The following is a 57671-nucleotide window of genomic DNA, read 5'->3' on the forward strand; positions in this document are numbered from 1 at the left end:
ATACTGAACCGTCCGGCTGATGTCGTGGAACTCGAATCGTAGAGAAACGGGCGGTTCACCGGCGGGACTTGATCTCAGCCCGAGTCTTCGGGAGAGCCGGGGGTGTCCAGGGGCTGCCCGTGCCCGTCGTGGAACAGAGCGGCGAACTCGCCGGTTCCCCGCGCGAGCAGTTCGGTCGGGGGGCCGTCGTCGACGACACGACCGTTGGAAACCACCAGGACCCGATCGGCGATCTCCACGGTCGACAGGCGGTGGGCGATGATCAAAGCGGTCCGGTCGGCAAGCAGAGAGCGCAGAGCTTTCTGCATCGACCTCTCCGTGGGGATGTCCAACGCGGACGTCGCCTCGTCCAGGATGAGCACGGCAGGGTCCATGAGGAACGCTCTGGCGAAGGCCACCATCTGCCGCTGGCCGGCCGACAGGCGCGTCCCGCGCTTGCGCACATCTGTGTCATAGCCCTGCGGGAGTGATCGGATGAATTCGTCGGCACCTACGGCACGTGCGGCAGCCTGAATCTCGTCCCGCGTGGCCCAAGGCCGTCCTATGGCGATGTTGTCCGCCAATGATCCAGTGAAAAGAAAGCCCTCCTGCGTGAGTAGGGTGACCGAACTCCGCAGATCTGCATCGGCCAACTCGCGCAGATCAATTCCGTCGAGCCGGACCTGTCCGTGTGTCGGGTCATAGAACCGGGCCATCAACTTGGCGATCGTGGACTTGCCGGCGCCTGTTGCGCCGAGCATGGCAACGACCTGCCCGGCTTCCAGGCGCAGTGAGAGCCCCGATATTTCCGGTGAGGCGGCTGACCGCTCGTCACGGTCAGCCCTCGAAGCACTTCGATATGAGAAGGACACATCCTCGAAGACCACCTCGCCCCTCGCTCGATGTTTCATCGCGACCGGTTTCGCCGGCTGGGCCACCAGAGGCTCTTCGGCGAGCACCTGAGCGATTCGCTCCGTGCCTGCCAGCGCCGCCTGTAAGGAGTCGAACGCCGATGGCAGGGCTGCGACAGGACCGAAGAACTGGGCCACGTAGAGCACAAACGTGGCGACAACCCCGACCTGCAGGCTGCCCGACGCCACCCGCAGACCGCCGACCACCACGACCGTAAGGGCAGCCAGGCTGAAGATCAGTTCCAGGCTGGGCCAGAAGACACCGCGGACCCGAAGGATGCGTGTTGCCACCGCCCGGAGCCGTTCGGTGTGCACTGCGAACAGTTCGTCGTTGCGGCGCTGCCGGCGGAACGCCTGTACGGCACGGATGGCGTTGAGTGACTCGACAACCTGCACCGTGGAGTCCGCGGTCGCCGCACGCTGCGCGCGGTAGGCCGGTGTCAGCGGTCGGATCTGCCAGGCGGTCAACAGGCCCAGAGGCAGGAGCGCAGCCAGGGTGACAGCAGCCAGACCGGGGTCAAGGATCAGCATGGCCACGCTCATCAGCACGATCACGAACACGGCCTGCAGCAGGTCGGTGAGCGTCACCCCGAGCAGAGCGGTCAGGGCTTCGGTGTCCGAGGTCTGGCGAGCGATCACCTGCCCGGAGTTCATGCTCTCGTGAAAGGGAACCGACAGACGCTGCAGGACACGAGCGAGCTCGGTTCGAAGCGTGAGGACGACGGACTGGCCGATACGTCCGGCACCTCTCACCCACACGAAGTGGAGGGCACCGGACGCAGCGGCGCAGCCGACGACAGCCGCACCGACAGCGGTCAGAGGCCCGTAGTCCGCTTCACGTGCGCGTGGCACGCCTACGTCGACAGCCACACCGACGAGCCAGGACGGGATGATGGTGAGCACGCTCTGGCCCACGGCCATGACGAGCAGCACGAGGATCCCCCGGCGATGGGGAAGGGCCAGCCTCATGAGTACCCGCCAGGCGCTGACGCCTCGCCCGGCGGCATCGAGACGCTCATCCACAAGATGCGCCCTTCCCCGATCGGACCTCATCGGTGTCCGCTGCTATGAGGACATGCCGGTACGCGGCGCTGCGTTCCATCAACTCGGTATGGCTTCCCACGTCGACGATGCGGCCGTCAGCCAGGACGGCCACCCGGTCAGCCAGCAGCGCGGTAGCGGGCCGACGTGCGACCACCAGAGTCGTGATCCCGCCGAGCGCTTCGCGCAGCCCACGCTCGATCGCTTCCTCGGTTGGAATGTCAAGAGCGGACATGGGGTCGTCCAGGACGAGGACGCGTGGCCCACCGAGCAGTGCTCGTGCCAGTGCGAGTCGTTGACGTTGCCCTCCCGACAAGGTCAGTCCCTGCTCTCCGACGACCGTGTCCAGACCGTCCGGCAGTCGGTACACGAACTCAGCTCGTGTCAGGGTGATGGCACGGCGCAGCTCCGCCTCCGTGATCCCGTCGCGGCCCAGCACCACGTTTTCCCGCACGGTTGCTGAGAACAGGGCCGCGTCCTCGAACGCCATGCCGATCGCCCCACGGAGATCGTCGAGTGCCAGATCGCGGACATCGTGCCCATCGATCAGTACCCGGCCCTCAGTGGGATCGGTCAACCGTCCCACCAAGTCGGCCATAACTGTCTTGCCGCTACCCGTAGCGCCCACGAGCGCCAGAGTCTCGCCCGCCTTGATCTCGAGGTCGACACCATCGAGTACCGGTGCCGACTCGCCCGGAAACCGGAATTCCACGCCTTCCAGACGGACTGCCAGCGCCGCGGACGGCGGCAGTACAACGGGGTGTGGCGGGTCTGTGATCGTGATCTCCGCGTCGAAGACCTCACCGATGCGGGTCAACGCGCTGACCGTCACCTGGAGGTGTGCCAGGAGGTTGCCCATGGTGCTGACGGGAGACAGCATGCGGAAGTAGAAGGTCGTGAATGCGACGAAGGATCCGGTGGACATGGAGCCTTGGGCAACCGCACCGCCGCCACCGACAACGATAAGGCTCAGTACGAGCAAGGGATAAGCGCTCAGATGCGCCTGGAATGTCGAGTTGAGACGGACCTTGTTCATCTCCGCTTCGTACACAGCACGGGCAGCCCGGTCGAACCGGCCGGCTGCGAAGGCCCGCCCTCCGAGTGACGTCAGCACGCGCACTCCCAACGCGCACTCTTCGGTGACGGTGGCCAGGTGACCGGCGCGATCCTGCGCGACGCGGGCGGCGCGGCCGTAGCGGTTCCGGAACCGGCCGCTCGCCACCCCTACGGGGACCACGGCCACGACGACGACCATGCCCAGAACGGGATGGATCGCCACCAGCATGGTTGCCGTGACGACGAGCATGACGGCGTTGGAGATCAGAAAGACAGACGTGAGATGGTGGAACTGGCCGATCTGCGCGACGTCGCTGAACACGCGCGAGACCGCGTGGCCGCTGCCCTGCCGATCGTGATACTGGGCGGGAAGGCGCTGAAGCCGTCGGAACATATCCCGGCGCAGGGCCTTCTCAACCTGGGCCGAATCAGTCGCCGGCCAGCGGCGGAGGACGTAACAGAACGTCTGTACGGCTGCCAGTCCCAACAGCAGCAGGGCGAAGCTCCACATACCTTCGCGATCACCGTGCCGGATGGGCCCGTCGATCATATGGGCGAAAACGAACGGCGTCACTGTTTGGGCGACGAGGCTCAGCACGTCGCCGACCACCATCACGACCAGACCGCGCCGGTATGGGCGCAGCCATGGCCACAGTCTGCGCAGTGCGCCGAGGAGTGAGGCGGTGTCAGTTGTCATCGGGCGCCCCAGTGGTCGGAGTTCCATCACCGGTTTGCGGTGAGACGGGGCATCAGGCGATTGTCGAACATCTGCAGTGCGGAGGCGATCGCCATGTGCATATCGAGGTACTGGTAGGTGCCGAGCCGCCCGCCGAAGAAGACGCCTGTCTCCGCCTGGGCGAGCCTTCGATAACGAGTGATCGCTTTGCGGTCCGTCGGAGAATTTATGGGATAGTAAGGCTCGTCGTCCTCTCCCGCGAACCTGGAAAACTCCCGCATGATCACGGTCCTGTCCACCGGATAGTCACGCTCTGGGTGCAGGTGCCGGAATTCGTGTATCCGTGTGAAGTCGACGTCCAGATCCGCATAGTTCATCACCGACGTCCCCTGATAGTCGCCGACCGGCACGACCTCGGTCTCGAAATCCAGCGTACGCCAGCCCAGCCTGCCCTCAGAGAATTCGAAATACCGATCTATCGGTCCTGTGTAGACGATCGGTACACCCTTCGGGACCCTGCTTCGTTCTGCGAAGAAGTCCACTCCGAGCTGCACCTCGATGTTGCGATGCGCGGACATGCGCTCCATCCAGGCCGTGTAGCCGTCGAGCGGGAGTCCCTCATACGTGTCCGAGAAGTATCTCCCGTCGAAGGTGTAGCGGACGGGAAGTCGCCCTATCGTCTCGCCTGGAAGCTCGCACGGATCGGTCTGCCATTGCTTGGCGGTGTAGTTGCGGATGAACGCCTCGTAGAGCGGTCGGCCGATCGAGGATATGGCCTTGCCCTCCAGGGTGCCGGTATCCAGTTCCTGGACCTTCTGAGTGTTGATCAGGTCACGTGCATCGCCCGGCGACAGCACCTTCCCGAAGTAGCTGCACATGGTGGCGAGGTTGATCGGCATGGGGTAAATCATGCCGTCATGGACTGAGAAGACCCGATGCCGGTAGTCGGTGAACTCGGTGAATTTTCTCGCGTACCTCCAGACGCGTTCGTTGGAGGTGTGAAAGATGTGCGACCCGTAACGGTGCACTTCAATCTTGGTCTCGGGATCCGTTTCGCTGTACGCGTTGCCGCCAATGTGTGTACGTCGGTCGAGCACCGTAACGCGCAGGCCGAGTTCCGAGGCGCAACGCTCAGCGACGGTAAGGCCGAAGAGTCCTGCGCCGACAATGAGGACATCCATGTACCACTCCAGATGGGGCAGATGATTCGATAGCGCCCTGCTTGTCGACGGGAACTAGGTGAAGCTGACCGGCGTCGCGAGGCCGGCGCGGAAGGCGAAGGAAACCAGCTCGGTCCGATCGCGCAAGTGCAGCTTCTGACGGATTCGGTACAGATGGGTTCGGATCGTGGACATGCTGATGAACAGGGAATGCGCCGCGTCATCCAGCGACTTCCCGCTGGCCAACGTCACGAGTATCTCTCGCTCGCGCGGCGTGAGATTCTGTGCTCGTACCTGCAGAGCGATGTCGACACTGACGGTTCTCTCCCTGAGCCACTGGATCAGGCCGCCGACCAACGCGGCCGTGAGGTAGATGCTCCCGTTCGCCACCGTCTTGACGGCACGCACCATTTCCGTGGCATCCACGTCTCCCATGACGACTCCGCAGGCACCAAGCTCGAGGAGCGCGTTGACCCCCTCGATATCCGTGTCGTGGGAGACGGCGAGCACGGGCAGAAGGGCCGGCGCACCGCACCCCAGGAGGCGGACCGCCTCGGCCAACTCGTCGTTCTGCCCGGGAAAGTCGACGACCACGAGATCAGGAGGCCTTGTGCGGCAGGCGGCCAGGTTGCCGCGCGGGCTGGTTGTCACGTGCCCCACCGACACCCCCGGCGCATCAGTCAGCATGGAACGCAGACCTTCACGGGTAATCGCTCGCGATGCGCAGATCGCGACCTCAATGTCCATCGAAGCCCCTACGAAATAAGTCGAGTTCGATCTCGGGCCAGGACGTTCCTGCCGCAGGGCTTGATGATGTCCGGCGGCCGATCGGGGTCAGTGAGACGAGTTGTCGCGTTACAAGATCCGGAATGCTAGCCGTCACGCTGAAACAGCGTCAACCTCACGTAGGGGGGCGATGAGATTGCGTGGTGTCGGAATCACGCATGGCGGAGATACGACGGAACATGGCGCTTCCCCTGCTCGAGTCGGGCCTGTGCAAGATACAGCCATGCCATCTTCCGCTTACAGTCAGCTGACTGGACAGCGACGGCGGCCAGGTGCGAGACCAGGCCTGCAGGGCCTCGCTCTGCCTCGACGGCGTCGTTCGCTGACCCTGCCCCGGCAAGCGGAGAGCCGTTCCTGACCTGGTGCGGCGCACATTCCACTTCCTCGCACCCGACGCGCTGTGCGCGACATGACGGAGATCGACACCGGCGAGCCGCAGTCGACGGGAATTGCGTTCGAATGGATCATCCGGAAAGCACGAGCCCGCGCCGATCACGAAGTCCGGGCGGCATGACCAACGTCTCTGCGCACCCAGGGGATTGACACTGTGAAGGCAGTACATCGGACATCTTCATCCCTCTCACCGGTTCAGGCTGTTCGCTTCTACGACAGCACTTTGCGTGATGGTGCTCAGGCCCCTGGAGTAGCTTTCGACAGGGGCCAGCAGTTACACATTGCCAAGGCGCTGGACGAGTTGGGCGTAGACGAGATAGAAACCGGGTTCGCGGCTTCCGGCCCCAAGCAGCGAGATGACATGCGGGCCATCGCGGAACTTGGCCTCAAGGCGCGTCTTCTGTCGCTCGCAAGGCCGCTCAAGGTTGATATCGAGCGTGCCTTGGAAGCGGGCGTGGGCGGCGTGATCCTGGTCGCCAGTATTTCCGACGCGCACCTTGAGTACAAGCTACGCAGAGACTACGCGGACGTACTCGGGCAGGCACTCGAGGCCATTGAGTACGCTCGCTCACGCGGCCTATTCGTGCAGCTCTCGTTGGAGGATGCCACCCGCACTCCGCTGCACAGACTTCTTGACCTGGCCAAGCGGAGCGAGGATCACGGAGCGATGCGCATCGGCCTGGCAGACACGGTCGGCGTCGCCACCCCGCCCTCCATGCGGCAGTTGGTCGCTGCGGTCCGCGAGACGGTGGCCATCCCGATCTCGGCCCACTGCCACAACGACTTCGGGCTGGCGGTGGCGAACTCGTTGGCCGCCGTGGAAGGCGGCGCGGATGTGCTCTCCACAACGCAGAACGGCCTGGGCGAACGGTGCGGGAACGCAAGCACCGAGGAGTGCGCCGCCGCACTCGAACTTCTCTACGGCATACGTACTCATGTACGCCTTGAGCTTCTGGCAGCCACGTCGCAACTGGTCGCGGAGTGCAGCGGGGTGGCGATTCCGCCCAACAAGGGCGTCGTCGGCGGTAACAGTTTCCGTCACGAGTCCGGCATCCACGTCGCCGCGATGCTCCGGCATCCCGCCTGCTATGAGGCATATGACCCTGAGATCGTTGGCGGACGCCGTGAGTACGTGCTGGGAAAGACGAGTGGGCGAGCGGCCCTTCGCCATTTGGCCGGCAGCGTGGGCGAGAACCTGACGGACGAGCAGTGCAGTCAGGTGCTTGACGAGGTCAAGCTCCTTGCCGAGAGCAGAACGCCGATCGACTCGGAAGCCGTCCAGCTACTCATCAAGGGGCACCAGACCTCATGACCATGACTCAGCGGATCCTGTCGGCTGCGGCAGGACGGCCCGTGGAGACCGGCGACATCGTGGTGGTCGGAGTGGACCGGATCATGGCCCATGACGGATCAGCCCCCGTCGTGGCCCGTGCCTTGGCCAAACACGGCATCGACAAGCTGGCCGCCGCAGATCGAGCCGTCGTGGTGTTCGACCACTACTATCCGGCAGCCACCGAGGCTGAGGCCGATCTCCAGGCGGTGGCACGGGAGTTTGCCGAACACTACGACATCCCCTTGTACGCCGGCCTGGGCATCTCGCACCAGCTGCTCCCGGAACTGGGGTTGGTCCCTCCCGGCGGCGTAGTGGTCGGCGGGGACTCCCACACGTGCACCGGTGGTGCCTTCGGCGCGTTCGCCACTGGGCTCGGTGCCACCGACGTGGCATCTGTCCTCGCCACCGGACGCCTGTGGATCGAGGTCCCGGAGACACTGACCGTCAGGCTTGAAGGAAGGGTCCCCGACGAGGTCGACTTCCATGACGCCGTGCTCCACATCGTCGGCTTGATCGGCGTACGAGGGGCCTTGGGACGCGTTCTCGAATTCGTCGGGCCCGGGGTCGGTGGTCTGTCCGTCCCCGAGCGGATGAAGCTGTGCAATCACGCAGTGGAGATGGGCGCGGTTGCCGGCCTGATCGGCGTCGACGAGACGAGCGAGCGCTGGCTGGCGGAACGGGGTGCGGACCTCAGCGCCGTGGACCTGGCCCGGCACGACGCCGTGGGTGAGGTGTCCGACCTCACCGTGGACCTGGGCGCGGTCAGGCGGATGCTCGCGCTTCCCGCCAAACCCGACAACGTGGTCTCACTGGCCGAGGCGGAAATCCCGCACATCGACCAGGTCTTCATCGGCTCCTGCGCCGGCGGACGGCTCGAGGATCTGCGACAGGCCGCAGCCGTACTGAGCGATGCCTCCGTGGCGAAGGGAGTACGACTGCTGATCGCCCCGGCGTCGGCCGAGATACAGGAACAGGCCATGGCCGATGGCACCTTGAGAACGCTCCTCAAGGCCGGCGCGACCCTCCTTCCCCCTGGCTGTGGGGCGTGCCTGGGGCGTGCCGGGACACTTCGCGCAGGCGATGTGGCAGTGACCACACAGAACCGCAACTTCGTCGGGCGGGCCGGCAGCTCGCGGTCCGAGCTGTACCTGGCATCCCCGGCCACCGCGGCTCGCGCAGCCCTGGACGGTCGAATCTCCCGGGAGGAAGGTGACCCGCGATGAGTCTGCAGGGGAGGGTCTTCAGGCTGCCCGCGGACGTGTGGTCCGATGTCAACACCGACGTGATGCTGCCAGGTGCCTATCTGCGCCTGCCGGAAGAGCAGTTGGGGGACTACGCCTTCCACGGTGTGCTGCCCGGTTTCAGGGAGCGGTTGAACGGTGCGACCGTCCTGGTCGGAGGCTCGAACATGGGCTGCGGATCAAGCCGTGAGCAGGCGCCCAAAGCGTTGCTCGGGGCCGGGATCCAGCTGATCGTGGCACAGAGCTTCGGCTCCATCTTCTTCCGCAACGCGCTCAACCTGGGTCTGGCGCTGCTGCGCGTCGAGGACGTCCGGCTCCTGGAACCGCTGCGTACGGGGACCACCGTCCAGGCAGATCTCGCCGAGGGACTGCTCACCACCGATGCGGGCGTGGTCGTCCAGGGGCGTCCCCTGGGTGAGTATCTCCAGCTGATCGTCTCCACCGGGGGCGTTCTGCGTCTGCTGGCGGAGCGGCCGGACGCGTTGACATGACGCCGCCTGTCGGTCCCGCTGCCTGGCTGGCCCACTGGGCTCGCCACACCCCGTCCGCGCCGGCGTTCATCACCCCCTCCGGAGGGCGGTTGACCTTTCGGGAGTTGGACCAGCGGGTCGATGCGGTCTGTGCGGCACTCGCCGGTCGCGATGTCGGAAGGGACGCGCTGATCTGTGTCCAGACCCCCGATCCTCTGGAGACGCGGCTGCTGAGACTCGCCGCCAACCGGTACGGCATCGCCGACGTGCTTCTCGACCCTGCCGCCCCCCGGGCGGAGGTCTCCCGGCGCCTGGAGGTGCTCGGCGACGGTGCGATGTTCATCGACGCGGACCAGGCAGCGGCGATATGTGCCAGCCCGTTCACTCCGTTCCGAGCGGTGCCCGAAGCGAAGCGTCCCGCGCGGGTCCTGTTCACCACCGGCAGCACCGGAAGCCCCCGCGCCGTGCTTCATCGCAACCGTCACCTCGAGAGCGCCTCTTGCTCCAACGCGACCGCACGTGGCCTGCGTTCGGACGATCTCGTGCTCGCGGCGCTCCCGCCCCACCATGCCGCCGGGTCCCTCTTCGAGGACACCGCGCTGCTCGTCGGGGCGGCCGTAGCCCTGATGCGACTGGACTCCGACACCGCCTCGAACCGTCTGACGAAGGCATTGCGCCGGCACCGCCCCACCGTGCTGACCGTCGTCCCGTCACTCATACGAGACCTTGTGAACGACCGCGACGGCATCGCGGCACTGAGCGTGCTCCGATTGCTGAACTACGCCGGTGAGACTGCTTCTTCGGACCTGGTCGAACGGCTCACGCGGGCCTTCCCCGGTGAGCTGTATCGGGGGTACGGGTTGACGGAGGCCGGCCCGATCGTGGCCGTGCTGAACGATGAGGATCACCGCTGTGGTACCCCGCCCCCCACCGCTCTGGGACGGCCTGCTCCAGGTGTGGCGGTCCGACTACGCGCCATGAGCGACGGTTCTTGTGAACTCCTCGTGCGATCAGGCCATGTGATGGAGCGATACCTCAACGATCCGGAAGCCACCGCGAGAGCGGTGCGGGATGGCTGGCTGCATACCGGCGACCTGGTGTCCATGGAGCACGGCCTGCTGATCCACAACGGTCGGCTCGGTTCCAGGATCCGCAGCGGGGCCGAGTGGATCGACCTGGACGAGGTCCGACGCGCCCTGGAGCGTACTCCTTGCGTCACTTCCGCTGCCGTGGTGGCGATCGCCAGCGCGCGATGGGGGCAACGCCCGGTGGCCTTTGTCACCGGCACAGGCGAACTCGACCTTTCGTACGTGCAAGAGCATCTGGCGGGTGAACTGGCCCGTTTCAAGCGGCCGGACCAGATCCGTGTCCTCACTCAACTCCCGAGAACGGCCGCAGGGAAGGTCGACCAGGACCTCCTGCGCCGCATGGCCGACTGATACATCGCGTCGCAGCCCGTACGCGTTGCGATCCTGCCTGCCCAACAGAAGGAGCACGATGAGTTCAACCGTTCTCGCGATCGACCTCGCACCGGGCTTGATCCGGCCGGCGGACGCTCGAATCGCCATCATCGCCAACGCCTTCCAGACAGTGGACGAGACTCTCGCCCACTACCGCATGTCGGCCGATGACGAGGCAGCACTCAACCGCAACAACGAATTCTACCTGGAACGCTATCGGGCCATGATCCCGACGATAGAAGGAGAACGCCGTGAGATTGTGGACGCGGCGAACTCGATCAGGAGCGCGGCCGGCCAGTGCTCCCTGATCGAGGAGCACAACTCCTGCTCCCTCAACGGGGTGTATCTCTACAGCTTCCTCTCCCGCAACGGATACCAGGGGAAGGTCGAGCTCATCGACAACCTCGATCTGGAGCCCGAGCGTGCCCGTTCGGTCGTGACCGAGAGCGACATCGTCCTGCTTTCGACGACCTTCATCACCAGCGTCGACACGATCGTCCGGTTGGCCCGGCTCATGAAGGACTGGAATCCGCGGGCGAAGGTCATCGTCGGAGGTGCGAAGCTCACGCAGTACGCCGACGAGTCGGAGATCGTCGGCGCCGCTGAGGCCGCCGATGCCTTGGTGCTCTCCCCGAACGGGGAGAAGACCCTGCTCCGGATGATCCCGCGGCTGATGGAGGGCCGGTCCCCCGAAGGCCTCCAGAACGTGGCCTACCACGACGGAGAGTTCCGCCGCACTTCCCGCAACGCTCCGGACGGAGTGGACATCGACGCTCACTACGTCCGCTGGGCGGAACTGCCGTCATCGATCGTGCGGTCTTCGCTGAACCTGCGCACCGGGCGTGGCTGTCCGTTCAAGTGCAAGTTCTGTACTTTCCCCAGCTACAACGACCAGAAGGTCGACCTCATGTCGACCGACACCGTCATCGCCCAGCTCCGCGAGATTCAGCGGATGCCCGCGGTGAAGTCGATCCGCTTTGTCGACGACACGCTGTTCCTGAACCGCAAGCACCTGATCTCGGTGTGCCAGGGCATGATCGACATCGGGTTCTCGCTGCCCTGGACGGCGTATCTGCGCTCCACGACGCTGACCGACGAAGCCTGCCGCTACCTCAGCGAGGCCGGATGCAAGCTGGTCCTGGTCGGTGTCGAGTCGGCTGACCAAACCGTCCTGGACAACATGCTCAAGGGCACGAAGGAAGCCCACAACTGGAACGCCGCTGCCAATCTTGCGAAGTACGGCATTCTGGGCTTCGCATTCATCCTGCATGGGTTCCCCGGAGAGACGCGGAAATCGGTCGACAAGACCATCGACTTCCTGAACAACTCGGGGATCCAGTCGTACGTCCACTCCCCGCTCTTCGTATTCCCCAACTCCCCGGTGGCCAGGGAAGCCAAGAATTTCGGTCTGACCGGCGGCTTCAACGACTGGTCGCACCCGACGATGGACTGCCGGACCGCGATCGAGGAGTCGTCCCGGATCTTCCAGGAGGTCACCAGGGCCGGATACATCGATCGGGGCTCATCCGTGACCAAGATTCTGCTCGACCACGGCTATTCCGTCGATCAGGTGCAGCACATGGCGATCAGCCACAACCAGATCGCGCGTGACCAGATCAATGGCTCCTCGACCACCGAGTCGCTCGCGGCCTTCCGCCGAATGGCTCTGGAGCAGAACCTCGGAGTCTCCGCGGTCGGTGAATTCACCTCTCCGTACTCCCGTGTCGGCGGCGTCCAGCACATCAACTCCTCGGCCCGATACTGACGTTCGTACTGGTACTGGAGTCAAGCATCATGAACACACGCCTACTCGCGATCCCCGGTGACGGCATCGGTGAGGAGGTCATGGCGGTAACGACACGCATCCTCGGCCTCGTGCCCTCCCTCCGCGTGGAGTCGGCATCAGCGGGTTATGGACACTGGCAACGCACAGGAACCACGATCGATGAGGATGTCGTCGATCGAGCCCGCGAGTTCGACGGCATTCTGTTCGGCTGCACGGCGACACCCTCTCCGCCGCCCGAAAGCTACCTCAGTCCGATCCTGCGGCTGCGCCGGGTGCTCGGACTCAGCGTGAACATCCGGCACTGCCGTTCCACGGGGGGCAGCCCCATGGACGTCGTCGTGCTCAGGGACTGCTCCGAGGGCCTCTACAGCGAAGTCGAACACCTGACCCCCGACGGGGTGACTGCTGAGTACCGCGTCACCCGCGACGCCACCGTGAAGCTCGCCCGGGCTGCCGCGGCGATCGCGCGCCAACGCAGAGGCGAGGTCACCGTCGTGCACAAGGCCAATGTCCTGCGTCATTCCGACGGGCTGTTCCGTCAGGTCGCCGTGGAGACCATCGAGTCCGAGGGCGTGTCCTGGAACGAGGCGATCGCCGACGCGGCCGGCTATCACCTGGTGATGGAGCCGGAACGCTATGACGTCATGATGATGACCAGCCAGGTCGGCGACATCCTCTCCGACGTCGGTGCCGCGGTGGCGGGAGGGCTCGGGCTCGTCCCCTCCCTCTCTCTCGGTGACGGACCGCCGCTGGCCGAGCCCATTCACGGTTCCGCGCCGGACATCGCCGGCCGGGGCATCGCCGACCCGACGGCGATGGTGCTGTCCGCGGTGCTGCTCCTCGAGCACCTGGGACTGTCCGAGCCGGCCGCAGCGGTCCGCACCGCCGTTCACGCGCATCTCGCCGAACGGAGCCTGACCTCGCCGCCACCCGGCACAGCCGAGATCGAGAAGGACATCGCCGATCGGATCGTCCTGTGACCGGGGGCCCGGGGGCCAAGTCGGTGCTCGGCCTGTCCGCCCTCAGCCACGACCCCGCCGCCTGCCTCTTCATCGACGGGCTCCTCGTCGGGGCTGTCGAGGAGGAACGGCTCAACCGTCAGAAACGTACACTCGCATTCCCGCACCGGGCGATCGACTGGCTGCTGAAACAGGGCGGTCTGACCTCGCTCGCCGACGTGGACGTCATCGCGTACTACTGGGACGACCGCGGCCAGGCCCCCGCGATGCTGCAGGCGTCCGTGCCCTCCTTGCGCCACGACCTGGCCGGTATGGGCCTGCACATCGCACGGCGTCTCGCCGCGGCTGTACGGGCTCCCGGAATGCTGCGGCGGGAACTGGCCCCGCACTGCGGGGGTGACGTCTCCCGACTGCCTCGCATCGTCTCCGTACCGCATCACGAGGCTCATCTGGCCGCGGCCCTGCACAGCGCACCCGAGGGCACCGGTGGCGCGCTCGTCATAGACGGACGCGGAGAGTGCGCCGCGACCTCGCTGTACGACCTCCGACACGACTCAGGTCCCCGCCTACTGGAACGCTACGACTTCCCCAACTCGTTGGGTGTGTTCTACGGCGCCGCCACCCAGGCCATCGGCTACACCCCGCTCAGCGACGAGTACAAGGTCATGGGGCTTGCGTCCTACGGCGTCGCGTCTTCTCGGCAGTCACGGGTGGTCAATGACTTCCTGGACGTCACGCCTGACGGGAGGCACCGACTCGACACCGGCATGCTGCACGCCGAGAACTGCACGGTCGGAGGTCTGCCCTGGCTCAACGAGTCCGGTCGTCGCCTCCTCGTCGGTGACTACCGCGACGCCGCAGGCGGTCTGTCCCAGGACGCACGGGACTTCGCCTTCGCCGTGCAGCAGCGCTTGGAGGAGGCCGTGCTGGGGCTGGTACGGCGCCTGGTCACACAGACCGGGTCGCGGCGCATCACGATCACCGGTGGTGTCGCCATGAACGCCAGGGCGATCGGCCGTATCCGCGAGTCGGGCTTGGTGGACGACGTGCATGTCCCGCTCGCCCCGACTGACGCGGGGGCGAGCATCGGGGCCGGCCTCCGGGTCCTGGAGTCGACCGGTGTGGCCTTGCCCGACCCCGCGTCTCTCCTGGACCCCTTCCTCGGGCCCTCCTATGACGACGACGAGATCGGGCAGTTGCTCGCTCAGTCGCACTGGCAGCACACCAGGCTGGATGACCCGGCTGCGGCCGCCGCTCACGAGATCGCCCAGCGCCGCGTCATCGGCTGGTTCGACGGCCGGATGGAGTTCGGTGAGCGTGCTCTGGGCTCCCGTAGCATCCTCGGCGATCCTCGGGCGGACGAGACCCGGGAACGCATGAACGCCCTGGTGAAACGGAGAGAGAGCTACCGGCCATTCGCCCCCTCGGTGCTGGAGGAGCACGCTGCTGAGTACTTCGCGCTCGGGGAGAGCCGACGCATGGGCGAGATTTGCACCGTTCGCCACGAGGTACGAACAGACATCCCGGCAGTCGTGCATGTCGATGGCACGGCCCGGCCGCAGACCGTTCCGCGCGACTTCGCCCAGCCGTCCTACCGCAGGCTCATCGAGTGCTTCATGGCCGAGACCGGCGTTCCCATGGTCGTCAACACATCCTTCAACGTGAAGGACGAACCGATCGTCTGCAGCCCTGATGACGCCCTGCGGTGTTTCGCCGCCTCCGGCCTGGAGCGCCTGTTCATCGGGCCGTTCCTCGTCACCAAGGGGGCGGTGTGAGCAGGATCGATCAGATGAGGCGCGGCTCCAAGGGCGTCAGGATCGCCCGTCTGCTGTCCACCCGCGCTCTGCCCGCGCTCGCGCTGTCCTTGGGCGTCCGCCGCCTGCGACGGCGTGACATCGCCATCCCGCTGGTGGGGCTGGCCGCCTGGACGGTGTCCGAAGCGATCAGTGAGGACGAGGATTCCAACCGACAGGCCAGGGGCAGCCGCCAGGACGAAGGCACACGGCATCTCGTCCTCGGGGCGCACCTCGCGAGCTGGTGGCTGCCGACCGCCGCGCTCCTCGTCCGAAGGGAGCAGCCGCGCGTGTCCGCCGCGCGGATCGGACACTCCACAGTGCTGCTCCTGGCTGGCGCCGCCCTTCGGGTCGCGGCTGTGCGCGCACTGGGACGGTCCTTCACGGCCCACGTTCAGGTGAACACCGGGCAGGAGCTGTGCCGCAGTGGCCCCTACCTACTGGTGCGCCATCCCTCGTACATCGGGTTGTTCCTGCTCAACATCGCGCCCGCGGTCGCCGTCGGCGGAGCCACCCCGCTCGTTGCCGGAGCGCTCACCGCGTACGCGAACACCAAACGGGTGGCGGTGGAGGAGCGGGCCCTGACCGAGCTCCTCGGCGACTCCTACGTCGACTATGCCGAGGAGGTGCCGCGTTGGCTGCCCGTGCTCTTACATCGGCGTCGCCATGGCCTGGCCACGAAAACCGGAGAAGGAGGGCTCATCGCATGAACACCGGTCCCACCGGACTGCTCCCGCAGCCCCGCAGCCTGCGAAGGGCGCCTTCTCCGACGGAGGCGGAGGAGGTCCTGCGCGGTCACGTCATACGGACCCCCATGCGCAGACTGCACTGGCTCGAACGCCTTGTCGGCGTCCCCGTCTGGGCCAAGCTGGAACTCCAGCAGCACACGGGCTCCTTCAAGTACCGGGGTGCGTATCTCGCGGTCAGCAGCCTCGATCCGGACGTGCCCGTCATCGCCGCGTCGGCGGGTAACCACGGTCTGGCCGTCGCCGAAGTGGCGAGGCGCCTGAACCGAGTCAGCAACATCGTCATTCCGGCCAACGCGAGCCGGCTCAAGCGTGAGCACATCATCGACACCGGAGCCGGGCTGATCGAGTTCGGCAGCTCGCTGGAGGAGGCGATCAGCCACGCACAGGAGCTCGCCGCCACGAAGGGCCACTACTTTCTGTCCCCGTACAACGACCCTCTGGTGATCGCCGGGAACTCGACGCTGGCCCTGGAGATCCTCGATGAAGTGCCGACAACAGCGGCTTTCGTCGTGCCCGTCGGCGGCGGCGGCCTGATCTCGGGCGTGGCACTCGGTGCTGCGACTCGCGGTGGCCAAGCCACTGTCTTCGGGTGCGAGCCGGCGCGATACCCGTCCGTGTCCCGCAGCATCGACGCGGGGGGACCTGTCCGCGTGGTGCACCAGCCGACGCTCGCCGACGGCCTCGCGGTCAACCTCGATTCCGACGCGCTCACGGTGGGCCTGGTGCGCGACCACGTCGATGACATCGTGCTGCTGTCGGAGGAGGAACTCGCGGCGGCTACCCATGTCCTGCTGGCCAGAGAGAGCCTGCTGGTCGAGCCGGCCGGCGCGGCACCGGTCGTGGCCTGTCTCAGGCTCGCCGAGGCAGGGCGGCTCACCGGCCCTGTCGTCCTTCCGCTGTGCGGAGGGAACGTGCACCACACGACCCTGTCCCAGATTCAGCACTACCCCTTCAGGGACAAGGGCCTGACACGCCTGCTGGACCTGGTCGGCAGGCGGGTCCAGGACATCCGGCCGGCACGGCAGCGTGTGCCGGCCCGTGCCGCGCGACCCGGTGCGGAGATCGGCGGAGACGGCTCGTCCGTCGAGTTGCTCATGGACCAGCTCGACCGATGTCGCCGTACCTTGGCCGAATGCATGCGCGAGATCGGCGACTTCGACGAGTACCGGTCCAGCCAGGACCTTGTCGTCCCGAACGACATCATCGACAGCCTGAAGGCGCAGATCCTGTCCGTGGACGCACAGTTGGCGTCGACCCTGGACACGGCTCAGGCGCACGGCGGAGAGGAGCCGTCGTCAGCCGAGCTGTCATCGATGGAGGCGGAGCTGCGGTGGGGCATGAACACGGTGGCTCACGTTCGGGGAAGCCTCGAGTGGTGCTCCGCGGCGTACGACCAGTCCCGGAGTGCACAGTTCTTCGGTATGGGCGCCCAGGACAGTCCCACGGTCAACTATGAGCGCTATGAGAACAGCCGTGTTCGGCAGATCGAGGACCAGCTTCTGAACGCGCTGGGCTTCCCCGGCGACACCTTCGCGGCAACCCTCACGTCCTCCGGAATGGCCGCCTACTCGCTCATCGAGTCCTACTTGATCCGCGACCGGCTGAAGCCGGGTTCCACCGTCCTCACCGCTCCCTACATCTACTTCGAGGCCTCGGAACAGCTGTTCGCGCTGCCGCACATCCGTTGCGTGCGCTCCGCCGACTACAGCACCGAGTCGATTTTGGCAGCGGCGCGGGAGCACCGCCCCGAGCTGATCCTGCTGGATCCCGTGGCGAACACACAGGACCAGCGGATGACCGATGTCGGCGCGGTCCTGGCCGGCCTGCGGGCGATGGATCTGGGACACCAGGTCACCGTCGTGGTGGACGGCACTGTCGTGTCCGGTGCCCTGCCCGCTGATTGGCTGGTCAGTGACGATCGGGTGCAAGTGATCTACTACGAGAGCTGCTCGAAGTACCTGCAGCTGGGGCTGGACGCGACCATGGCCGGAGTGGTGATCCACCCGGTGGAGCTGCGGCCGCGCCTCGAAAGGCTGCGGCGCAATACCGGCACCATCCTCTACCGGCACAGCACGAGCCTCTTCCCGAAGTACGACCGGGACGCCTTCATCCGGCGAATGCGCCGGATATCCGCCAACGCCTGTGAGATCACGGACCAGCTCGTCTCGAATCTGGTCGTCTCCCGCACGGTGAGGATCTCCTATCCGGGACATCCCACTCACCCGGACCACGAGACAGCGCGTTCGATCGGTCACGCCGGCGGCTGTGTGACCTTCAAGTTCCTGGTGAACGGCGCCAGCAACCACAGCCAGTTGGAAGCCCTCATCGACGACGTGCTGCACCGGGCACGGGAAGCAGATCTCTTTCTCACCAAGGGCGTCAGCTTCGGCTTCTCCACTCCCCGGATCTCAGCGGCCTCCAGCATGGCGGAGAACGATCCGCCCTTCCTCCGGCTGTACGTCGGAGACCGTGGCGAGTACGCGACCAAGCTCATGGCGAAGGTCCTCGCGGAAGCGATCGCCGGTCATGCGACCCAGGAGTCGGGAGGCCTTGGTGAGTGAGCCGTTGCTGTGTCTTCCGGACGAGGGCCCGGAGGTCCTGATCGCCGACCTGCGAGAAGCCCTTTCGGCGGTCCCCGGGTTCGACCCGGCGCACAACACGGTCGCGCCCGAGGAGACCATGGCCGCCGCTGCGACAGCGGTGGAAGCCCGCCTGCGCGTTCTGCTGAACACCTACCGCGGTGACTACCGGACCGACTCGTTCGCCGTCGAGCGCCTCACCGCCCAGGTACGGGAGAGAAGGGAGCTGATCTGGTTCTGGGGCAGTTCGGCCGAGGTGGCCCGGTTGCGGACCGCCTTCCGGGAAGGACGCCTTCCCGGTGCCTGGCAGCCGGCCCTCGGCACGGTCACGGTGCGCAACGCTGAGAGCGAATTCGGCGTGGGACACGGAGAACTGTGCCGATCGGGGAGCACCAGCCGTGAATTCGGCGCCAAGGCACCCATCATGTGGCGCACCCTCGGCTATGTGGACGGGCGCGAGCAGCGTCTGCGGGACGCCTTCCACTCCCTCGTGCTCACGCCGCGCAACCGGCCCACGACCGACACGGTGCGTGGTGGCGAGGCGATCCAGCGCATCCATTCCCACTACGTGCGCTCGCGCTTCTGGGGATACGCACCGTGGTACGTCATGCAAGGCGGCGTACTGGAGCTGACTGAGTTCAGGGAGAGCAACCGCGACCCGCAGGACGTGCGGAGGGCTCTGGACTCCTCCGATGCCTGGCACTTCTCGGATGCCCGTGAGGCCGAGTACGCGGCGGCGCTGTGCCGGATCAGTTTCGGCGTGGAGGTGCCGATCCGGGTGGGCGTGAGCGCTGGGGCCCGGAGCCTGCGGGCTCGTCTCACCGCCCCTGCCTCGGCCGAGCTGGTGAAGGACAACCATGGCACGGTCACGGTGGACGACGAGGGCTCGCTGACGTTCGACGATGCGCTTCAGCGGCTCGACGAGATGCCGGTGTGTTCCGCGGTGGCGCATGTCCCACTGACCGACCCAGCAGCGGTGCACGCCCAGTTGCTCCTCCGCGGACGGGGCTTCAGGCTCACCGCGGTGCTCCCGCCCAAGCGCACCTGGGCGATCCGCGACGGAGAGCCGCTGGACATCGCGTCGCACCCGGTGGGCATCTGGTCCCGGCCGAGGGCTGACTTGGCGGTGGTGGCGCCCTACTACACGGAGCACGTGCCGGGAAACGCCGCTGAGAAGACCGTACTGGCCTACGTTCGCGAGCGACTGGCGTTCGCCATTCATGAGAAGGGCGCTCACTCGTGATCACTTCGCCGCGAACGAGCCCGGCCGAGCTGTTCTCCACGCTCTTCGGCAGTGATCCGCCGCCCGACGCTCCGTACCAGCTGTACGAGGAGCTGCGTACGGCCGGTGAGCCGGTACTGCTGGGCGACGGTCTGTGGTGCGTGACCGGTTACGAGATGTGCGAGCTTGTACTCCGGGACCCGCGGTTTGTCAACGACACCGAGGCGGTGGGGCTGAGCAAGGGCGGCGAACGGTGGCGCGAGCACAGCTCGTTGCGCATGTTGAGCTCAATGATGCTGATGGCGAACCCGCCACGGCACGGCATCCTGCGGAAAGCCCTGCGAGGCCGCTTCACGCCCTCCAGGACCAGGACCGGCGTTGTCGGCCCGGCGACGGTACGAGCCATCGCAGACGACCTCGCCGCGGGCCTGGCCGCGCGTGGTGAGCCGGACTTCATCACGGACTTCGCGGATCTGTTGCCCACCGAGGTGATCAGCCGGTTCATCGGCATTCCCGAGTCGGATCGCCGCCACTTCCGTCAGCAGATCCTGGCGTTCAACGTGATCTTCGAACGCGGACTGAACGCCGAGCAGCTCCGCGCGGCCGACGGCGCGGTCGATGAGGTGTCCGCCTTTCTCGAGGGGCTCCTCGCCGTGCGACGGACGGGCGACGGGGACGACCTGCTGACACACATCGCGCGCGCCGCCGCGAGCGGCGCGCTCCCCGAGGAGGAGGCGGTTCCTCTCGTCTTCCAGATCTACAACGCCAGTTACCAGACCGTCAGCAGCCTGCTCGGGAACGGACTGGCCGCACTCATGGCGTACCCCGACCAGCGGGCCAAGCTGCGGACCGGGCAGGCCTCGATGCAGACGGCCGTCGTCGAGATGCTCCGGTACGATCCGCCGGTCCAGAGCACCGGCCGACACGCGGCTGAGGGATTCACCCTGGGCGACAGGGACGTGGCCGAGGGAGACATGGTGGTCACTCTGATCGCCGCGGCCAACCGGGATCCCGAGCGCTACTCCCTGGCGCATTCGTTCCGGGTGGACCGTGAAGGGCCACCGCCGCTGTCGTTCGGCCAGGGTATCCACTATTGCCTCGGGGCACCGCTCGCCACGATCCAGGCGGAGGCGGCCTTCTCGGCCCTGCTGGGATTCCGGTCGATCGAGCCGGCGGGACCTGCCCGGAGGCGAGCAGGGGCCAATATGCGGGGGTACGAGCACCTGCCCGTGAGGGTGACGCCATGAGCCAGGAGGCTCGACCTCACCCTGGAGAGGAGAAGAAGCTGAAAGGATTCACTGATTCTGTGCGGTCAGGATGTGGGACGAGCGCGGTCCACCAGACCGTGCTGACCGATCAGATAGCCGGCGTGGAGACGGTTCTTGGCGCCGATGCGTTTCATGATCTCCGCGATGTGGCGTTGGAGTGTCCGAAGTGACATCCCCAGACGCCGAGCAATTATCTTGTCTTCGACTCCGTCGACCAGCAGTCGCAGGATGGTGGTGTCGATGTCCTCCACTATGTTCTGCAGTGTTTTGTGGTTGGATGCGGGATCGAGGACTTTCGCTTGGGCCCAGGCGTGTTCGAACGCGGATTTGACAAAGTGCACCACGTGGGGTTCACGAACTATGGCCGCGTCGAGTGGGCTGGTCCGGAGTCCAATCACGGCGACCTTGTCGTCGAAGACCGTCAGCCGCACAAGACTGTCGCTGCTCGTCCGCACCTCCGCACCGAGACGGATGGCGTGTTCGGCGCAGTGTACGACGGTCGGGCTGTACCTCACCGTGTGCGGGTACAGCACGCGCATGCGTACACTTCCCAGACGCGTCACTGTCGGGAATGCCAAAGAGTCGTGCAGTACCTCTTCGTTCCCGGTGCCTCCGGGCTGGAACGTCACTATTTCGGTTTGCGCGCTTTCCGCTAACTCCGAAGTGACCGCATGCACCGCCTCGTGGTCGTGCAGGGTTTCGATCGATTTCGCGGTAGAACGATACAGAGGGCTGGTGTTGTAGACGCGCATCAGATTGGCGTACGTGTCGTGAAGCTCATCGACTTTACATTTGCTGCGTTCCAGTTCTCGAGTGATCGGTCCGAGTACCTTCGAGCGGGCCGCCTCCGGAGATATGACTCTGAGTGCGACAGAGTCCTGCCCGCTTTGGTCCAGGAGTCCAAAATCACCGAGTTCGGAGACAGCGCGTTCGGCTTGAGCACTTTCAAGCCCCAGCTGTCGCGCCAGATCCTGTAACTCCAGGCCTCTTGGATGGTTTACGAGGCATTCGTATGCGCGCTGAGCGATGCTGCTGAGCTCATAATCGTAAACTCGAGCGAGTTGTCCTGGTTCATTCAACTTGGGCCACTCCTCGCAGTTCCGGCGTGACGGTATTGAACCGATTCAGGTTTATGGCACACCGCTATGTGGTGTCAACGTCACATCGAGCCATCCGTGATCTTCAGGAGTCCATAAAATGGCCCACCATGTCCGTTATCGAATAATCCTCCCCATGTCGCACCTCCGCCATGGATCTCCCTGAGTGTGCGGTGGACGAGCGGAAACGGGGTCGAACTCGCTGAAAAGTCTGTGACGCTGATGTGAGAAATGTGAGTAGGTCGTGGACGCCTCCGTCGGTGCAGAGCGCTGACGGAATCGTGCGCTTATGGAATCGACGGCCTTCCTGGCGATTTTTTGTCAGGGTTCTGGGAGGTGTTGGTGGGGGATCACCAGTGATGCGGGGGACGGGTGGATGGCCGGTTTGGCCATTCATGGCCTGCCCAGCGGCCGGAGAACGCCCCCAGAGGCGAGCCGCGCCTGCGCTGCTGGGCAACCGGCCCGGGCAAACCGGGCGACCTGGGACGGGCCTGGGTGCGGCAGCTGGGCAGGTTCCCCGAGTGCGAGAGCCAGATACGAAGAATCTTTTTCCGTAATTATTTCTGTGGCACGGAGTTCGACGCGGACGCACGACTGTCCCTCGTCATCGAGGTTCCAGTTTTTCCGCCGGGAATATCGGGTAAGAGCTGCGAAGCTGTCTTTTGGACGGGTAGGGGAATGAGCGTTTCACGGAGCGCAGAGGCGCTGCAACGCCGCGTCGAGGACGTCTTGACGGAGTCGGTGACGGACGGCACCGAGACGGGAGTCCAGGCCGCCGCGTATCTCGGGGAAGAACTGGTTGTCGACGCCGCGGCGGGCGTCGCCGATCCGAAAACGGGCCGGGCGGTGGACGGTTCAACGCTGTTCCACGTCTTCTCATGCGGTAAGGCGGTCACCGCGACGGCGATTCATCTCCTGGTGGAGCGCGACAGGCTGGCATACGACGCCCCCGTCGCCGCATACTGGCCGGAGTTCGGCGCACGGGGCAAGGAGGCCATAACCCTTCGGCACGTCCTTTCCCACACCTCGGGTGTACCCCGACTGCCGGCGACGACCACCCTGGGCGAGTTGTGCGACTGGCAGGCGGCGTGCCGCCTCGTCTGCGACTTGGAGCCCCTGTGGGCGCCCGGCAGCAGGACCGGCTACCACGGCCTTACCTACGGCTGGATCCTGGGCGAGGTGCTGCGCCGGGTGGACGGTCGCGGCATCCGTGATTTCGTGGCGCAGGAGATCACGGGGCCTCTGGGCATCGACGACTGCGTCGCCCTGGGACTCCCGCTGCATCTCGTCAGCCGGGTCGCCGTACACCTGGACGACGGCGTGGTGCCGCGGCCCGCCTCAGCCGACGCCCTTGCCGACGAGCAGCCCGGCGCCGCCTGGGCCAACGATCCTGCGTATCTGCGGGCATGCGTTCCCGGTACGGCCACGGGAAGCGCCCGGGGACTGGCCAGGCTGTTTGCCGCACTGGCCAACGACGGGGCACTCGGCGGGGTCCGGCTGCTGTCCCGGGCCCGCTTGGCGGCGGCCACCGCCGTCGCGGTCGACGCGCGGGACATCCTCAGCGGAGCCCTGGTCCGCCGAGGTCTCGGATACCTGCTGGGCCGTCCCGGGCATCCGATGGGCGAAGCCGGGACGTTCGGCCACAACGGCCTCGGAGGAACGCTGGTGTTCGCCGATCGTGCCCGTCGCCTGTCCTTCGCGCTGGCGAAGAACAACCTCACGGCCGACGAGCCGCCGACGAGCACCGTCGGCCGCGTGGTCCGCGGCCTGCGAGCCGAGCATGCCCGGTGCCGGTCGGACCGCCTGCGCGGCCACCCGGCACCGGACTGAACACCTGCGGCCCGGACGCGTCAGGAGGCCTCGGGCAGTTCGACCGTCACCTGGAACTCCGCCGACACGGAATGCCTGATCTCCCCGATGTGACCCGCGTTCGCCAGGTCGACCTCGATGGAGCGGATCGCCTCGATCAGTTCGGCGGGACCCGCGACTTCCACCGCGGGGACGTCGGACCGCATGGACAGCTTCGCCTCGCTCTTCGCCTTGCGCACTGCCCTGATCACGTCGGAGGCGTACGGCAGAAGCCCCGCGTCGCCAGAGGTGCCGGCGAAGTCCTCGACCGCAGGCCAGGTGGAGGTGTGCACCGAGGTGTCGTGGGTCCACGACCACACCTCCTCGGTGACGTACGGAATGAACGGCGCGAGCAGCCGGATCACACTGTCCAAGGCCAGCCGCAGGGTGAAGCGCGCCGAATCCGATCCGTCGTAGGCCCGCTGCTTGACCAGTTCCACGTAGTCGTCGCAGAAGGTCCAGAAGAACCGCTCGGCTGCGGCCAGGGCCGTGGTGTATTCGTAGGCGTCGAGCGCTTGCGTCGCCTCGGTGACGGTCGCCTTCAGCGACTCGATCAAAGCGGCGTCCAGCGGTTCTCCGACCGTGGCGTCCGAGGCCGCCTCCGGGAAGCTGTACACGAACTTCGCCGCGTTCAGCAGCTTGGTGGCAAGGCGGCGGCCGACCTTCATCTGCTTCGGCTCGAACGCCGTGTCGGTGCCCGGTCGCCCGGACGCCGCCCAGTACCGCACGCCGTCGGCGCTGTGCTCGTCGATCAGGTGCTCAGGGGTGACGACGTTGCCCTGCGACTTCGACATCTTCTTGCGGTCCGGGTCGAGGATCCACCCGGACAGCGCGGCGTGCCGCCACGGCGCCTTCCCCTCCTCGATGTGGGACCTGACCGCGGTGGAGAACAGCCATGTCCGGATGATGTCGTGCCCCTGCGGGCGCAGGTCCATCGGGAAGGTGAGCGCGTACAGCTCAGGGTCGGTCAGCCAGCCGCACGCCAGCTGGGGAGTGAGGGAGGAGGTCGCCCACGTGTCCATCACGTCGGGCTCCCCGGTGAAGCCTCCGGGCGCGTCCCGCTGCGCCTCGGTGTAGCCCGGCGGAACAGCACTCTGCGGGTCGATCGGCAGGGCCGACTCATCGGGGACGATGGGGTGGTCGTAGTCCGGCTCGCCCTCGCTGTCCAGCGGATACCACAACGGGAAGGGAACACCGAAGAACCGCTGTCGGGAGATCAGCCAGTCGTTGTTCAGGCCGCGGACCCAGTCGTCATAGCGGGCTTTCATATGGGCCGGGTGCCAGACGAGCGATTCCCCGCGCTCCAGCAACTCCTCCCGGTGGGCCATCGTGCGGATGAACCACTGCCGGGAGGAGACGATCTCCAGCGGGCGGTCGCCCTTCTCGTAGAACTTCACGGCGTGCGTGGTCGGCCGGGGCTCGCCGTCGACGAATCCGCGCTCGTCCAGCGCCGCCACGATCGCCTTGCGCGCCTGCGTGGCAGACAGGCCGACCAGCGGGTCGTACGCCTCCTGCGCGGAGCCGGGGTCCTCGCACGGCAGGGCGGCGAAGTCCAGGTCGTGGAGGCGGCCGTTGCGGCCGATGAGGGTACGGGTCGGCAGGTGCAACTCGCGCCACCAGATGACGTCCGTCTGGTCACCGAAGGTACACACCATGGCGATGCCGGATCCCTTGTCCGACTTCGCCAGCGGATGCGCGACGACCGGCACGCGGACTCCGAACAGCGGGGTCACGGCCTCCCGGCCGAACAGCGGCTGATAGCGCTCGTCGTCCGGGTGCGCCACCAGCGCCACGCACGCGGGCAGAAGTTCCGGCCTGGTCGTCTCGATGTGTACCGGCTCGCCGTCCACCGTGAAGACCAGCCGGTGGTACGCGCTCGGCACCTCTTTGTCGATCATCTCGGCGTTGGCGACGGCTGTGCCGAAGTCGACGTCCCACATGGTGGGCGCTTCGTCCTGGTACGCCTCGTTCGCGGCGAGCAGCTTCAGGAACGCGGCCTGCGACGTGCGCTGCGTCGCGGCCCCGATGGTCGTGTAGTTCAGCGACCAGTCCACGGACAGGCCGAGGCGGCGCCACAGGTGCTCGAAGACCTGTTCGTCCTCGGCGGTGAGTCGCTCGCACAACTCGATGAAGTTCCGCCGGGAGACGTTGACGACCGGCGGCCGGTCCTTCTTGGCGATCTTGGCGACAGGCTCCGGCACCTTGAACCCCGGGTCGTACGGCAGGGAGGGGTCGCAGCGGACCCCGTAGTAGTTCTGCACGCGCCGCTCAGTCGCCAGGCCGTTGTCGTCCCACCCCATCGGGTAGAACACGTGCTTGCCGCGCATACGCTGAAAGCGCGCGATGATGTCGGTGTGAGTGTAGGAAAAGGCGTGGCCGACGTGCAGTGATCCGGACACCGTGGGCGGCGGGGTGTCGATCGAGTACACCTGCTCGCGGGAGGCGGGCCGTACGAACCGGTAGATGCCGTTCTCGGCCCAGATGGCTGACCATTTGTCGTCTAGGCCGTCGATGGTCGGTTTCTCCGGCAGCGTCACCGTGAACACACCTCTCGTGGACTCGCACCTGGTATCCGCGTAGTTTAGGGGATCGACCTCGTCGGTCATCCCGCCCGAAAATCCCCATCACCAGGTTGACCAAAGCTCCTCGGCGGTAGGGACAAAGCGTGTTGCACAAGGCCCTGAACTGGGCATTTCCTGGGTATGGCCGAGGTTTCAAGGGCTGAGCGGGTGTGGGGCGAGACCTTCACAGAGCTTCAAGTGACGTGCTGTGCCCGTCTGTTGAAGGTTGTGCGGGAACGGGGCGGCGACGGCGCCGGGGGCCGCCCATGGTGCCAGCCGGCCCACCTCGTCGCCTTCGGCGAAGCCCTCGACGCCCTCCCCCCTCCTCGCGCCCCAGCCCCTGAGGCCCCAACTCCAAGACGCCACCACCGAGTTCGAGCGCACCATGCTCCGCGACCCCGAGGCCGTTGCCGACGGGGCAGGCCGTTCAGTGGGTACGGGAGGCGTGTGGCCCGCTGCGGCGGCCTCCGCGTCGCCGACGAACTCGGCGCCCGCAGGCCAGCCGGATCCGGTAGCGCCGACCGACAGCGTGGCCAGGGGACGGGCACGGTCGCTGACCGCACCCAGTCCGTCCAGGGCGACGTCCACCCGGCGGTCGGCGTCCCAGGCGTCGAGCGCCTGCGCCGCCTCCAGGGCGTCGGCATAGGCCTGTCCGGCACCGGGGTCTTCCGCCGTGAGGGCTTCCCCGGCGGCGTCCAGACCCCGCAGGGCGGCGCGGGCGTCGGCCAGGTACTCGTCGATGAAGTCGCCGACCGTGCGCTCGTCCTCGGCGGGCATCTCCTGCTCGGCCAGGGCGAGGGTGCCCACGCGGTGCACGGTCCCCTCGTCCGGGGGCAGCAGGCGGGCCAGGACGTGCAACAGGGTCGACTTGCCGCGTCCGTTCTCGCCGACGACGCCCCAGCGCGAGCATGGGGAGACCTTCATCTCGACGTCGTGCAGCACGGTGCGGCCACCGCGGTCGACACGGACGCGGGCGCAGGTCAGCTGTGCCCGGTCACGGGCAGGCAGATCAAAGGTGGTCACGTTCTCTTCCTCCGTGAGGAGGCACACTTCACCCCCCGTTCGGGCGGGGATGTGAGCGGGCCTTCGGATCCGACGGACGGCCGGCCCGGAACAGGGCGGGCCGTGGGCGACGTCGCGGCTCCCGGCGCCTCGGCCCGTGGTCGTCAGGGCATGCGAGGGGCGGAGCCAGTGGCCCGCGGATCAGAGGTGGAGAACGTAACTCACGCACACAGACCAACAATTGGGACCGCGCGCTCAGGAGCGGATGCGGACCAGCAGGAGCGCGACGTCGTCGTCGGGCTCCGGGCTCAGCGCGCTGAGAAGGCTGTCACTGGTCCGTTGCAGGCTGGGTCCCGCGTTCCCCAGGAGGCGGGTCAGCGTGGTGAGGCCGGTGTCGATCGGTTCCCCGCGCTTCTCGACCAGCCCGTCGGTGTACAGGGCGAGCAGGGAGCCCGGCGCGAGCTCCAGTTCCACGGTGCCGAACTCCACGCCGCCCACCCCCAGCGGCACGCCGCCGGGCACGTCGACGAGTCTCGCGCCGCCGTCCGCCCCAGCGAGCACGGGCGGCAGATGACCGGCGCTGGACAGCGAGCAGATGCCGGTCCGCAGATCGCACACCGCGTACACGCACGTGGCGATCGCGTCGCCGAGCGAGCCGGCGATGTCGTCGAGGTGCCGCAGCAGCTCGGCGGGCGGCAGGTCCAGCCGGGCCAGCGCCCGCGTCGCCGTGCTCAGCTGCCCCATGATCGCCGCGGCCTGGACGCCCTTGCCCATGACGTCACCCACCACGAGCCCGGTGCGTCCCGGGCCCAGCGGCAGCACGTCGTACCAGTCGCCGCCCACTTCGCTGAGGGCCGGGCGGTAGCGGGCGGCGACGTCGAGCCCCTCCTGCTCGGCGGGCGTGGCCGGGAGCAGGCTGCGCTGGAGCGTCAGGGCGGTGCCGCGTTCCCGGCCGTAGAGGCGGGCATTGTCGATGCAGATCGCGGCGCGCGCGGCGAGCTCCGAGGCGAGCACCCGGTCCCGGTCGTCGAAGGCGCGTTCGTCGACCGTGCGGTACAGGGTGAGGGTGCCGAGCACCTTGCCCCGGGCCATCAGCGGCACCGCCAGGTAGGAGTGCGCGCCGGCCTCGTGCAGGGTCTGGGCGGCCCGCGCGTCCCGGGCGATGCGCCGCATCATCTTCGGGTCCACGCGCTCGACCAGGACCGGGCGAGCGCTGCGGACGCACCGCGTGATGATCCGTGACGAAGCGTAGGTGGCCAGCTCGCCGACCGGGTCGGCGGCGTGGATGGCGTCGGTCGGGTAGCCCGCCGCCACGGCCAGCGCCCGGAACTCGGCGGGCGCGCCACCCGACACCGGCACGATGGTGCCGTGGGCCACGACCGACTCCAGGACGTCCACGGCGGCGAGGTCCGCGAGGTGCGACACCACCACGTCGGCCAGCTCCCGGGCGGTCTGCTGAAGGTCCAGCGTGGTGCCGATCCGCACCCCGGCGTCGGCGATCACCGACAGGTGCTGGCGTGCCTGCGCGACCTCGGCCGCGGCCTGCTGGCGCTCGGTGACGTCCAGAACGGCCATCGCGAGACCGAGCACCCGGCCGTCGGTGTCCTCGATGCGGTGGTACGACTCCGAGTAGGCGCGGTCGTGTTCGTCCGCCGCCGTACGGCCGATGGTCTGCTGGTCGAGCAGGGGCCTGCCGGTCTCGAGGACGTGCCGCATCCGGGCCTCGATGGCCTCGACGTCCAGGCCCGGCAGCACCTCGCCGATCCGCCGGCCCAGCACGGCCTCCTCGGGCACGCCGTTCATCCGCTCCAGCGCGGGGTTGACCCCGACCCAGCGCAGGTCGTTGTCGAAGACGGCGATGCCGAGCGGGGTCTGGTTGACGAGGCTGTGCGAGAGGGCGAGGTCCCGCTCCACCTTCCGTACCGTCGTCGCGTCCGTGGCGAGCCCCAGCAGATGGGGCTGCCCCTCGCTGTCGAGGAGCCGCATCGTACGGAACTCCACGGCGCGTTCCGTGCCGTCGCGGTGCCGCAGCGGGAAGACACCGGCCCAGCGGTCCCCCGACCTGACGTGGGCGAACAGCTTCCTGCCCCGGGGGCGGTTCTCGGGCGCGACCAGGAGCGTGTCGGCGCGCTGCCGCAGGGCCTCCTCGGCGGTGTAGCCCAGCAGCTGCTCGATCTGGGGGCTCCACAGGGCGATGTGCCCGCCGCAGTCCAGGACCATGGCCGCGACCTTCAGCAGGTCCAGCAGCCCGCCTGGCGCGGCCGTGACGGCATCGCGATCCGAGGTCGCATACCCGTTCATGCGAGCCGCTCCTTCCGGCGCGGCAAAAGGTCCGGCCAAGATCCGTTGCGCAGCTGTCCGATGAGGTCACATTACGGTTGGAGGAGCGGCAGTGTCGCGCCGAAATGACAAAGAGCGGTGGGTCGGTACACGGAGAGAGGGAGCGGGGATCTTGGCTGACTGGACGTTGCGGGAGAGCCTGGCCACCACGTCGGGGACCGTGCGCTGGGACCGGCTCGGGGATCCTGGCGGCGAGCCGGTCGTGCTGCTGCACGGGACGCCGTTCTCGTCGTACGTGTGGCACGAGATCGCTCCCGCACTCGCCGCCGCCGGACTCCACGTGCACGTGTGGGACATGGCGGGCTACGGCACCTCCGACATGCACCCGGACCAGGACGTCTCACTGGGGGCCCAGGGTCGGATATTCACCGAGCTGTTGGCGCACTGGGGCCTGGTCGAGCCGTCCGTCGTCGCGCACGACTTCGGCGGGTGCGTGGCACTGCGCGCTCATCTGCTGCACGGCGCCCGCTACCGGCGGCTCGCCCTGGTCGACCCGGTGGCCCTGGAGCCCTGGGGCTCCCCCTTCTTCCGGCTGGTCCGCGAGCAGAGCCACGTCTTCGAGCGGCTCCCGGCCGCCCTGCACGAGGCCCTGGTGCGTGAGTACGTCACGTCCGCGAGCCACGTCGGCCTGCGGCCCGCCGCGCTGGACGCGCTCGTGCGGCCCTGGACGGGGGAGCGGGGCCAGGTCGCCTTCTACCGCCAGATCGCGCAGGCCGACCAGCGCTACACCGACGACATCCAGCCGCTGTACCCCACGATCGACCTGCCGGTGACGGTCTGCTGGGGCACCGAGGACACCTGGATCCCCTTCGCCAAGGGGCAGGAGCTGGCCGCGCTGATCCCGGGCGCGCGGCTGGTGCCCGTCCCGGAGTCCGGCCACCTCGTCCCCCTGGACGCACCCGCCCGGCTGACGAGCGAGGTGCTCACCTTCCTCGGGGCCTGAAGGCGTCGAACGCCCAAGGACGCGAGAGAACCATCAGGACCGCACAAAGTCCGACGGGGTCATTGCTTCGGTTGTGTTCGAGTCCTAGGGTGTGCCTGCTCAGCAGTTGCTCCGTCACCGTCAGTTGCACGTGTCCCAACAGAAACGCCCATCACGGGAGTTGGGGATCACATCTGACGTGCCCTCAGTCCGTGCAGCACCCTGTCGAACCGAGGAAGGCCACGGTCATGCCGCACCCGCTCTCGTCCCCCGCCGACCGGCCCGTCGTCAGCCGTCGCCGTCTGCTCGAAGGGGGCGCCGCCGTGCTCGGCGCGCTCGCCCTGTCCGCGTCGCCCGCCGCCGCGCACACGGCGGGCCGGCGCCCGGCGACGGACGGCCCTCCGGAGTGGAACGACGGCCTGGCCGTGTACCGCGTGGGCACCGAGTCGCCGCACACCACGCTCATGCCGTACGCGGACGTCGAGCAGGCACTGGACGGTGACCGCACCCGCTCGCCGTACCGGCTGAGCCTCGACGGCACGTGGAAGTTCGCCTACGCCGACCGCCCCGACGACCGGGATGCCGACTTCTACCGCACCGACGTCGACGACTCCGGCTGGGACACCATTCCCGTGCCCTCGGCCTGGCAGATGCACGGCTACGACTTCCCGATCTACGTCAACATCACCTACCCCTGGTGGGGCCCCAACGGCGGCGGCGAGGAGGCCCAGCCGCCGGCCGCCCCGACCCGCTACAACCCCGTCGGCCAGTACCGCCGTACGTTCACCGTCCCCCGGAACTGGTCGGGCCGGCGCACCTTCCTGCACTTCGAGGGCGTCAAGTCCGCACACTACGTGTGGATCAACGGCGAGCTGGTGGGCTACCACGAGGACTCCTACACCTCCGCCGAGTACGACATCACCCCCCATCTCAAGCCGGGCACCAACCAGATCGCCGTCGAGGTGTACCGCTACTCCGACGCGGAGTGGCTGGAGGACCAGGACATGATCCGGCTGAGCGGCATCTTCCGCTCGGTCCACCTGTACTCCACGCCGTCCGTGCACCTGCGCGACTTCAAACTGGACACCCCACTGGGCGACGACTACACCTCCGCCGAGCTCAAGGTCACCGCGCACGTCCGCGACTACGGCGGCAAGGGCGCGGGCCGCCACACCGTCGAGACCCAGCTGTACGACGCGCGCGGGCACGCCGTCTGGCCGCGGCCCCTGAACCAGCCCGTCGACGTCCCGGACGGCGACGAGGCCACCGCCGAGGCGTCCAGAGCCGTCCCCTCGCCGAAGCTCTGGTCGGCGGAGCACCCGAACCTCTACACCGCCGTGCTGCGACTGCGCGACCCGTCCGGCAAGGTCGTCGAGACGCTCTCGCACCGGGTCGGCTTCCGCGAGTTCGCGCTCAAGGACGGCCTGATGCGCATCAACGGCAAGCCGGTCTCCTTCCGCGGGACCAACCGGCACGAGATGCACCCGGTCACCGGCTCGGCGCTCACCCGTGCGCAGATGATCGAGGACATCGAGATCATCAAGCGGCTCAACATCAACAGCGTCCGCACCTCGCACTACCCCAACAACCCGCTGTGGCTGGAACTCGCCGACGAGTACGGCCTGTACCTCGTGGACGAGACCAACCTCGAAACCCACGGCATCCGCGACGAGTTCCCCGGCAGCGGCCACCCCGAGTGGACCGAGGCGTGCGTGGTCCGTGCCCAGAACATGGTCCACCGCGACAAGAACCACGCCTCGGTGGTCATCTGGTCCCTCGGCAACGAGGCGGGCGGCGGCACCACCTTCAACGCCATGCACGACTGGATCCGCTCCTACGACCCCACCCGCGTCATCCAGTACGAGGGCGACGACCGCCCGGGCATCAGCGACATCCGCTCCGAGATGTACGACAGCCCGCAGCGGGTCGAGCAGCGCGCCAAGGACTCGAACGACACCCGCCCGTACGTGATGATCGAGTACTCGCACGGGATGGGGAACTCCAACGGCAACTTCAAGAAGTACTGGGACATCGTCCGCCGCTACGACGTCCTCCAGGGCGGTTGGATCTGGGACTTCGTCGACCAGGCCCTGAGCTGGCCGACCCCCACCCGCAAGCTGCTGACCGAGTCCGGGCCGGGCGCACTGCGCGGCGAGATCATGGCGCCCTCCGGCACCTTCGACCGTGTGAAGGGTGTCTTCGGTGGCACCGTCTTCCCCCGCGACCCCCGCCTGGACCTCACCGGCTCCCTCACGCTGGAGGCCTGGGTCACCCCGCACGTGACCGGCGGCCATCAGCCGCTCCTCGCCAAGGGCGACACCCAGTACGCCCTCAAACAGACCGACAAGAACCTGGAGTTCTTCATCCACGGCGGCGGCCAGTGGGTCACCGCGAGCTGGGCGCTGCCCGAGGGCTGGACGGGCAAGGAGCACCACATCGCCGGTGTCTTCGACGCGGACGCGGGGACGCTCACCCTGTACGTCGACGGCCAGGTGCGCGGCACCCGGACCACCACTCGGCGCCCCAGCGACAACACGGCGTCCCTGTCCCTCGCCACGGACATCGACAACCCGACCCGCGAGTTCAGCGGCACCATCCGGCGGGCCCGCGTGTACGCCCGCGCGCTGAGCGCCGCGGAGCTGGCCTCGGACGGCCGCGGCCCGGACGACGAGGGCGTGCGCTTCTGGTTCGACGCCGCCACCGTCGGCCTCACCGAGCAGCGCCCGCGCGACAAGACGTTCTACGCCTACGGCGGGGACTGGGGCGACAACCCCAACGACGGCGCCTTCGCCGGTGACGGCATCATCACCGCCGACCGCGGCCTGACGGGCAAGTCCGCCGAGGTCAAGCAGATCTACCAGGCGATCAACGCCGCGCCGGCCTCCGGCGGCCCCGGCGCCGTCACCCTCACCAACGAGCACCTCTTCACCAACCTCCGTGAGTTCGACGGCCGTTGGTCCCTCGTCGCCGACGGCAAGGTCGTCCAGCGCGGCCGGCTGACCCGCGACCAGCTGAACGTGGCGCCGCTGAGCAGCAAGGACATCAAGGTGCCGGTGCGGCTGCCGGCGAAGCCCGAACCGGGCACGGAGTACTTCCTCCAGCTCTCCTTCACCACCAAGGAGTCCACCAAGTGGGCGAAGGCGGGCTTCGAGGTGGCCAAGCAGCAGCTCGCCCTCGACACGGACAGCCCGGCCGTGACGCCCGTGCCGCTGCGCGGCGTCCCGACCCTGCGGTACACCGACCGGGACGAGGACGTCACCATCAAGGGCAAGGGCTTCTCGGTCACCGTCGACAAGAGCACCGGCACCATCACGTCGTACGAGGCGGGTGGCACCCGGCTCATCACCTCCGGCCCCGTCCCGAACTTCTGGCGGGCGCCCACCGACAACGACCGGGGCAACGGCCACCACACCCGCAACCAGACGTGGCGCGACGCCGGAGCGAAGCGGAAGGTGGCGGACGTACGGGTCCGGCCGCTGGACGACCGGGCCGTCGAGGTCAGGGTCACCGGCACGCTGCCGACCAGCGCGGAGTCCACGTACAGCACGACGTACACGGTCTTCGGCAACGGCGAGATCAAGGTCGACAACACCCTGCACCCGGGAGCGTCGAACCTGCCCTACATCCCCGAGGTCGGCACCCTGCTGTTCCTGCCCCGCCGCCTGGACCGGCTGCACTATTACGGCCGGGGTCCGGAGGAGAACATGTGGGACCGCAACAACGCGACCGACGTCGGTCTGTACTCCGGCACCGTCTCCGGGCAGTGGACCTCCTACCTGCGCCCCCAGGAGAACGGCAACAAGACCGACGTCCGCTGGGCCGCGCTGACGGACGGCAGCGGACGCGGACTGCTCGTCTCCGGTGAGCCGCTGCTGGAGGTCAACGCCTCACGCTTCACCCCCGAGGACCTGTCGGTCGGCGCCCGCCACGACTACCAGCTCACCCCGCGGGACGCGGTGGTCCTCCGCGTCAACCACCGCCAGACGGGCGTGGGCGGCGACAACAGCTGGGGTGCCCACCCCCACGACGAGTTCAAGCTCTTCGCCAACCGCGACTACGCGTACACCTACCGGCTGCGTCCGCTGACGCGTGTGAGCGAGGCGATGGCGGCCTCGCGACGGCCGACGGCCACCGAATAGAACAACGGTGTAGAGAGCAAACGGTGTGACAGCGGCGCCGCCTCAGTCGGCGGCGTCGCTGATGCCGAGGCGCAGATGCTCCACGTGGTAGACGGCCTGGTCGAGCAGCTCGGCGACATGGTGGTCGTGCAGCGCGTAGACGACCGAACGGCCCTGCCGCTCGCCCACGACCAGGCCCAGGTTGCGCAGCAGCCGCAGCTGGTGCGAGCAGGCCGACTGCTCCATGCCCACCTCGGCGGCCAACTCGGTCGCCGGCAGCGGGCCTTCCCGCAGCCGCGCCAGGATCAGCAGGCGGGAGGGCGTGGACAGGGCCTGGAGCGTGGTGGCGACCTTCGCGACGTTGTCCGCGTCCAGGCGTACGCGCTCGGTGGCGTCCCGCGCGGGGATGACGGCTCCATGACCCATGACCTCATCGTACCGGTCACCCGCGAACACATGAATGAATCTTCATCTGCCCCGGCTTCGGCGGCCTCCGCGGGGCGCCGCACGGACGGGTCGATGTCGGATTCTCGCCAGACCCGTCCTGTGCGGTGCCCGATGCTGGACGCATGCAGATGGGGATGCACACCGACACCGAGCGCTGCGTGCGCGCCGTCCAGTCCAAGGACGCGCGGTTCGACGGATGGTTCTTCACGGCCGTCCTGACGACCCGCATCTACTGCCGTCCCAGTTGTCCGGTCGTGCCGCCCAAGCCGGAGAACATGATCTTCCACCCGAGCGCGGCGGCCTGCCAGCAGGCCGGGTTCCGGGCCTGCAAGCGCTGCCGGCCCGACACCAGCCCCGGCTCTCCGGAGTGGAACCAGCGCGCCGATCTCGTGGCCCGCGCCATGCGGCTGATCGCCGACGGCGTTGTGGACCGCGAGGGCGTGCCCGGCCTCGCCGGCCGGCTCGGCTACAGCACCCGGCAGGTCGAGCGCCAGCTGCTCGCCGAACTGGGCGCGGGACCGCTCGCGCTCGCCCGCGCCCAGCGCGCCCAGACGGCCCGGCTGCTCATCGAGACGACGGCCCTGCCGATGGCTCAGATCGCCTTCGCCGCCGGCTTCGCCTCGATCCGCACCTTCAACGACACCGTCCGCGAGGTCTTCGCCCTCTCCCCGAGCGAGCTGCGCGCCCGCGCCCCGAAGCGGCAGGGGGCGAGCACCCCCGGCGCGCTGTCCCTGCGGCTGCCGTTCCGCACCCCGCTCAACCCCGACAACCTCTTCGGCCACCTCGCCGCCACGGCCGTACCCGGCGTGGAGGAGTGGCGGGACGGCTCCTACCGGCGCACGCTGCGGCTGCCGTACGGCCACGGCATCGTGGCCCTCGCTCCCACCCCCGACCACATCGCCTGCCGCCTCACCCTCAGTGACCTGCGCGATCTGACCGTCGCCATCAGCCGGTGCCGCCGCATGCTCGACCTGGACGCCGACCCCGTCGCGATCGACGAGCAACTGCGCACGGACCCGGTCCTGGCGCCGCTGGTCGACAAGGCGCCCGGCAGGCGTGTCCCGCGCACGGTGGACGAGGCGGAGTTCGCCGTCCGGGCCGTGCTCGGCCAGCAGGTCTCCACCGCCGCCGCCCGCACCCACGCGGCCCGCCTGGTCACCGCGCACGGCGAACCGGTCGACGACCCCGAGGGCGGACTCACACACCTCTTCCCCGCCCCCGAGTCCCTCGCGGCGCTGGACCCGGAGACACTCGCGATGCCCCGCACCCGCCGCACGACCTTCACCACTCTGGTCCGTCAACTCGCCGACGGCGATCTCCACCTGGGCGTGGAGAGCGACTGGCCGCAGGTCCGTTCCCAACTTCTCGCCCTGCCCGGCTTCGGTCCCTGGACGGCCGACGTCATCGCCATGCGCGCCCTCGGCGACCCCGACGCCTTCCTCCCCACCGACCTCGGCATCCGCCGCGCCGCCCAGGAACTCGGCCTGCCCTCCACCCCCGCCGCGCTCACCGCCCGCGCGGCGGCCTGGCGCCCCTGGCGGGCCTACGCGGTCCAGTACCTCTGGGCGACCGACAGCCACCCGATCAACTTCCTTCCGGTATAGGGATGTTCCATGAAGCACCACACCGTGACCGACAGCCCCTACGGCCCCCTCACCCTCGTCGCCGACGACGGCGTTCTGTGCGGCCTCTATATGACCGACCAGCGCCACCGGCCGCCGGAGGAGACCTTCGGCGCCCGCGACGACACGCTGTTCGCCGAGACGGAGGAGCAGCTGAAGGCCTACTTCGCGGGCGAGCTCGAGGAGTTCACCGTCGAACTCCGCCTGACCGGCACGCCGTTCCAGCGTGACGTCTGGGACCAGCTGCGCCGCATCCCGTACGGCGAGACCCGCACCTACGGCCAACTCGCCGACGCCCTCGGCACCCCGACCGCCTCCCGCGCGGTCGGCCTCGCCAACGGCCGCAACCCCATCGGCATCATCGTCCCCTGCCACCGCGTCATCGGAGCGAACGGGAGCCTCACGGGATACGGGGGCGGGCTGGAGCGCAAGCAGCGTCTGCTGGACTTCGAACGCGGGACGGCCCTCTTCTGACGCCACGGCTCGTCAAATTTGACTAGACTCCGGTCATGCCGCAGAAGACCATCCCGATCCTGCCCTGCCGGACCCTCCCACCCGTTCTCGACTTCTACACCGCCCTCGGCTTCGAGGTGACGTACGAACAGCGAAGCCCCAACCCGTACGCGGTCGTGGAGCACGGCGGCATCGAGCTGCAGTTCTTCGCGATGAAGCACTACGAGCCGACCGGCTCGATCAGCACCTGCTACGTCCTGACCGACGACGTGGACGGCCTGTACCAGGCGTTCCGGGCCGGGCTCAAGGCGGCGTACGGCAGGATCCCCACCCGGGGGCTGCCGCGGGTCGGGCCGCTCAAGGACATGTCGTACGGCGTGCGGCAGTTCCTCATGACCGACCCGGGCGGCAACTGCGTCCGGGTGGGGCAGCGCACGGGCGAGGACCGGCACCACGGGCCCGCCCCCGAGGAGACGTTCGCGCGGGCCCTGCACCACGCGTCCCTCCTGGCGGACTCCAAGGGGGACACGGCGGGCGCCGCCAAGGTCATCGACCGGGTGCTGCGCCTGACGGACGAGACGCCGACGCCCGTACAGCTGCTTCAGCTCCTCGTCCTGCGCGCGGACGTCGCGGGACGCCTCGGCGACGAGGAGACGACGGCGACCGCCCTCGCCCGGGCCGCCGCGCTCGACCTCACCGGAGCCGAGCGCGACCAGGGCCGTGACGCACTCACGCGCCTGGAGGATCTGCGGGCCGCGCCTCGGCCGTGAGACCGCGCAACAGCTCCGGCAGCGCCGTGCCGATGGGTTCGCGGACGATCTCGCCGGCACGGTCGTCGTACGGCGTCGGCTCGGCGTTGACGATGACGAGCCGGGCGCCGTGGTCGGCGGCGAGGCCGGCGGCGGGCTGGACCTGGAGGCTCGTGCCGACGGCGACGAACACCTGGCAGGCCTTGCTGATGGCGACCGCCTCGCCGAGGACGACCGGGTCGAGCCGCTCGCCGAACATCACCGTCGCCGACTTCAGGACGCCGCCGCACTCCAGGCACGGCGGGTCGTCCTCACCGGCCTCGACCCGTGCGAGCGCGTCCACCATCGGGCCGCGGGTGTGGCAGCCGGTGCACACGAAACTCCGTGCCGTGCCGTGCAGTTCGAGGACCTTGCGGGCGGGCATCCCGGCGAGCTGGTGCAGCCCGTCCACGTTCTGCGTGATCACCCGGACGGGTACCCCGGACCGCTCCAGCTCGGCCACCGCCCGGTGCGCGGCGTTGGGCTCCGCCTGAAGCGTCCGGTTCTTGCGCCGCATCTGCCAGGAGCGGCGGCGGATCTCCGGGTCGCCCATGTAGTACTCGTACGTGACGAGCTTCTCGGCCTCCGGATCCCGCCGCCAGAGTCCGTTCGGCCCGCGGTAGTCCGGGATCCCGGAGTCCGTGCTGATACCGGCACCGGTGAGGAGCGCGACGAGGGGCTTGGCCATGTCACCGAGGGTAGGCCGGGCGATGGGGGAGCGGCGAGCGGATATACCGCGTGGCCGCACGCGACGAGGCGCTGCGCGAGGTCGACGCCGAACCCCGGGACGTCGAGGGCTGGGCAGTCGGCGCCGTTCAGGCCACCCGGTGCCCGTTCTCCAGCTCCGCCGTGCCCGAGCCGTCCGCCAGGACCTCCAGGCCGGCCAGGACACGGCGGCCGAGGGCGCCCGGCAGGTACTCGGTCAGTTCCTCGCGCGGGACCAGCCGCCAGGACAGCAGCTCCTCCTCCTGGAGGCGGATCGCCTTGAACTCGTCCTCGCCGAGCACCCCGCCGTCGTACAGATACGCCACCAGCGGCGGACGCCCCGGGCCGTGCGCCCAGTCCACCGCCAGCAGCCGGCCGAGCTCACGGTCCAGCCCGATCTCCTCGGCCGTCTCGCGCCGCGCGCCCTGCCGCGGGGTCTCGCCGTCGTCGGACTCGATCGTGCCGCCGGGCAGCGTCCAGCCCTCCCGGTAGTTGGGCTCGACGAGCAGCACCCGGTCCTCGCCGTCCCGGAACAGCGCGGCGGCGCCGGCCAGGACGCGGGGCAGGGACGCGATGTAGGCGGCGAAGTCAGAAGAGGTGGTCATGGGGGCAGGGTAACCACCCGATGACGGCTCAGCCGCAGAGGAGGACGTGGCTGGACTCGTGGTTGATGCGGAGGCTGCCGGAGGAGGGGAACGGCCGGTTCGATCCGGTCAGGCCTCCTGCTCCGCCAGCCGCAGCGTCCGCTCCGCGAGCTCGCTGATCCGCACTCCGTCGAAGCCGAACACCGCGCTGCGGACCGTGTCCTCCAGTGGCACCTTCCACTGGTCCGGGATGGCCGCGGCCCCGCCGAACACACCCGCCACCGAACCCGCCGTCGCGCCGTTGGAGTCGGTGTCCAGGCCGCCGCGGACGGTCAGGGTGATGGTGCGGGTGAAGTCGCCGTCGCCGTAGAGCAGGCCGGCGGTCAGGACGGCGGCGTTCGGGACGGCGTGGATCCAGCCCATGCCGAGGGTCTCCTCGGCGACCGTGGTGAGTGTGTCCTCCCAGGACATCCGGGTGTCGTGCAGGGAAACGACCCGGCGCACCGTGCGGGCCAGACGGCTGCTCGCCGGGATCACGGCCAGGGCCTCGTCGACCGCGTGCCGCACCGTGGGCGCCGTGAACGCCGCCGCGATCAGCGCCGCCGCCCACATCGCCCCGTAGACCCCGTTGCCGGTGTGCGACAGCACCGCGTCCCGCCGGGCCAGCGAGGCGGCCCGGCGCGGCACCCCCGGGCAGGTCCAGCCGTAGATGTCGGCCCTGATCAGCGCGCCGATCCACTCCTGGTACGGGTTGTCGTACGTCGCCGTCAGCGGCGGCTTGAGCCCGTTGGCGAGGTTGCGGTACGCGGCCCGCTCGGCGGTGAACGTCTGGAGGTACGGCAGCCGCAGCAGCCACAGGTCACCGACCTGCTCGGTGCTGAAGCCGAAGCCGTGGGTCTCCAGCAGGTCCAGGCCGAGGATCGCGTAGTCGACGTCGTCGTCACGGCAGCTGCCGTGGATACGGCCGCGCACGCACTGGCGCCATTCCGGGCGCAGCTCGAAGCCGTCGTGTTCGCTGATCGGCTCGGGCAGGTAGTCGGTCAGCGGTAGCGCTGCTGCCTGTCGCAGGTAGCGGTCGATGCGGTCGCGCGTCCAGACTTCGCCCTGCTCCACCGGTTTGCCGAGCATGTTGCCCGCGATGCGGCCCAGCCAGCCGCCGAGGATGCGGTTGGCGATGTCTGTCTCGGTGCGCGCGAGGGTCATGGTTACGGTCTACCCGTTTCGGCGGGACGCCCTGGGGTGGGACTGCGGTGTGTTTCGGGGGGCGCGGGTACGTCGTGGTCGGTCGCGCCCGCGCGGCGCCGGCCGCATGGCTGACACAGCCCCGCGCCCCTGAGGGCGGCACCCCTGGTCCAGGAGATGGGCAGAGGCTGACGACGGGGGCGTCCTCCGGTTAGGGTCGCAGCGGCGCGACTGGCCTTGACGTGCGTGAGGGCCCGGAGAGCAAGGGGAGTGCAAGTGGCGGACGTTGCAGTGAGCGATACCCAGAGGACACGGCGGGTGCTCGTCGCCGCGGACAAGTTCAAGGGGTCGCTGACGGCCGTGGAGGTCGCCGAGCGGGTGACGGCCGGGCTGCGCCGGGCCGTACCGGACGTCGAGGTCGAGGCGCTGCCCGTGGCCGACGGCGGCGACGGAACCGTGGCCGCGGCGGTCGCGGCCGGGTTCGAGCGCCGGGAGGTACGGGTCGCCGGCCCGCTCGGCGACGAGGTGACGGCGGCGTTCGCGCTGCGCGACGGCACCGCGGTCGTGGAGATGGCCGAGGCGAGCGGACTCCAGCGGCTGCCCGCCGGGGTCTTCGCACCGCTCACGGCGTCCACGTACGGCTCCGGCGAGCTGCTGCGGGCCGCGCTGGACGCGGGTGCCCGCACGATCGTCTTCGGGGTCGGCGGCAGCGCCACCACGGACGGCGGCGCCGGAATGCTGTCAGCGCTGGGCGCGCGCTTCCGGGACACGGACGGCGAGCCGGTACCGCCGGGCGGCGGCGGCCTCACCGATCTGGCCTCGGCCGACCTCTCGGCCCTCGACCCGCGCCTCACCGAGATCGAACTGGTCCTCGCGAGCGACGTCGACAACCCGCTGACCGGCCCGACGGGCGCGCCCGCGGTCTACGGCCCGCAGAAGGGCGCCTCGCCGGACGACGTGGCGGCCCTGGACGCCGCCCTCGCGCACTTCGCGAAGGTGCTGGAGGAGTCGGCCGGTCCGAAGGCCGCCGAGTACGCCGCCTCACCTGGCGCCGGCGCGGCGGGCGGCATCGGCTACGGCGCCCTGCTCCTCGGCGCCCGTTTCCGCCCCGGCATCGAGGTCATGCTCGACGTCCTGGGCTTCGCCCCCGCCCTGGACCGTGCCGACCTGGTGATCACCGGCGAGGGCTCCCTCGACGAACAGACCCTCCACGGCAAGGCCCCGGCGGGCGTCGCCGCGGCGGCCCGTGCGGCCGACAAGGACGTCGTAGCGGTATGCGGCCGCCTCGCCCTCCCCCCGGAGGCCCTGGGCCGTGCCGGAATCCGCCGGGCCTACCCCCTGACGGACGCGGAGCCGGACGTGGCGAAGTGCATCGCCGAGGCCGGGCCGATCCTGGAACGGGTGGCGGAGCAGATCGGGCGGGACTTCCTGACCTGAGCCGGTCCCGTCCGTCCTGATCGAGGCTTCGCACCCGAGCTGAACCGACCCCGACCACGCCGACCGCAGGACAAGCACCAGCACAGGCAGAGGGCCCCGAACCGAAACCCGGTCCGGGGCCCAAGCAAAGAACAAACGCTACGGCACTACGGCAGCTGCGCCGCCCGCGCTTCCCTCCGGTTGTCACGGAAGTTGTTCACCCGCCGAGCCGTCGCGAACAGCGGAATCACCGCCCCCATGACCAGCTGAAGCGCGCATCCTGTCTGCAGCAGCAACTGCCCGCTCGGCGCGTCGAACGCCCACGCCGCCAGCAGACCCATGCTCAGCACGATCCACGACAGCATCGCCACCGCGAGCCGCCCCCGCGGCTTCGGGTACTCGACCCGGCTCACCATCAGCCACGCCGTACCCAGGATCGCCAGCAGCGTCGCCACGAACGGCAGCTCGAGCAGCACGATCGAGACGACCGTGAGTGCACCGAACGGCGAGGGCATGCCCTGGAACGTGCCGTCCTTCACGGTGACGCACGAGAACCGGGCAAGCCGCAGCACCACCGCCAACAGCACAACGATCGCGCCCACCGCCGCGACCCGCTCATGCGCGTCACTCGCGACCATGCCGTACACGAGCACGAAGTACGCGGGCGCCAGACCGAAGCTGATCAGGTCGGAGAGATTGTCCAGCTCGGCACCCATCGGCGATGACCGCAGCTTGCGGGCGACGAGGCCGTCGAACAGGTCGAAGACAGCCGCGCACAGCATCAGTATCACGGCCGTGGCCGCGCTGTTGCGGGCCATGCCCGAATTGTCACCCGAGAGGTGGGGGATGAGGATGCCGGTGGTGGTGAAGTACACCGCCATGAAGCCGCACGTCGCGTTACCGAGCGTGAGCGTGTCCGCTATCGACAGCCGGAGAGACAGCGGCAGTTCCTCCGCGTCGTCGTCCTCGTCCTCGGCGACCCAGTTCGCGGCCTGTGTGTCGGGATCAATCACGGTCAATTCGAGTCACCCCCGCAGTCGTGGTCTGACCAACCTCGACAGCGACGTCGACACCTTCCGGAAGGTAGATGTCAACGCGCGATCCGAAGCGGATCAGGCCGATGCGGTCGCCCTGCTCGACCTTGGTCCCCTGCGGGACGTACGGGACGATCCGCCGCGCGACCGCGCCGGCGATCTGCACCATCTCGATGTCACCGAGCTCGGTGTCGAAGTGCCACACCACACGCTCGTTGTTCTCGCTCTCCTTGTTGAAGGCGGGAACGAAGCCACCGGGCACGTGCTCGACCGACGTCACCGTGCCGGCCAGCGGCGCGCGGTTGACGTGTACGTTGAGCGGGCTCATGAAGATGGCGACGCGAGTGCGGCCGTCCTTCCACGGCATGATGCTCTGCACCACACCGTCGGCGGGCGAGATGACCCGGCCCTGGCCGATCTCGCGCTCGGGGTCGCGGAAGAACCACAGCATTCCCGCCGCGAGCGCGGTGGCGGGAACGGCGATGGCCTTGGCAGCGCCGGAGCGGCGCGCCCGGGCCAGGCTGAGGGCTGCGGTGGCGACGGTCGGAAGGAGCCACGGCGATGCTCCGCGCGCGAGGCGTACGCCGGCCCGGCTGTCGCGAGGTGCAGAGGTTTGGCTGTGGGGCATGGATGACCTTCGTAGCGGATGATGCCGCACTCTGACGGGGGACGGCGGCTTTCCGGCGATCGTAGCGGCTCGGGGCCCTAACTGGGTAAGCCAGGCAGCCGAGTCGGCGGCCGAAGAGCGCTGACGGGGTGTGATCTTCTTCTCCAAGAAAACACCCCGTATCCGGACATCTAGCCCTGGAATCGATACTCTTCGAGCAACCGCCTGCCGATGATCATTTTCTGGATCTCGGCGGTACCTTCACCGATCAGCAGCATCGGTGCCTCGCGGTAGAGGCGCTCGATCTCGTACTCCTTGGAGAAGCCGTAGCCGCCGTGGATCCGGAAGGAGTCCTCGACGACCTCCTTGCAGTACTCGGAGGCGAGATACTTCGCCATCCCAGCCTCAAGGTCGTTTCGCTCCCCGGAGTCCTTTTTGCGAGCTGCGTTCACCATCATCGCATGCGCGGCCTCGACCTTGGTAGCCATCTCCGCCAGCTTGAACTGGATCGCCTGGTGCTGGGCGATCGGCTTGCCGAAGGTGTGACGCTGCTGCGCGTACTGGACGCCCAGCTCGAACGCACGCTGAGCGACGCCACAGCCACGCGCCGCCACGTTGACGCGGCCGACCTCGACGCCGTCCATCATCTGGTAGAAACCACGGCCGGTGACGCCGCCGAGCACACGATCGGCAGGAATCCGCAGGCCATCCATGATGAGTTCTGTGGTGTCGACGCCCTTGTACCCCATCTTGTCGATCTTGCCGGGGATGGTGAGTCCGGGCCGGACCTCGCCGAAGCCCGGCTCCTTCTCGACCAGGAAGGTCGTCATCGACTTGTGGGGCGCGGTGCCCTCGGGGTGACCTTCGTCACTTCGGACGAGAACGGCCACGAGAGACGAGGTTCCGCCGTTCGTCAGCCACATCTTCTGGCCGTTCAGGACGTACTCGTCGCCGTCCTGCACCGCCTTCGACGTGATCGCCGAGACGTCCGAGCCGAGGCCCGGCTCCGACATCGAGAAGGCGCCGCGGATGTCGCCGGCCGCCATCCTCGGCAGGAAGTGGTCCTTCTGCTCCTGCGTGCCGTGCTGCTTGAGCATGTACGCCACGATGAAGTGCGTGTTGATGATGCCGGACACCGACATCCAGCCGCGGGCGATCTCCTCCACGCACAGCGCGTACGTCAGGAGCGACTCGCCCAGACCCCCGTACTCCTCGGGGATCATCAGGCCGAAAAGGCCCAGCTCCTTCAGCCCGTCGACGATCTGCTGGGGGTACTCGTCGCGGTGTTCCAGCTCGGTCGCGACCGGGATGATCTCCTTGTCCACGAAGTCCCGGACAGTGGACAGGATCTCCTGCTGGATGTCCGTCAGACCGGCGGTCTGGGCGAGTCGCGCCATGGCTACTTCTCCTGCTCCTCGAGCTCGGGGCGGCCCGGCTGCTCGCCGCCGCGCTCCTTGATGTACGTCTCGGTCGGCACCATGACCTTGCGTCGGAACACGCAGACCAGCGTGCCGTCCTGCTTGTAGCCCTTGGTCTCGACGTGCACGATGCCGCGGTCGTTCTTCGACTTCGACGGCCACTTGTCGAGCACGGTCGTCTGACCGTAGATGGTGTCGCCGTGGAAGGTCGGCGCCACGTGCTTGAGCGACTCGATCTCCAGGTTGGCGATCGCCTTGCCGGAGATGTCCGGCACGGACATGCCGAGCAGCAGCGAGTAGATGTAGTTCCCGACGACGACGTTCTTGCCGAAGTCCGTCGTCTTCTCCGCATAGTTCGTGTCCATGTGGAGCGGGTGGTGGTTCATGGTGAGGAGACAGAACAGGTGGTCGTCGTACTCCGTGACCGTCTTGCCCGGCCAGTGCTTGTACGTTGCCCCGACCTCGAACTCCTCGTAGGTGCGCCCGAACTGCATCGCACTCAGCGCCTTTCTAGTCGGTGGGGATCTCGAACTTGCTGGTGCGCTGCATGCCGGCCGCGCGGCCCTTGCCGGAGATGACCAGCGCCATCTTGCGGCTGGCCTCGTCGATCATCTCGTCGCCGAGCATCGCGGAGCCCTTCTTGCCGCCCGCCTCGGACGTGTAGTAGTCGTACGCGTCCAGGATCAGCTCGGCGTGGTCGTAGTCCTCCTGGGACGGCGAGAAGATCTCGTTGGACGCCTCGACCTGGCCCGGGTGCAGCACCCACTTGCCGTCGAAGCCGAGGGCGGCGGCGCGCTGGGCGACCTCGCGGTAGCCGTCGATGTTGCGGATCTGGAGGTAGGGGCCGTCGATCGCCTGGAGGTCGTTAGCGCGGGCGGCCATCAGGATCTTCATCAGGATGTAGTGGTAGGCGTCCGCCGGGTAGCCGGGCGGCTGCTCGCCCACGACCAGCGACTTCATGTTGATGGACGCCATGAAGTCGGCCGGGCCGAAGATGATCGTCTCGACGCGCGGGGAGGCCTGCGCGATCTCGTTGACGTTGTTCAGGCCCTGCGCGTTCTCGATCTGCGCCTCGATGCCGATCTTGCCGACCTCGAAGCCCATCGTCTTCTCGATCTGGGTCAGCAGGAGGTCGAGGGCGACGACCTGCTGGGCCGTCTGCACCTTCGGCAGCATGATGCAGTCGAGGTTCTGGCCGGCGCCCTCGACCACCGTCACGACGTCGCGGTAGGTCCACTCGGTCGTCCAGTCGTTGACACGCACGACGCGCGTCTTGCCCGTCCAGTCACCTTCGTTGAGGAACTTGACGATGGTGTGCCGCGCCTCGGGCTTGGCGAGCGGGGCGCACGCGTCCTCCAGGTCGAGGAAGACCTGGTCGGCCGGGAGGCCCTGGGCCTTCTCCAGGAAGCGCGGGTTCGAGCCCGGTACCGCCAGGCAGGAACGCCGGGGGCGAAGGCGGTTGACCGTGGTCATGCGGGGACCTCCAGGGGGTCGAGCTTGTTCGCTTTCCGGATCTCGTCGACGATGCGGCCGATGATTCCGGTGATGTCGAAGTCCTTCGGGGTGAAGACCGCGGCCACTCCGGCTGCCCTGAGCTGCTCGGCATCACCGTTCGGGATGATGCCACCGGCGATCACCGGTATATCTGTGGCGCCCGCCACACGGAGCCGTTCGAGGACGTCCGGCACCAACTGGGCGTGCGATCCGGAAAGGATGGACAGGCCGACCGCGTGCACGTCCTCGGCGAGGGCCGCATCCACGATCTGCTCGGGCGTCAGCCGGATGCCCTGGTAGACCACCTCGAAGCCGGCGTCACGCGCGCGCACGGCGATCTGCTCGGCGCCGTTGGAGTGCCCGTCCAGGCCCGGCTTGCCGACCAGGAAGCGCAGCTTGCCGACGCCCAGGTCCTTGGCCGTCAGGTCCACCTTGCGGCGGACCAGGGCCAGCGTGCTGCCCTCCTCGACGGGAACGGCCACCGGCGCCGAGGAGACGCCCGTGGGCGCCCTGAACTCGCCGAACACCTCGCGCAGGGCCCCGGCCCACTCGCCGGTGGTCGCCCCGGCGCGGGCGCACTCCAGGGTGGCCTCCATGAGGTTCTCGGTGCCGCGCGCGGCCTCCTTCAGCCGCTCCAGCGCCTTGCAGGGCCGGGGGTGGTTGAAGGGCGGCTGGTAGCGGCTGTCGCGCCACTGCTGGAGCGAGGCGATGACGCGGGCCTCGACCTCCGGGTCGACCGTCTGGATCGCGGTGTCCAGGTCGGCGGTCAGCGGGTTCGGCTCGGTGCCCTCGAAGGCGTTGACACCGATGATCTTCTCCTGGCCGGACTCGATCCGGCCCCGGCGTTCCGCGTGCGAGGCGACCAGCTGCGACTTGAGGTAACCGGACTCGACGGCCGCCATCGCGCCGCCCATCTCCTGGATGCGGTCGATCTCCGCGAGCGCGGCCTCGACCAGCTCCTCCACCTTCGCCTCGATGACCTTCGAGCCCTCGAAGATGTCCTCGTACTCCAGCAGATCGCTCTCGTACGCCAGCACCTGCTGGATGCGCAAAGACCACTGCTGGTCCCAGGGGCGGGGCAGGCCGAGCGCCTCGTTCCAGGCGGGGAGCTGCACGGCACGCGCGCGTGCGTCCTTGGAGAGGGTCACGGCCAGCATCTCCAGCACGATCCGCTGGACGTTGTTCTCCGGCTGCGCCTCGGTCAATCCCAGGGAGTTGACCTGGACGCCGTAGCGGAAGCGGCGGTGCTTGGGGTTCTCGATGCCGTACCGCTCGCGGGTGACCTGGTCCCAGATGCGGCCGAAGGCGCGCATCTTGCACATCTCCTCGATGAAGCGGACGCCCGCGTTCACGAAGAAGGAGATCCGGCCGACGACGTCGCCCATGCGCTCCTGCGGCACCTGCCCGGAGTCACGGACCGCGTCCAGCACGGCGATCGCGGTGGACATCGCGTACGCGATCTCCTGGACCGGCGTGGCGCCCGCCTCCTGCAGGTGGTAGCTGCAGATGTTGATCGGGTTCCACTTCGGGATGTGGGAGACCGTGTACGCGATCATGTCCGTCGTCAGACGGAGGCTCGGCCCCGGCGGGAAGACGTGCGTCCCGCGGGACAGGTACTCCTTGACGATGTCGTTCTGGGTCGTGCCCTGGAGCTTGGTGATGTCCGTACCCTGCTCCTCGGCGACGACCTGGTAGAGCGCCAGCAGCCACATGGCCGTGGCGTTGATGGTCATCGAGGTGTTCATCTGCTCCAGGGGGATGTCCTGGAACAGCCGACGCATGTCACCGACGTGCGCGATCGGCACACCGACCCGGCCGACCTCGCCGCGGGCGAGGATGTGGTCGGAGTCGTAGCCGGTCTGCGTCGGCAGGTCGAACGCCACCGACAGACCCGTCTGGCCCTTGGCGAGGTTGCGCCGGTAAAGCTCGTTGGACGCCTCGGCCGTGGAGTGACCGGCGTAGGTGCGCATGAGCCACGGCCGGTCCTTCTGACGCTCAGTCATCTGTGACCTCAGATGTTCCGGAAGCGGTTGATGGCGTCGATGTGCTGGGCGCGCTTCTCGTGGTCGCGCACGCCGAGACCCTCCTCAGGCGCCAGGGCGAGGACGCCGACCTTGCCCTGGTGGAGGTTGCGGTGCACGTCGTAGGCGGCCTGGCCGGTGTCCTCCAGGGAGTACACCTTCGACAGGGTCGGGTGGATCTTGCCCTTCGCGATGAGCCGGTTGGCCTCCCAGGCCTCGCGGTAGTTGGCGAAGTGCGAGCCGATGATCCGCTTCAGCGACATCCACAGGTAGCGGTTGTCGTACTCGTGCATGTAGCCCGAGGTCGAGGCGCAGGTGGTGATGGTGCCGCCCTTGCGGGTGACGAAAACGCTCGCGCCGAAGGTCTCGCGGCCGGGGTGCTCGAAGACGATGTCGATGTCCTCGCCGCCGGTGAGCTCGCGGATGCGCTTGCCGAAGCGCTTCCACTCCTTCGGGTCCTGGGTGTTCTCGTCCTTCCAGAACTTGTAGTCCTCGGCGTTGCGGTCGATGATCGCCTCGGCGCCCATCGCCCGGCAGATCTCCGCCTTCTGTGGCGAGGACACGACACAGATGGGGTTGGCGCCGCCGGCCAGCGCGAACTGGGTGGCGTAGGAGCCGAGTCCGCCGCTTGCGCCCCAGATGAGCACGTTGTCGCCCTGCTTCATGCCGGCGCCGTTGCGGGAGACCAGCTGCCGGTAGGCGGTCGAGTTGACCAGGCCCGGAGCGGCGGCCTCCTCCCAGCTCAGGTGGTCCGGCTTGGGCATCAGCTGGTTCGACTTGACCAGCGCGATCTCCGCGAGGCCGCCGAAGTTGGTCTCGAAGCCCCAGATGCGCTGCTCGGGGTCGAGCATCGTGTCGTTGTGGCCGTCGCTGGACTCCAGCTCGACGGACAGACAGTGCGCGACCACCTCGTCGCCGGGCCGCCAGGCGTTCACACCCGGTCCGGTGCGCAGGACGACGCCCGCCAGGTCGGAACCGATGATGTGGTACGGCAGATCGTGCCGCTTGGCCAGATCGCTGGTGCGGCCGTACCGCTCCAGGAAACCGAAGGTCGACAGCGGCTCGAAGATCGACGTCCACACCGAGTTGTAGTTCACCGACGAGGCCATGACGGCCACCAGCGCCTCGCCCGGGCCGAGCTCGGGCAGCGGCACCTCGTCCAGGTGGATCGACTTGCGGGGGTCCTTGTCGCGGGTGGCGAGCCCGGCGAACATCTCCGTCTCGTCCTTGTGCACGGTGATCGCGCGGTACGACTCGGGAAGCGGGAGGGCGGCGAAGTCCTCCGACGTGGAGTCGGGCGACTGGATCGCGGCCAGGATGTCCTTAACGGTCACGGTGTTGCCTCCGGCGGTGAGCGCCCTGAGGGAGGGGCGCCGATGGTTACGTCGGTGCTGCTGAGGGTCGAGGGTGTGCCGTCGGTTCGGCGGTGGTGCTGTCCGGCAGCGCTGGTGGCGCGGGAGGTTGCCTGTGACGCAGGCGTCCGGACGGGCAGGCACTGGGCTTGCTGGGACATCGCCCGGACCTCTTCAACGTATGACACCGCGTGTCACCCCGCAAGGCACTGAGTGCCAGAAGTTGCTCTCAGATGAAATCTTTACGTAACAAATGAGCGATGATCGATCGAATGACCTCGGAAAGGCCCTGCAAAACGGCCCCTGACATGCCAAAACGGCCACCCCGAGGGGTGGCCGTCATCACACGGGCGGAGGGGGCTCAGCGCTCCTTGAGCGCCTGCTCGATCGTCCGCATGACCTCGTCCAGCGGCGCGTCGGTACGGGCGACGGTCACGAGCACCTCGCCCTGCGCCGAGGCCGTGGCCGCGGCCGGCTGCGACTCGGTGGAGCGCCCTGCCCCGATCCCCGTACCGAACGTCTTCCGCACGATCGCGAAGGCGTGGTCCAGCTGCGCTTCCACGTCCCCCTGCCCGCCCGCCCGCAGCCAGCGCCGCAGGACGTGGTTGTGGGCGGTGACCACGGCGGACGCGGCGACCTCCGCGAGCAGCGGGTCGTCGTTGGCGTCGTCGGCGTGCGCGCGCTCGTCGAAGTGGCCGAGGAGATAGCGGGTGAACAGGCGCTCGTAGCGGGCCACCGACGCGATCTCCGCCTCGCGCAGGGTGGGCACCTCGCGCGTCAGCTTGTAGCGGGCGACCGAGATCTCCGGACGGGCCGCGTACATCCTCATGACTTCCTTGATGCCGCGGCACACCGTGTCGAGCGGATGCTCGTGCGCGGGCGCGGCGTTGAGCACCGCCTCGGCCCGCACCAGGGTGTCGTCGTGGTCGGGGAAGATCGCCTCTTCCTTGGAGCGGAAGTGACGGAAGAAGGTGCGGCGGGCGACTCCGGCCTGGGCCGCGATCTCGTCGACGGTGGTCGCCTCGTACCCCTTGGTCGCGAACAGCTCCATCGCGGCGGCCGCCAGTTCCCGGCGCATCTTGAGCCGCTGGGCGGCGGCGCGAGAGCCAGCGGCACTTTCCGGCGCGTCGGTCGTAGCCGATGTACGTGAGGACTTGGCGGGCTGGGACATGCCCTGAACGTACTGCATGTGCGCAGCTCGCTGCGCATGACCTGGTTCGTGGAACCGGTCCGGGCCGAGCAGGCCGCCCCACTCCGCGCCGGACCGGAACCAGTCGCCGGAACCCTCAGCGCTTGGCATATTCGCGGAAGCCACGGCCTGTCTTGCGGCCGAGGCAGCCCGCGGCCACCAGGTGCTCCAGGAGCGGCGCCGGGGCGAGCCCCGGGTCGCGGAACTCGCGGTGCAGGACCTTCTCGATGGCGAGCGAGACATCGAGCCCGACGACGTCCAGCAGCTCGAACGGGCCCATCGGGTAACCGCCACCCAGCTTCATCGCCGCGTCGATGTCGTCGAGCGACGCGTAGTGCTCCTGAACCATCTTGATCGCGTTGTTCAGGTACGGGAACAGCAGCGCGTTCACGATGAAGCCCGCACGGTCTCCGCAGTCGACCGCGTGCTTCCGGATCCGGCCGCAGACCTCGCGGACCGTCGCGTGGACGTCGTCGGCCGTCAGCACCGTACGGACGACCTCGACCAGCTTCATGGCGGGCGCAGGGTTGAAGAAGTGCATGCCGATCACGTCCTGCGGGCGTGACGTGGCCCGGGCGCAGGCGACGACCGGCAGGGACGACGTGGTGGTGGCCAGGACGGCGCCCGGCTTGCAGACCTTGTCCAGCGCGGCGAACAGCTGCCGCTTGACCTCCAGGTCCTCGGCGACCGCCTCCACGGCCAGGTCGACGTCGGCGAAGTCGTCGTACGTGCCCGTCGGCGTGATGCGGTCCAGGGTCTGCGCCGCTGCCTCGGCGGTCATCCGGCCCTTGTCGACCGAGCGGGACAGGGACTTGCCGATCCGGGCCTTCGCGGCCTGGGCCTTCTCCTCGCTGCGTGCGGCGATGACCACCTCGTACCCGCCCTTGGCGAAGACCTCGGCGATACCGGAGGCCATGGTGCCCGAGCCGGCGACGCCGACCGAGCGGACCTCCCGGCCCGGGACCAGGTTGCCGCCCTCCAGCGGGGTCAGCGCGTCCCGCACGACGGTGCCGCTGCCCGGCGCCTCGTACGTGTAGAACCCGCGCCCCGCCTTACGGCCGGTCAGGCCCGCCTCGCTCAGCTGCTTCAGGATCGGCGCGGGGGCGTGCAGCCGGTCGCGGGACTCGGCGTACATCGCCTCCAGGACCGTGCGCGCGGTGTCGACACCGATCAGGTCGAGCAGCGCCAGCGGGCCCATGGGCAGGCCGCAGCCCAGCCGCATCGCGGCGTCGATGTCCTCGCGGGAGGCGTACTTCGCCTCGTACATCGCGGCGGCCTGGTTGAGGTAGCCGAACAGCAGCCCGTCGGCGACGAATCCGGGGCGGTCGCCGACCGCGACGGGCTCCTTGCCCAGGTCGAGGGCGAGGTCGGTGACCGCCGTGACGGCGGCCGGCGCGGTCAGTACCGAGGAGACGACCTCGACCAGCCGCATCGCCGGGGCCGGGTTGAAGAAGTGCAGGCCCAGCACCCGCTCCGGACGGGCCGAGTCGGCGGCCAGCCGCGTGACGGACAGGGCGTTGGTGCCGGTCGCCATGATCGTCTCGGGGCGCACGATCCCGTCCAGTTCCCGGAAGATCTGGTGCTTGACCTCGTACGACTCAGGCGCCACCTCGATGACCAGGTCGGCGTCGGCCGCGGCCCGCAGGTCGGTGGAGGTGCGGACGCGGTCCAGGATCTCCGCGCGGTCCTGCTCGGTCAGCCGTCCGCGCTCGACGCCACGGGCGGTGGAGGATTCCAGGGCGGCGACGCACTTCGCGGCCTGGGCCTCGCTGATGTCGATGCCGACGACCACGCGGCCGGCCTTGGCGAGGACCTCGGCGATGCCGGTGCCCATCGTGCCGAGGCCGACGACTGCGATGGTGCGCAGCGGGGACAGGGACGGGTCGGAAAGGGGAGTGGCCATCGCGGGACTCCAGGAATGAGGGTGACGACGGGGAACGCGCCCGGGTACGCCGAAGACGGACCGGCGAGAGCCGGACTCCGGGCGCACCGGGTGCGTGAGAAATGCGGGTGTTGGCCGGGCTGCGAGCGCACACGCCCGGTGCCGTCGGGCCGGGCGTGTGCGCGCCCGGTGAACGGCGGTTCCGACCGGCCCTGTCCCGGGGCCGAGCCGTACTGCGGTACCGATGTACCGAACCGACTGCTCTCACGACGGCCGCGTCACCAGACCGCCGCGAGGAGATACGAGTGGGTAACTCGCTCGTCTGAGCTTAACTCGCGGGTAACGAGCGCGCCAGCCCTCGTGTTTGTGATGTACGTCCCGCGCTGCTCGCGGCGCCCCTAATCTCTCAGTCATGGACGAAGAGTTGCGATCACTCACGGAGCGCTTACGGCAGGAGTCGGGGGCGTCGCCCGCCTTCGAGCGGCTCGTGGCGACCGACGACCTCGACGCTCTGGCCGCGGTGCTGACCGAACCCGGGCAGCCCTTGTGGGCGAGGGAGCTGGCCGCCTTCCGGCTGGGACTCGCCGAGGACCGGCGGGCCTTCGAGTCCCTGGTGCTGCTGCTCAACCACCGTGATCCGCCGCGCTGCGCCTCAGCCGCCTACGCCCTCGCCCGCCTCGGTGACCCGCGCACCGCCCGCGCGGCCGCCGCCCTCGCCACCAACGAACTGCGTGTCGCCTACGCTCTGCACCCCGTCCGGCTCCTGGTCGAACTGCGTGCCCCGGAGGCCGTGCCCGCCCTGATCACCACCCTCCAGCGACGGCTGCGCCCGCACGACCCGTACCGCCGCGTGGCCCTCGCCTGCGTGGACGGGCTCGGCACGCTGGGCGACGCCCGGGCCAGACCCGTGCTGAACGAGGCTCTCGCGCATCCGGTGCTGGCGGAGGCGGCGGTGCGGGCGCTGGGGCGGATTCCGAAACAGAGGTGAGTCAGCGGGGGCGGGTGAGATCAGCTGGGGAGCGCGCGTGCGTACCGCACCTCCGGGACCGTGGCACCTTCCACCTCGAAGGGCTCCTCGGCGCCGTCCGCGTGGAAGCCGGCCCGTTCGTAGAAGCGGCGGGCCCGGCCGTTGCCCTTGAGGACCCACAGGAGCAGACGGCCGTGGCCCGCGGCGGCGCAGCGCGCGACGGACTCGGCGAGCAGGGCCTGCCCAGCGCCCTGCCCCAGGTGTTCCGGATGGACGTAGATGGCGTACAACTCGGCGTCGCCGACGACGACTTCGACGCCCCGGTAGGGCCCGTGGCAGGCCCAGCCGACGACCTCGCCGCCGGTGTCCTCGGCGACCAGGTTCACCCTGCTGCCGTCGGCCTGGGCCAGCTGCCCGCGGCGGCGCTCGGCGTCCTCCGCGACGCTGAGCCCGTCCAGGTACGACTGCGGTATCAGCTCCTGGTACGCGCTCTGCCAGCCGCGGACGCGGATCTCGGCGACGCGGTCGCAGTCGGCGAGCGTCATCTCCCGTATCCGAAGCTCCCTTGCCCGAGGCCCCTTCACTCCGCCACCACCGCGAACGCCTCGACCTCCAGCAGGAACTCCGGCCGGACCAGCCCCGCGACCCGCACCGCCGACGCGGCCGGCAGCCGGTCGTCGGGTATGTGCTCGGCGCGGGCGGCGCGGATCGCGGGCATGTGGGCCATGTCCGTGACGAAGTAGGTGAGTTTGACGACGTCGTCGAAGGTCGCCCCGGCGGCGACCAGGCAGCGCCGGAGGTTCTCGAAGACCTGACGGGCCTGCGCCGCCGGGTCGCCCTCTCCGACCGGCCGGCCCTGCTCGTCGAGCGCGAGCTGCCCCGCGATCGCCACGAAACGGCCCGTGCCCATGACGACGTGACTGTACTGGGCAGCGGCGGCTACCCCGTCGGGGGCGGAAATCCTGGTCAGCTCACTCATGGGTCCATGGTGGACCACGGGACTGACAACGCACGTCCCCGACGGATTGACCGTCAAAGCTCAACTGCTCAACTGCTCAACTGCTCAGCTGCGGAAGCCGAGCAGGCCGTGCGGCGGCCGGACGGATCTGTGGATGCGCCCGAACGCTCCTAAATGAGCGAGAGTTGAGTCGGCCCGGACACCGGGGGCTCCTCGGCCGGTTCAGGGGGCCGGATCCGGCGCGGCGTCCCCGCGCGCGTGGGCCCGATGCCGTACTCCTCGGCCAGTTCGTGCACCTGACGGGTGATCCGGCGCTGGTACCACTTCGGGGCGTAGGAGCCCTCCGCGTAAAGCCGCTGGTAGCGCGCCACCAGGTGCGGATGGTGCTGCTCCAGCCAGGTCATGAACCACTCGCGGGCGCCGGGCCGCAGGTGCAGCACCAGCGGTGTGACGGACGTGGCGCCGGAGGCCGCGATCGCCCGCACGGTGGCCCGCAGTTGGGCCGGGTGGTCGCTCAGGAACGGGATCACCGGCGCCATCAGCACACCGCAGCCGATGCCGTGCTCGGCGAAGATCCGTACGGCCTCCAGGCGCCGCTCGGGCGCGGGCGTACCCGGCTCGACGGTCCGCCACAGCTCCGGCTCGGTGAAGCCGACCGACACGGAGATGCCGACGTCGGTCACCTCCGCCGCCTGCTTGATCAGGTTCAGGTCGCGCAGGATGAGCGTGCCCTTGGTCAGGATCGAGAAGGGGTTCGCGTGGTCGCGCAGGGCCGAGATGATGCCCGGCATCAGGCGGTAGCGGCCCTCGGCCCGCTGGTAGCAGTCGACGTTCGTGCCCATCGCGATGTGCTCGCCCTGCCAGCGCCGCGAGCCGAGCTGCCGGCGCAGCAACTCCGGTGCGTTGATCTTGACCACGATCTGGGAGTCGAAGCCGAGACCCGTGTCGAGGTCGAGATAGCTGTGTGTCTTGCGCGCGAAGCAGTACACACACGCGTGTGAGCAGCCGCGGTAGGGATTGACCGTCCACTGGAACGACATCCGGGAGACCGCCGGCACCCGGTTGATGATCGAGCGGGCCCGGACTTCGTGGAAGGTGATTCCGCGGAACTCCGGCGTGTCGAAGGTACGGGTGGTCACGGCGTCCGCGCCGAACAGCGCGGCGTCGGCCCGGCTGTGTTCGGAGTCCTCTGTGAGGTTGTCCCAGCGCATGACGCCTCCTCGGTAGCACTGCCCACAGAATAGAACACACGTTCCCTTGATCGTGCGAGGCTGTTTTCCGAACGTGTTCGACCGGGTTGGGCGACCCCGATTTGGGGGGCCGGGCGGCGGGGTGGTTGGCTTGCCCCCAACCCCCGAGAACCCATGTCCTGGAGGAAAGCGATGGCGCAGGTCGAGGCCACTACGGAGCGGATCGTCGCGGCGGACGCGGAGACGGTGTTCGACGCCCTCGCCGACTACAGCGGCACGCGCGCGAAGCTGCTGCCCGAGCAGTTCAGCGAGTACGAGGTCCGGGAGGGCGGTGACGGCGAGGGCACCCTCGTCCACTGGAAGCTCCAGGCCACCAGCAAGCGCGTGCGCGACTGCCTCCTGGAGGTCAGCGAGCCCACCGACGGCGAGCTGGTCGAGAAGGACCGCAACTCCTCCATGGTCACCACCTGGCGGGTCACCCCGGCCGGCGAAGGCAAGTCCCGGGTCGTCGTGACCACCACCTGGACCGGCGCCGGCGGCATCGGCGGCTTCTTCGAGAAGACCTTCGCGCCCAAGGGTCTCGGCCGGATCTACGACGCGCTGCTCGCCCGGCTCGCCGCCGAGGTCGAGAAGTAGGCTCCGCGCCGAGAAGCAGCCCCCCGTTGGGGGCGTCTTCCCCAAGGCGCAAGCCCCCAGGGGCCGTTGTGCCTCTCACCAGTTCGGGTGATCTCCGTTCGGCTCCGACTTGTGCCGTAACTCGTCGCGCTTGCTCGTAGTTGTCGCTTTTACGCGGGAATTGTGCGGCAGCGCGACGAGGGGAGCGGTAGGTGGGCGGGATCACTCTTGCGCAGGACGAACCGGCGGTGGCACCTCCCGAACCTCCTGCCCCACCACCGGCCCCGGCCGCCGAACTGAGCCCGCGCAGGGTGCGGCTGGTCTTCGTCGCGCTCATGCCGGCCCTGCTCCTGGCCGCCCTGGAGCAGATGATCGTCGCCACGGCGCTCCCGAAGATCGCCGGTGAGCTGCACGGCCTGGAACGGATGTCCTGGGCGATCACCGCCTACCTGCTCACGGCGACCGTCGGACTGCCGATCTACGGCAAGCTGGGCGACCTGCTCGGCCGCAAGGGCGTCTTCCAGTTCGCGATCGTCGTCTTCGTCGCCGGTTCCGCGCTCGCGGGCCGGGCGCAGACCATGGACCAGTTGATCGCCTTCCGCGCCCTCCAGGGCGTCGGTGCGGGCGGCCTCATGATCGGTGTCCAGGCGATCATCGCGGACATCGTGCCCGCGCGGCAGCGCGGCCGCTACATGGGCCTGATCGGCGCCGCCTTCGGGCTCGCCTCCGTGGCCGGACCCCTGCTCGGCGGCTACTTCACCGACCACCTCTCCTGGCGCTGGTGCTTCTATGTCAATGTGCCCTTCGGCCTGGTCACGCTGGCCGTCGTCGCCGTCGCGCTGAAGCTCCCGAAACCGGCGGGCAAGGCCCGGCTGGACATCCTCGGCGCGCTGCTGCTGACCGCCGTCTCCACCTGCCTGGTCCTGCTGACCAGCTGGGGCGGCACCGAGTACGCCTGGGACTCGCGCATGATCCTCGGCCTCGGCGCGGGAGCGGC

At 68.5% G+C, this 57671-nt stretch carries 45 protein-coding genes and 2 pseudogenes (2 of these 47 cut by a window edge); 23 read left to right on the forward strand and 24 right to left on the reverse strand.

The features are described 5' to 3' along the window. Positions 1-42 carry the final stretch of a glycosyltransferase family 2 protein gene (locus ACZ6TU_RS16495; protein ID WP_469548977.1) on the forward strand. Its footprint begins 855 nt before the window's first position, so 42 of the gene's 897 nt are visible here — the last part of the coding sequence; the start codon falls outside the window, past its left edge; its stop codon occupies positions 40-42. Between the two features lie 32 nt (positions 43-74). Here the strand turns inward: ACZ6TU_RS16495 and ACZ6TU_RS16500 are convergent, their stop codons facing one another. The 4 genes from ACZ6TU_RS16500 to ACZ6TU_RS16515 are packed head-to-tail and all read right to left on the reverse strand — an operon-like array spanning position 75 to position 5570. After that, positions 75-1913, reverse strand: coding sequence for an ABC transporter ATP-binding protein (locus tag ACZ6TU_RS16500; protein ID WP_469548980.1), 1839 nt, complete (start codon positions 1911-1913; stop codon positions 75-77). Then, positions 1906-3684 carry an ABC transporter ATP-binding protein gene (locus ACZ6TU_RS16505; RefSeq protein ID WP_467670136.1) on the reverse strand — a complete coding sequence of 593 codons (1779 nt, stop codon included), beginning with the start codon at positions 3682-3684 and terminating at the stop codon, positions 1906-1908. The genes ACZ6TU_RS16500 and ACZ6TU_RS16505 overlap by 8 nt, the downstream gene beginning before the upstream one ends. 26 nt (positions 3685-3710) lie before the next feature. Then, the gene (gene glf, locus ACZ6TU_RS16510; RefSeq protein WP_467670138.1) at positions 3711-4844 is read right to left on the reverse strand and encodes a UDP-galactopyranose mutase; all 1134 of its coding nucleotides are present in this window, start codon (positions 4842-4844) and stop codon (positions 3711-3713) included. 54 nt (positions 4845-4898) lie between these two features. Next, complete coding sequence (locus tag ACZ6TU_RS16515; RefSeq protein ID WP_467670140.1) at positions 4899-5570, reverse strand: response regulator transcription factor; 672 nt, start codon at positions 5568-5570, stop codon at positions 4899-4901. Between the two features lie 586 nt (positions 5571-6156). Here ACZ6TU_RS16515 and ACZ6TU_RS16520 point away from each other — a divergent pair. The 11 genes from ACZ6TU_RS16520 to ACZ6TU_RS16570 all read left to right on the forward strand — a co-directional run bounded on the left by ACZ6TU_RS16520 (position 6157) and on the right by ACZ6TU_RS16570 (position 20841). Beyond that, positions 6157-7314 carry a homocitrate synthase/isopropylmalate synthase family protein gene (locus ACZ6TU_RS16520; RefSeq protein ID WP_467670141.1) on the forward strand — a complete coding sequence of 386 codons (1158 nt, stop codon included), beginning with the start codon at positions 6157-6159 and terminating at the stop codon, positions 7312-7314. Then, positions 7311-8558, forward strand: coding sequence for an aconitase/3-isopropylmalate dehydratase large subunit family protein (locus tag ACZ6TU_RS16525; RefSeq protein WP_467670143.1), 1248 nt, complete (start codon positions 7311-7313; stop codon positions 8556-8558). Before ACZ6TU_RS16520 ends, ACZ6TU_RS16525 begins: the two co-directional genes overlap by 4 nt. Continuing rightward, positions 8555-9067, forward strand: coding sequence for a LeuD/DmdB family oxidoreductase small subunit (locus ACZ6TU_RS16530; protein ID WP_467670145.1), 513 nt, complete (start codon positions 8555-8557; stop codon positions 9065-9067). Before ACZ6TU_RS16525 ends, ACZ6TU_RS16530 begins: the two co-directional genes overlap by 4 nt. Further along, positions 9064-10485 (forward strand): class I adenylate-forming enzyme family protein, encoded by a 1422-nt coding sequence (locus tag ACZ6TU_RS16535; protein WP_469548987.1) that lies wholly within the window; start codon positions 9064-9066, stop codon positions 10483-10485. The genes ACZ6TU_RS16530 and ACZ6TU_RS16535 overlap by 4 nt, the downstream gene beginning before the upstream one ends. 58 nt (positions 10486-10543) lie before the next feature. Beyond that, a complete protein-coding gene (locus ACZ6TU_RS16540) occupies positions 10544-12271 on the forward strand; it encodes a B12-binding domain-containing radical SAM protein (protein WP_467670149.1) in 1728 nt (575 codons plus the stop codon). 29 nt (positions 12272-12300) lie between these two features. Further along, positions 12301-13272: an isocitrate/isopropylmalate family dehydrogenase gene (locus tag ACZ6TU_RS16545; protein WP_469548990.1), complete on the forward strand. Its 972-nt coding sequence runs from the start codon at positions 12301-12303 to the stop codon at positions 13270-13272. Further along, on the forward strand, positions 13269-15026 hold the full coding sequence (locus tag ACZ6TU_RS16550; RefSeq protein ID WP_467670153.1) for a carbamoyltransferase family protein: 1758 nt from the start codon (positions 13269-13271) through the stop codon (positions 15024-15026). Before ACZ6TU_RS16545 ends, ACZ6TU_RS16550 begins: the two co-directional genes overlap by 4 nt. Continuing rightward, positions 15023-15754: a methyltransferase family protein gene (locus tag ACZ6TU_RS16555; RefSeq protein WP_467670155.1), complete on the forward strand. Its 732-nt coding sequence runs from the start codon at positions 15023-15025 to the stop codon at positions 15752-15754. Before ACZ6TU_RS16550 ends, ACZ6TU_RS16555 begins: the two co-directional genes overlap by 4 nt. Continuing rightward, positions 15751-18354, forward strand: coding sequence for a pyridoxal-phosphate dependent enzyme (locus ACZ6TU_RS16560; RefSeq protein ID WP_469548995.1), 2604 nt, complete (start codon positions 15751-15753; stop codon positions 18352-18354). Before ACZ6TU_RS16555 ends, ACZ6TU_RS16560 begins: the two co-directional genes overlap by 4 nt. Next, positions 18347-19615 carry a hypothetical protein gene (locus ACZ6TU_RS16565; protein ID WP_469548997.1) on the forward strand — a complete coding sequence of 423 codons (1269 nt, stop codon included), beginning with the start codon at positions 18347-18349 and terminating at the stop codon, positions 19613-19615. Before ACZ6TU_RS16560 ends, ACZ6TU_RS16565 begins: the two co-directional genes overlap by 8 nt. Positions 19616-19755: 140 nt before the next feature. Further along, positions 19756-20841 carry a cytochrome P450 gene (locus ACZ6TU_RS16570; protein ID WP_469549000.1) on the forward strand — a complete coding sequence of 362 codons (1086 nt, stop codon included), beginning with the start codon at positions 19756-19758 and terminating at the stop codon, positions 20839-20841. 65 nt (positions 20842-20906) lie between these two features. Here ACZ6TU_RS16570 and ACZ6TU_RS16575 read toward each other — a convergent pair whose 3' ends face one another. Further along, positions 20907-21941, reverse strand: coding sequence for a helix-turn-helix transcriptional regulator (locus ACZ6TU_RS16575; protein WP_467670163.1), 1035 nt, complete (start codon positions 21939-21941; stop codon positions 20907-20909). A gap of 696 nt (positions 21942-22637) precedes the next feature. Between ACZ6TU_RS16575 and ACZ6TU_RS16580 the strand changes: the two genes are divergently transcribed. Beyond that, positions 22638-23789, forward strand: a complete 1152-nt coding sequence (locus tag ACZ6TU_RS16580; RefSeq protein ID WP_469549004.1) for a serine hydrolase domain-containing protein — start codon at positions 22638-22640, stop codon at positions 23787-23789. Between the two features lie 20 nt (positions 23790-23809). On the opposite strand, the gene valS is transcribed toward ACZ6TU_RS16580, so the two are convergent. Then, on the reverse strand, positions 23810-26344 hold the full coding sequence (gene valS, locus ACZ6TU_RS16585; protein ID WP_469549007.1) for a valine--tRNA ligase: 2535 nt from the start codon (positions 26342-26344) through the stop codon (positions 23810-23812). Positions 26345-26509: 165 nt separating this feature from the next. Between valS and ACZ6TU_RS16590 the strand changes: the two are divergent. Further along, positions 26510-26647: pseudogene (locus tag ACZ6TU_RS16590) on the forward strand (IS5/IS1182 family transposase); the annotation flags it as partial. A gap of 297 nt (positions 26648-26944) precedes the next feature. Here ACZ6TU_RS16590 and ACZ6TU_RS16595 read toward each other — a convergent pair. Next, positions 26945-27292: pseudogene (locus ACZ6TU_RS16595) on the reverse strand (ATP-binding cassette domain-containing protein); the annotation flags it as partial. A 333-nt stretch (positions 27293-27625) separates the two neighbouring features. Beyond that, the gene (locus tag ACZ6TU_RS16600; RefSeq protein ID WP_467670169.1) at positions 27626-29671 is read right to left on the reverse strand and encodes a SpoIIE family protein phosphatase; all 2046 of its coding nucleotides are present in this window, start codon (positions 29669-29671) and stop codon (positions 27626-27628) included. 151 nt (positions 29672-29822) lie between these two features. Here ACZ6TU_RS16600 and ACZ6TU_RS16605 point away from each other — a divergent pair, with 151 nt between their 5' ends. Both ACZ6TU_RS16605 and ACZ6TU_RS16610 read left to right on the forward strand, forming a co-directional pair. Next, a complete protein-coding gene (locus tag ACZ6TU_RS16605; protein WP_469549010.1) occupies positions 29823-30653 on the forward strand; it encodes an alpha/beta fold hydrolase in 831 nt (276 codons plus the stop codon). A 227-nt stretch (positions 30654-30880) separates the two neighbouring features. Further along, positions 30881-34771, forward strand: a complete 3891-nt coding sequence (locus ACZ6TU_RS16610) for a glycoside hydrolase family 2 TIM barrel-domain containing protein (protein WP_469549012.1) — start codon at positions 30881-30883, stop codon at positions 34769-34771. A 42-nt stretch (positions 34772-34813) separates the two neighbouring features. Here ACZ6TU_RS16610 and ACZ6TU_RS16615 read toward each other — a convergent pair whose 3' ends face one another. Then, the gene (locus tag ACZ6TU_RS16615; protein ID WP_436726974.1) at positions 34814-35176 is read right to left on the reverse strand and encodes an ArsR/SmtB family transcription factor; all 363 of its coding nucleotides are present in this window, start codon (positions 35174-35176) and stop codon (positions 34814-34816) included. A gap of 143 nt (positions 35177-35319) precedes the next feature. On the opposite strand from ACZ6TU_RS16615, the gene ACZ6TU_RS16620 reads away from it, so the two are divergent. The 3 genes from ACZ6TU_RS16620 to ACZ6TU_RS16630 are packed head-to-tail and all read left to right on the forward strand — an operon-like array spanning position 35320 to position 38042. Beyond that, complete coding sequence (locus tag ACZ6TU_RS16620; protein WP_469549014.1) at positions 35320-36801, forward strand: AlkA N-terminal domain-containing protein; 1482 nt, start codon at positions 35320-35322, stop codon at positions 36799-36801. A gap of 9 nt (positions 36802-36810) precedes the next feature. Then, entirely contained in the window at positions 36811-37293 is a 483-nt protein-coding gene (locus ACZ6TU_RS16625; RefSeq protein ID WP_467670177.1) for a methylated-DNA--[protein]-cysteine S-methyltransferase, read from the forward strand. 35 nt (positions 37294-37328) lie between these two features. Continuing rightward, positions 37329-38042, forward strand: a complete 714-nt coding sequence (locus tag ACZ6TU_RS16630) for a bleomycin resistance protein (protein ID WP_469549016.1) — start codon at positions 37329-37331, stop codon at positions 38040-38042. Here ACZ6TU_RS16630 and ACZ6TU_RS16635 read toward each other — a convergent pair. From ACZ6TU_RS16635 to ACZ6TU_RS16645, 3 genes are all read right to left on the reverse strand, one after another. Then, on the reverse strand, positions 38002-38748 hold the full coding sequence (locus ACZ6TU_RS16635; RefSeq protein ID WP_469549020.1) for an SIR2 family NAD-dependent protein deacylase: 747 nt from the start codon (positions 38746-38748) through the stop codon (positions 38002-38004). The two genes, ACZ6TU_RS16630 and ACZ6TU_RS16635, sit on opposite strands and share 41 nt — an antisense overlap. 127 nt (positions 38749-38875) lie before the next feature. Next, on the reverse strand, positions 38876-39370 hold the full coding sequence (locus ACZ6TU_RS16640; protein ID WP_467670183.1) for an NUDIX domain-containing protein: 495 nt from the start codon (positions 39368-39370) through the stop codon (positions 38876-38878). 108 nt (positions 39371-39478) lie between these two features. Continuing rightward, entirely contained in the window at positions 39479-40552 is a 1074-nt protein-coding gene (locus ACZ6TU_RS16645) for an ADP-ribosylglycohydrolase family protein (RefSeq protein ID WP_469549023.1), read from the reverse strand. A gap of 297 nt (positions 40553-40849) precedes the next feature. Here ACZ6TU_RS16645 and ACZ6TU_RS16650 point away from each other — a divergent pair, with 297 nt between their 5' ends. Continuing rightward, complete coding sequence (locus ACZ6TU_RS16650; RefSeq protein WP_469549211.1) at positions 40850-41968, forward strand: glycerate kinase; 1119 nt, start codon at positions 40850-40852, stop codon at positions 41966-41968. 146 nt (positions 41969-42114) lie between these two features. Here the strand turns inward: ACZ6TU_RS16650 and pssA are convergent, their stop codons facing one another. The 9 genes from pssA to ACZ6TU_RS16695 all read right to left on the reverse strand — a co-directional run bounded on the left by pssA (position 42115) and on the right by ACZ6TU_RS16695 (position 52965). Further along, on the reverse strand, positions 42115-42966 hold the full coding sequence (gene pssA, locus ACZ6TU_RS16655) for a CDP-diacylglycerol--serine O-phosphatidyltransferase (RefSeq protein WP_467670187.1): 852 nt from the start codon (positions 42964-42966) through the stop codon (positions 42115-42117). Then, a complete protein-coding gene (locus ACZ6TU_RS16660) occupies positions 42953-43609 on the reverse strand; it encodes a phosphatidylserine decarboxylase (protein ID WP_467670189.1) in 657 nt (218 codons plus the stop codon). The genes pssA and ACZ6TU_RS16660 overlap by 14 nt, the downstream gene beginning before the upstream one ends. Before the next feature lie 170 nt (positions 43610-43779). Further along, positions 43780-44985 carry an acyl-CoA dehydrogenase family protein gene (locus ACZ6TU_RS16665; RefSeq protein ID WP_467670191.1) on the reverse strand — a complete coding sequence of 402 codons (1206 nt, stop codon included), beginning with the start codon at positions 44983-44985 and terminating at the stop codon, positions 43780-43782. A 2-nt stretch (positions 44986-44987) separates the two neighbouring features. Continuing rightward, positions 44988-45500, reverse strand: coding sequence for a MaoC family dehydratase (locus tag ACZ6TU_RS16670; protein WP_467670193.1), 513 nt, complete (start codon positions 45498-45500; stop codon positions 44988-44990). A 16-nt stretch (positions 45501-45516) separates the two neighbouring features. After that, complete coding sequence (locus ACZ6TU_RS16675; protein WP_469549027.1) at positions 45517-46479, reverse strand: HpcH/HpaI aldolase/citrate lyase family protein; 963 nt, start codon at positions 46477-46479, stop codon at positions 45517-45519. Further along, positions 46476-48503: a protein meaA gene (locus ACZ6TU_RS16680; protein WP_467670195.1), complete on the reverse strand. Its 2028-nt coding sequence runs from the start codon at positions 48501-48503 to the stop codon at positions 46476-46478. Before ACZ6TU_RS16680 ends, ACZ6TU_RS16675 begins: the two co-directional genes overlap by 4 nt. Positions 48504-48511: 8 nt before the next feature. Continuing rightward, positions 48512-49855, reverse strand: a complete 1344-nt coding sequence (gene ccrA / locus ACZ6TU_RS16685) for a crotonyl-CoA carboxylase/reductase (RefSeq protein WP_467670197.1) — start codon at positions 49853-49855, stop codon at positions 48512-48514. A 379-nt stretch (positions 49856-50234) separates the two neighbouring features. Further along, a complete protein-coding gene (locus ACZ6TU_RS16690; RefSeq protein ID WP_467670199.1) occupies positions 50235-51044 on the reverse strand; it encodes a TetR family transcriptional regulator in 810 nt (269 codons plus the stop codon). Between the two features lie 115 nt (positions 51045-51159). Beyond that, the gene (locus tag ACZ6TU_RS16695; protein WP_469549030.1) at positions 51160-52965 is read right to left on the reverse strand and encodes a 3-hydroxyacyl-CoA dehydrogenase family protein; all 1806 of its coding nucleotides are present in this window, start codon (positions 52963-52965) and stop codon (positions 51160-51162) included. A 391-nt stretch (positions 52966-53356) separates the two neighbouring features. Here ACZ6TU_RS16695 and ACZ6TU_RS16700 point away from each other — a divergent pair, with 391 nt between their 5' ends. After that, the gene (locus tag ACZ6TU_RS16700) at positions 53357-53932 is read left to right on the forward strand and encodes an adenylosuccinate lyase (RefSeq protein WP_467670203.1); all 576 of its coding nucleotides are present in this window, start codon (positions 53357-53359) and stop codon (positions 53930-53932) included. Between the two features lie 20 nt (positions 53933-53952). On the opposite strand, the gene ACZ6TU_RS16705 is transcribed toward ACZ6TU_RS16700, so the two are convergent. From ACZ6TU_RS16705 to ACZ6TU_RS16715, 3 genes are all read right to left on the reverse strand, one after another. Then, positions 53953-54456, reverse strand: coding sequence for a GNAT family N-acetyltransferase (locus ACZ6TU_RS16705; RefSeq protein ID WP_469549034.1), 504 nt, complete (start codon positions 54454-54456; stop codon positions 53953-53955). A 35-nt stretch (positions 54457-54491) separates the two neighbouring features. After that, entirely contained in the window at positions 54492-54890 is a 399-nt protein-coding gene (locus tag ACZ6TU_RS16710) for a RidA family protein (protein ID WP_469549035.1), read from the reverse strand. Between the two features lie 149 nt (positions 54891-55039). Continuing rightward, a complete protein-coding gene (locus ACZ6TU_RS16715) occupies positions 55040-56080 on the reverse strand; it encodes an Rv2578c family radical SAM protein (RefSeq protein WP_469549038.1) in 1041 nt (346 codons plus the stop codon). A gap of 171 nt (positions 56081-56251) precedes the next feature. Between ACZ6TU_RS16715 and ACZ6TU_RS16720 the strand changes: the two genes are divergently transcribed. After that, positions 56252-56695 (forward strand): SRPBCC family protein, encoded by a 444-nt coding sequence (locus ACZ6TU_RS16720; protein WP_010038765.1) that lies wholly within the window; start codon positions 56252-56254, stop codon positions 56693-56695. Positions 56696-56886: 191 nt separating this feature from the next. Further along, positions 56887-57671: the 5' portion of an MFS transporter gene (locus ACZ6TU_RS16725; RefSeq protein WP_469549040.1), read on the forward strand. Its footprint extends 1606 nt past the window's final position; 785 of the gene's 2391 nt are visible here — the first part of the coding sequence; its start codon is at positions 56887-56889; its stop codon lies beyond the right edge, outside the window.

It is taken from the genome of Streptomyces sp. NPDC052064 (assembly GCF_055585925.1).

Bases quoted from the DNA above. Each gene is read 5' to 3' on its own strand.
- ACZ6TU_RS16525 (WP_467670143.1), top strand. From the start codon at position 7,311: ATGACCATGACTCAGCGGATCCTGTCGGCTGCGGCAGGACGGCCCGTG.
- ACZ6TU_RS16530 (WP_467670145.1), top strand. From the start codon at position 8,555: ATGAGTCTGCAGGGGAGGGTCTTCAGGCTGCCCGCGGACGTGTGGTCC.
- ACZ6TU_RS16615 (WP_436726974.1), bottom strand. From the start codon at position 35,176: ATGGGTCATGGAGCCGTCATCCCCGCGCGGGACGCCACCGAGCGCGTA.
- ACZ6TU_RS16660 (WP_467670189.1), bottom strand. From the start codon at position 43,609: ATGCCCCACAGCCAAACCTCTGCACCTCGCGACAGCCGGGCCGGCGTA.
- ACZ6TU_RS16625 (WP_467670177.1), top strand. From the start codon at position 36,811: ATGAAGCACCACACCGTGACCGACAGCCCCTACGGCCCCCTCACCCTC.
- ACZ6TU_RS16710 (WP_469549035.1), bottom strand. From the start codon at position 54,890: ATGAGTGAGCTGACCAGGATTTCCGCCCCCGACGGGGTAGCCGCCGCT.
- ACZ6TU_RS16640 (WP_467670183.1), bottom strand. From the start codon at position 39,370: ATGACCACCTCTTCTGACTTCGCCGCCTACATCGCGTCCCTGCCCCGC.
- ACZ6TU_RS16670 (WP_467670193.1), bottom strand. From the start codon at position 45,500: ATGCAGTTCGGGCGCACCTACGAGGAGTTCGAGGTCGGGGCAACGTAC.
- ACZ6TU_RS16665 (WP_467670191.1), bottom strand. From the start codon at position 44,985: ATGGCGCGACTCGCCCAGACCGCCGGTCTGACGGACATCCAGCAGGAG.
- ACZ6TU_RS16505 (WP_467670136.1), bottom strand. From the start codon at position 3,684: ATGACAACTGACACCGCCTCACTCCTCGGCGCACTGCGCAGACTGTGG.
- ACZ6TU_RS16675 (WP_469549027.1), bottom strand. From the start codon at position 46,479: ATGACCACGGTCAACCGCCTTCGCCCCCGGCGTTCCTGCCTGGCGGTA.
- ACZ6TU_RS16635 (WP_469549020.1), bottom strand. From the start codon at position 38,748: ATGGCCAAGCCCCTCGTCGCGCTCCTCACCGGTGCCGGTATCAGCACG.
- ACZ6TU_RS16560 (WP_469548995.1), top strand. From the start codon at position 15,751: ATGAACACCGGTCCCACCGGACTGCTCCCGCAGCCCCGCAGCCTGCGA.
- ACZ6TU_RS16720 (WP_010038765.1), top strand. From the start codon at position 56,252: ATGGCGCAGGTCGAGGCCACTACGGAGCGGATCGTCGCGGCGGACGCG.
- ACZ6TU_RS16705 (WP_469549034.1), bottom strand. From the start codon at position 54,456: ATGACGCTCGCCGACTGCGACCGCGTCGCCGAGATCCGCGTCCGCGGC.
- ACZ6TU_RS16695 (WP_469549030.1), bottom strand. From the start codon at position 52,965: ATGGCCACTCCCCTTTCCGACCCGTCCCTGTCCCCGCTGCGCACCATC.
- ACZ6TU_RS16540 (WP_467670149.1), top strand. From the start codon at position 10,544: ATGAGTTCAACCGTTCTCGCGATCGACCTCGCACCGGGCTTGATCCGG.
- ACZ6TU_RS16610 (WP_469549012.1), top strand. From the start codon at position 30,881: ATGCCGCACCCGCTCTCGTCCCCCGCCGACCGGCCCGTCGTCAGCCGT.
- ACZ6TU_RS16690 (WP_467670199.1), bottom strand. From the start codon at position 51,044: ATGTCCCAGCCCGCCAAGTCCTCACGTACATCGGCTACGACCGACGCG.
- ACZ6TU_RS16600 (WP_467670169.1), bottom strand. From the start codon at position 29,671: ATGAACGGGTATGCGACCTCGGATCGCGATGCCGTCACGGCCGCGCCA.
- ACZ6TU_RS16700 (WP_467670203.1), top strand. From the start codon at position 53,357: ATGGACGAAGAGTTGCGATCACTCACGGAGCGCTTACGGCAGGAGTCG.
- ACZ6TU_RS16645 (WP_469549023.1), bottom strand. From the start codon at position 40,552: ATGACCCTCGCGCGCACCGAGACAGACATCGCCAACCGCATCCTCGGC.
- ACZ6TU_RS16715 (WP_469549038.1), bottom strand. From the start codon at position 56,080: ATGCGCTGGGACAACCTCACAGAGGACTCCGAACACAGCCGGGCCGAC.
- ACZ6TU_RS16580 (WP_469549004.1), top strand. From the start codon at position 22,638: ATGAGCGTTTCACGGAGCGCAGAGGCGCTGCAACGCCGCGTCGAGGAC.
- ACZ6TU_RS16630 (WP_469549016.1), top strand. From the start codon at position 37,329: ATGCCGCAGAAGACCATCCCGATCCTGCCCTGCCGGACCCTCCCACCC.
- ACZ6TU_RS16535 (WP_469548987.1), top strand. From the start codon at position 9,064: ATGACGCCGCCTGTCGGTCCCGCTGCCTGGCTGGCCCACTGGGCTCGC.
- ACZ6TU_RS16545 (WP_469548990.1), top strand. From the start codon at position 12,301: ATGAACACACGCCTACTCGCGATCCCCGGTGACGGCATCGGTGAGGAG.
- ACZ6TU_RS16515 (WP_467670140.1), bottom strand. From the start codon at position 5,570: ATGGACATTGAGGTCGCGATCTGCGCATCGCGAGCGATTACCCGTGAA.
- ACZ6TU_RS16620 (WP_469549014.1), top strand. From the start codon at position 35,320: ATGCAGATGGGGATGCACACCGACACCGAGCGCTGCGTGCGCGCCGTC.
- glf (WP_467670138.1), bottom strand. From the start codon at position 4,844: ATGGATGTCCTCATTGTCGGCGCAGGACTCTTCGGCCTTACCGTCGCT.
- ACZ6TU_RS16680 (WP_467670195.1), bottom strand. From the start codon at position 48,503: ATGACTGAGCGTCAGAAGGACCGGCCGTGGCTCATGCGCACCTACGCC.